Raw genomic sequence first — 56958 nt, 5'->3', positions numbered from 1 at the left:
TGGGCCGCTATCACGCGGTGGGCGCTTTTCGCGATTATTGCGCGCGGCACGGCGTCGCCTTCCGCCAGCATCTGAAGATCAGCCCTGTCGTGCTGCTTCACATGCTGCGTGCCAGAATTTGGCCGCGGGGCGTGACGCTGAGGTCGATCCCCGAGCCCGAGTTTCGCGCGATGATCGCAGCCAGCGCGGCCGCCTTCGATTTCGCCAATCACAGCCAGTCGGGCCAGACGATGCGGATGATGGAAAGCCTGTGCGCGGGCAAGAAGATCATCACCAACAACGATTGGGTGCGGCAAGAGCCGTTCTACACCCCGGACCGCATCCATGTGTTCCAGGATCTGGACTTTTCGGGCATAGACGCCTTTCTGAAGGTCCCCTTGGCCGATCCCGAGGCGCGCTTTCCCGAATATCAGGTCCAAAGCTTTGCCCGTCGGCTGATCGGTCTGGACCCGGTTCTTTCCTTGGGGGGCGGCCATGACTGAACCTGCGCCGCGCCGCTGCCTGCTCATCGCACCGCTAACCTTTTACAGCTTTCACCGCACGCTGGCCGCTGCGTTGGAAAAGCGCGGCTATCAGGTCGATCTGTTGAACGAGGAATTTCCGGCCAATCCGCTGGGCAAATTGATGGGCAAGCTTGCGCTGCCCCTGCTGCGCCGCACCACCTTGCGGCGGCTGAAGGCGCAGTTAGACGGCCGTCCGTCCTATGATCTGGTGTTGATCATCAAGGGCCGGGGCCTTGGCAACGCGGCGTTGAGCTATTTGCACAGCCGGGCGCAGCGGATCGTGGGATACAACTTTGACAGCTTTGCCTTCAACCCCTCGGCGCGCGACTGGTATCTGCGTACAGACCGCTACGCGACCTTTGACATCGAAGATGCTGCCGCAACGGGTCTGCCCTTGGTGCACCTGTTCAGTGCGGTGTCGGCGGTGCCCGACTCCCCGCGCGCTTATAATGTGTCGATCATTCAGCGCGTGCATTCCGACCGTCTGAGCTATGCCAAACGGTTGCTTGAGGCGCTGCCTCCCGGCTGGACGCCTTTTGTCTTTCTGTATGAAAGCAGCCGCCTGCTTTTTCTGCTTGGGTTTGTCCGCCAGCCGATGCTGTACCTGCAGCTGTGGCGTCACATCTCTTTCACGCCACTGCCCTATGCCAAGGCGATGGCGGCGCTTGGGGCGTCGCGCGTGACTTTCGACTATGCGCATCCCCGGCAAAGCGGCATCACCGTGCGCTGTTTTGAGGCGCAAGGTCTGGGCGTGGCGATCCTGACCAACAACAGCGCGGCCGTGGCAAGCGGTATCTTTGCGCCGGGCGCCATTGCGCATCTGGGCGCGGATGCCACGCAAGGACAGTTGCGCGCCCTGCTTTTGGACCTTGCGCGCCACTGCCCCGCGCCCCAAACCCGCAGCGTGGACGATTTCTTTGATGAGTTGCTGGCCGAAGGCAAAAGCCCAGCCGCGCTGAAACATGGATTTGAAGGAGAAAAGGCATGACACGCATTCTGGTCACCGGCGGCGCAGGTTTCATCGGATCGAACCTTGTGGCCGAACTGTTCCGCCGTGGTCACACCATCACGGTGCTGGACAACCTGTCCCCGCAGATTCACGGCGACAACCCCGATGACTCGCCGCTGTTTCAGGCGATCACCGGCAAGGCGCGGTTCATCAAAGGCTCGGTCACCGAGCGCGCCACCTTGACAAAAGCCATGCACGGGCAAGAGGTGATCGTGCATCTAGCCGCCGAAACCGGCACGGGTCAGTCGATGTATATGGTCGAACATTACACGGCAGTGAACATTCAGGCCACGGCGATGATGCTGAACATTCTGGCCGAACAGAAGGATCATGGAGTCAAACGGATGGTGGTGGCCTCATCGCGGTCGATCTATGGAGAGGGCAAGTATCTGACCGCCGATGGGTCGCCGGTCTACCCTGTGCAACGGCGCGCCGCCGATATGCAGGCCGGTCAGTTCGATCTGTATGATGCGCAGGGTCAGGCTTTGACGGACGCCGACACCGACGAAGAATCGCGCATCCATCCGTCTTCGGTTTACGGCGTCACCAAGCAAGTGCAGGAACAGCTGGTGATGACGGTCTGCCCGACCATCGCCATCGAACCCGTGGCGCTGCGCTATCAGAACGTCTACGGGCCTGGACAATCGCTGTCCAATCCCTATACTGGGATCTTGTCGATCTTCTCGAACATCATCATGCAAGGCGGTGAGATCAACGTCTTCGAGGACGGGCTGGAAAGCCGCGACTTCGTGTTCATCGACGATGTGGTCGACGCAACCTGTCGGGCCATCGAACTGCCCGCCGCTGCCGGTCAGGTCTTCAACGTCGGTTCTGGCGTGCGCACCACGGTGCTTGAGGTAGTCAACCAACTGCGCGTGGCCTATGGCTCTGACACCGTGGCGCGGGTCACCGGCGCGTTCCGTCTTGGTGACATCCGTCACAACAGTGCCGATCTCGGCCGCATCCGCGCGGCTTTGGGTTTCGAACCTCGCATGTCATTCGCCGAAGGCATCCGGCAATTTGCGGGCTGGGCGGCGAGACAAGGCCCCAAAAGCAGCGCCTATGAACGATCTTTGAACGAATTGCGCGAACGTGGCCTGATGCAGGACACCACCGAAGTCGCGGCCGCAGGTGCCGGGACGGAGACGGCACTATGAGCATTCTGGTGGTCGGCGGGGGCAAGATGGGCATGTCCCACCTTGCCTTGATCGGCCGATATGTCGGCAAGTCGCAGGTGGCCCTGTGCGACACCAAGCGGGTGACCCGCATGGTGTTCCGGCTGTTGGGCTACCGCACCTTCGCATCGGTCGATGACGCCTTGCGCCGGTTGGACAAGGTAGACGGCGTGCTTATCGCCACGCCAACTCCGGTGCACTACGGTCTGGCCCGCTGGGCGATTGCGCAGAAACTGCCGTTCTTTGTGGAAAAACCGCTGACGCTTGATATCATCCGCAGCAGCGATTTGGTGGCCTTGGCCGCCCAGGCCGGAGTTGCGGCGCAGATGGGCTTTGTGCTGCGCTATGTCGCCACCTTCCGCCATCTTCAGACCCTTGTGGAGGATGGTCGATTGGGTGCGGTGCGGGGCTATGTCTCAACTATGCGGGGAAACGTGATCACCAAAGCGCTGGCCGACACAGACTGGCGCGGCGATTACATGCGCGGCGGCGGCTGTCTGAACGAATACGGCCCGCACATTATCGACCTGTGCCGGTTCATCTTTGGCCCAGTGGCGCAGATTGCCACGGCGACCGAAGGAAAGACCTTTTGCACCCGCGCGGATGATCGCTTTGACGTGCAGTGGCAGCATGTTTCGGGCATCGAGGGCCGCGTTGAAGCCGATTGGTGCGATGCCGCCAAGCGCAAGTCGGTGATCGAGTTCACTGTCGATTTCGAACATGCGAGGGTGCGGGTCGACAATTCGGCTGTTGAAATCGACTGGCACCTCGATGCCTCCCTGCCCCAAGCGGTGCGGGATGAACTGGACGCGCCGGTGCGCCAACCCAACGTCGGCTTTTATCTGCGCGGCGAAGAATTCTCGCTTGAGATCGAAGATTTCCTGACAGCCTGTCTGGGGCGCGACTTTCATGTCGATCCGGCCTGCCGGAACGGAAAGGCCCCCGACCTTGCGGATGGCTTTGAAGTGGATGCGCTGATCGACGCCATAGCCGGAAAGGCAGGCCTGAAATGACCTATGGCCGCGCCGTTTTCGGTGACAATCAGTTTCTGGGCGTCAACCACGCCAATCAGGCCAAAGCCGCAGAGTTGTTCCAGCGTTTCAGCAACCCCGACCAGATCATCGAGGTGCTGGGGGCCGCCTATGATGCCGGTCTGCGCGACTTCATGTTCACCACGCATGAACGCTACGATCTGGTCTTTGACGAGATCCGCCGTTCCAACTTGTTCAAGGGCATGCAGTATACACCGTGTCTGCCCTATGCGCACAAATACTGGAACCGGCTCAGCAATGACGGGCTGGTTTCGGCGGTCATCATGCCGCTTTGGCAGGCTAATCCGCTGGGCATCTTGCCGGCAACTTTTGGGATGTTGCTGGGACGCACTGGGGCGCTGATCTCGCTTCTGACGCAGATCGAGATTCTGATGTGCAAGGGACTGCCCATGCGCGGCATCTTTCTGCAAAATGCAGCAACTGATTTCCTGCTGGCGATGGAGCGTTACCGCGAGTTGGAGGGCTTTGCCCGCGCGGTCGAAAAACTGGGTGCGGTGCCCGGTTTCATCACCATGAACCATCCCGCGACCGTGCAGGCGCTTACGGAAAGGATAGGTCTTGACCGGCCTTGGGTTTGCGCAAACTACAATCAAGGTGGTTATCGAATGAACCCGTCGTCACAAATGGTCAGAGCCTCCTTTGCCTCCGGCAAGACACGCAACATTGCGATGTCGGTCTTTTCCTCCTGTAAAGGCTTGGCACAAGACGCGCTGAATGACACCTTGCGTGCGGTTGATACTGGGGTAGTCGATGCAATCTTGTTTGGGTCATCCAACCCTAAGAACATTGTTGCAAACGCGGAAGCCATTCAACAAAGGTGAATCATGAAGATCGAGACGACAGCCTTGGATGGGGTGCTGATCCTGATGCCGCAACGGGTCGGGGATGAGTGTGGCTGGTTCAGCGCAACCTATAATTCGGCGTGCATGGCGACGGCTGGTGTGCCTGTCGTGTTCGTACAGGACAATCATTGGTTGTGCCGCAAACTTTCGTCTTCCTACGGCTTGGCGGACATGGAATTGTTGTCAGATGGTTGCAGGGCGTGGCATGCGAGGACTGTCGAGGTGATTGATTTTAAGGGCATTCAGTTTCCGAAGGTGGTGATCGGGGTCTGATACCAACGGCATTTCGGTCTGATTCTTTTGGGATTCCCAAGCCTCGCGAAGTCTGAATCAATGCCACCTGAAGGACAGGAGGCAGGCATGGCAGGGATTGCGATCACGCGGCGGGAATTGACGGCGACGGAGTTGCGCGCGGCGGCGGGCAAGACGAAGGACTCGCGGGGCGCGCGGCGGATGCTGGCGATTGCGCTGGTTCTGGAGGGCGTTGGCCGCACAACGGCGGCGCAGACCTGCGGGATGGACCGGCAGACGCTCAGGGACTCGGTGCACCGCTACAATGCCGAGGGCATCTCCGGGCTTGTGAACCGGATTGTGCCGCACCGCCCCCGGCGGCTGACGCCCGAGCAACTGGCCGCGCTTGCGGCCTGGGTCGAGGCCGGTCCAGACCCGGTGCGCGACGGCGTGGTGCGCTGGCGTCGCCGTGACCTGCAGCACCGCATCAAGGCGGAATTCGGCGTCGTGCGGCACGAGCGCAGCGTCGGCAAGCAACTGGCGGCACTGGGCTTTCGGCGGCTGTCCGTGCGCCCGCAGCACCCGAAGTCGGACCCGGCAGCGCAAGAGGCGTTCAAAAAAAATTCCCCGAAGCGGTAGCGGCGGTGCTCCCCGAAGCGGCGAAGGGAAAGCCGCTGGATATCTGGTTCCAAGATGAAGCGCGCGTCGGCCAGCAGGGGTCTGTTCCGGGTGGGGGCGGAATCCTACGCTCTCATGAGCGTTTTCGGTTTTTCCGGCATGGCAAGAATACCCCGCCAGAGCGGGTTGGTCAAATCATGTAGCCTGTGCAGGCGCTGGAGACGGTTGGCCGAACCGATGGTTATCATGCTCTCATCCGCGGGCTGGATACCGCCTGACCAAATTCGATGTGGGCTTGCCTCTCTCTAAGGGCGGATGTTTTTCCCAACGTACGCCGAGGGTTCCCCAATCATGGCCCCCATCTCCAGCTTACTGCACAGGCAGGCTGGAACCTTGTCTCAGGTGGCGAGCGGTGTCTTGCGCGCGATGTCCCAGATGAAGCCCGCCAATTCACGGGCGATGGCGGCCAACACCCGAGGCTGCGGCTTCCCAGCATTTGACAGGTGACGGAACCGTTTGCACAGTCGGGTTTGGGCTTTCCATCCGATGTCGCGGATTTCCTGCGGCAGATGGGCCGCGCGTTTCAGATACGGGTGTCCTTCCTTCGGCATGTGGCGGTAGGACCACCCTGCTTCCACCAACATGGTCCGCGCAAGCGCATTGCCGCTCTTGGTCAATCGGCCACGTCGCGTTGTGGACCCGCTGGAATGTTCACTGGGAACCAGGCCGAGCCAAGCCATCAGCTGCCGGGGGTTTCCAAACCGCGTGATGTCGCCAATCTCGGCCACCACCGTCGCCGAGAGAACCCCAAAGCGTGGGGCAATCATGCTGCCATTTTGATTTCTCCGTCGGCTTTCATCCCCGGATACCATTGCTGGAACTTCGTGCGCAGGGTGCCATCCAGCGTGCGCGTGCGTGTTTGCAGCATGAGGTGAGCCCCTGTTTTTGACCACCGCATCTGCTGACGCTTGCAGAACCGCTTGCCCACGACGGTGTTGACGGTGCTTTCAACAAAACCTGTGGACACACGCTCGCCATAACGTCGCCGCTCTGCATAGTTGGGGATCATCCAAGCATTGTTGGCGATATAGGTCTGGAATTCATTAGCGGCTTTGCGCAGGGCCTTGGTACTGGCGTACCCTGTTTCAATCTCGTCAAGATCCATGACTAGGTCATCGATGGCCGCCTGCCCATCATGCAGGTTGCCATTCCATAGACACCCTTTGATCTGGCGAAGGGATCTGGCCATCTCCTCGGCTTCCTCTGGGCTCAGATGGGCAAGGCCTTTGACATACTGATGCATCACGGTGATGCGCATCGTGATATGGAACCAGTCCAGAAGATGCTCAGATGCAGGCGCCATATCACGAGCGATCTTGATGACGGTATCACCGCCATCGGTCATGAATGTGACCTGCTGGTTTTCCTGCCAGCCCTGGTCTTTCAGAATCTCATGCAATCGCCGCTTGGGCTTTTCATCATGGCTTTGCACAAGGCCAAGGTAGAGATCCGGGCGATCTGTAGGAATGGATTTGCCAACCATGACCTCAAAGTGAGATTGGCCTTTTTCGCGTGACCGAACATATCCACCATCAATGCCAACCGTGATCGGGCCTTCCGGATTGGGCAGGGCTATCGCGTTTGGAAATCCATGGGTGAAATACGAGAACATACTGGGAACAAAAGACGCGCCTCGTCGTGTTCGATACCGGAATCCCATGTCGAAAAACTTCAACGCGACCACCCAGACCCAAACGCGATTCCCCTGCCGGATTGGGAAGTCGGTCCCGTTCATAAGCGTTAGTCTCGACAAAGCTGTACCGTTCGTCCGCCAGTTCAGTTTCCATCCGGCTTGCTACACGCCCCAAATGCCTGCGCACCGTTTCCGCGTTTAGTCGTTTGTCGATTGGCAGCACGTCTTTGAGCAAATCTACCGTGACGCCATATGAGACCAAAGACGCCCACTTCGTTTCCAGCCAGAGCATTTCTGGCGCGACATGGTGGGGGAGCAGCTCTGTCAGCGGGCTGAACGTTTGGGCATATCCGGTATGGCAGCGGCAATGGTATAAACGCGGGCTGGATATGGTGATATCGCCAAAGACGGTTCGATATTGAATAGCCTTACTGCCTTTGCGCCTAAGCCTCCCTGCGCAACACGGACATGTGGAACGGTCGGCACAGAACGCCGCTGTTTGTGCGGCAACGATTTCTTGCTGCAAATTCAACAGCAACGCCTTGCTGTCTTCAATGGAGAGCCCTATCTCAGCGGCGCTTTCGAACCCCTTTTCAAAAGCTGCAATTTCATGCTCATGCACCACCCCATCTGGGGCGGTGATTGCAATCTTGATCGATATGTCCATCTCTGCTGTTCCCTCTTACCCTGCCGCGTCGCGCGCCCTCATAATTGTTTGCCTGCTGGTTTTGATGTCCCGTGCGATGGTAGAGACACTGTCGCCATTGGCCAGCCGTTGACGCACGAGATCATGTCGTTCGCCTGACAGCGCGGGCGGACGGCCCAAGGTTTTTCCCTCAGATTTCGCGCGGGCCAGCCCTGCCTGTGTGCGCTCAATCAGAAGGTCGCGCTCAAACTGCGCGACGGCGTTGATCACGCCCATCGTCAGCTTCCCAGCGGAACTGGTCAGGTTTACTCCTCCAAGGGCTAGCTTCAACTCGGACTTCGTGTTTCCAATATCCCCCCATATCGTAGATGTAGGAAAGCCTGTCGTTCCGGCAAAACCCAAAGCCGCTCAGTGGAACATCAGGACTCGCTGCATGCAATTCCCAAGACCCATAATCCACGGCGCGAATATCAAACTGGAACAGGTGAATGCCGTCCCATCCCATCGCAACCTGAAGTATCCCGTGCAACTCACGTAAGGTGATTGACGAAGAAACAAACACGCGTCGCCAGACCATCGGGCTGATCCCCAAAAGCCGAAGTTTGAGTTGAAGAATTTCTGACGGTACAGGCATCCAGGAAATATGTCAGATCATCCCGAAAACACAATTGCCCCACGCTTTGGGGTACTCTCCACCATGCGTTCGTTTTGTAACCTATGAGGTGACTGGGCCAATAAGCGTCTTAACGCGATTATTAACCGATTACTCGGAAACAATCCCCAGCAAATATCTACCATAGTCGTTCTTTCTGAAAATATCCGCCCGCGCCAGCAAGGCGTCCTTACCGATCCAGCCCGCGCGAAAGGCGATTTCATCCGGGCAACCCACCTGCAACCCTTGCCGCGCCTCTAAGGTGCGCACGAAATTCCCCGCATCCAGCAAGCTGCCATGTGTCCCAGTGTCCAGCCAAGCAAAGCCCCGGCCCATTTTCTCGACCGTCAGACTTCCCTCGGCGCGATAGATCTCCAACAGATCAGCAATCTCCAACTCGCCGCGCGGCGAGGGCTGCACCCGTGCCGCCAGTTCCGGCGCGCGGCCATCCAGATAATACAGACCCGTCACCGCATAATTAGACGGCGGCACTTCGGGCTTCTCGATGATCGCCTGCACATTGCCCGCTGCATCAAACCGCACCACACCATAACGCTCTGGGTCGGTCACGCGGTAACCAAATACCGTGCCGCCCACCGTCTTTGCTGCTGCCGAGGCCAAAATCTCGGGCAACCCATGCCCAAAGAAGATATTGTCGCCCAACACCAGCACGCTGGGTGCCCCTGCCAAAAAGTCTTTGGCGAGCAGATACGCCTGTGCCAGCCCGTCAGGGCTAGGCTGCACGATATAAGTTAGGGAAATCCCCCACTGGCTGCCATCGCCCAATAGCCGGATGAACTGGCTCTGATCGTCTGGCGTGGTGATGATGGCAATTTCACGCACCCCGCCCAGCATCAGCACCGACAAAGGATAATAGATCATCGGCTTGTCATAGATCGGCAACAACTGCTTGCTGACGCCCATGGTGATCGGCCACAGCCGGGTGCCAGAGCCGCCCGCCAGAATGATTCCTTTGCGCGTCATACTGCCAACTCCTGCAAAATATTGTCCAAACCATTCCGCCAATCTGGCCGCGCATGGCCAAACCCCGCCAAACCGCTGCAATCAAGCCGTGAATTCAGCGGGCGCTTGGCAGGGGTTGGATAAGCGCTTGATGGGATGCCCTGCACCACACAGGTCAAACCCGCCCGCGCCATAATCTCTCGCGCGAAATCCGCCCAAGAGCAATCCGGCGCGCCCGCAAAGTGCTCCACGCCACCGGGCTTGCCCGCAAGCAACCCAGCCGCCATCACATATAAAGCGTCGGCAATATCCGCAGCAGCCGTCGGCCCGCCGATCTGATCCGCCACCACGTTCAAGCTGTCGCGTGTAGCGCCCAGCCGCAGCATGGTCTTGACGAAATTCGCGCCATGCGCCGAGACCACCCAAGAGGTGCGCATGATCACATGCACCCCACCCGCAGCCTGCACAGCTTGCTCACCTGCCAGCTTGGTGCGGCCATAAGCGCCCAGCGGAGCCACCGGATGACCGACGCCAAACGGCTGATCCCCCGCGCCATCGAAGACATAATCCGTCGAGATATGCAAAAACGGCAAACCCCGCGCCGCCGCCGCCCGCGCCATAGCCCCGGGTGCATCGCCATTCACGATCAGCGCTGCAGCCTCTTCGGTTTCAGCCTTGTCCACCGCAGTCCAGGCCGCGGCGTTGATCACCACATCAGCATCGCTAGCCATAACTGCTGCCGCACAAGCCGCCGGATCAGACAAATCAGCCTGATCCCGGTCCAGAAACTCTGCCGTCACCCCGGCAGGCAACCGCCGCGCCAATTCCTGCGCCACTTGGCCGGTTTTCCCAAAAACAAGCGCTTTCAAGCCTTCACTCCCAACCGGACACCCACGCCAGCGCGGGCCTGCAATGGCTTCCACCATGCCTCGTTGTCCAGATACCATTGCACGGTTTTCTCCAAGCCCTGCTCGACGGTCACGCTTGGCCGCCAACCCAGTTCGTCCCTGATCCGCGATGGATCAATGGCGTAGCGCGCATCATGGCCGGGGCGGTCCGTCACGTAAGTGATCTGATCCGCATACGACCCCGCAGCCTTCGGCTGCTTCACGTCCAGAATCCCGCACAGAGTCCGCACCAGTTGCAGGTTGCTGCGCTCATTCTCGCCGCCAATGTTATAGCTGCGCCCCAGCTTGCCTTTTTCCACCACCACCAACAAAGCATCGGCGTGATCTTCGACATAAAGCCAGTCGCGCACGTTCGATCCGTCGCCATAAATCGGCAAAGGCTTGCCCGCCAAAGCGTTCAAAATCACCACTGGCACCAGCTTTTCCGGGAAATGGAACGGACCATAATTGTTCGAGCAATTCGTCAGCACCACCGGCAAACCGTAGGTTTCATGCCAAGCCCGCACCAGATGGTCGCTGGCCGCCTTGCTGGCGGAATAGGGGCTGCGCGGATCGTAAGAGGTGTCCTCGGTGAACTGGCCTTCCGCGCCCAACGATCCAAACACCTCATCCGTGCTGATATGATGAAAGCGGAAGCCCGCAGGTTTGCCAGCGCCAATCCAATAGGCCCGCGCCGCCTCCAGCATGTTATAGGTGCCGTTGATATTGGTCAGGATGAAATCCCCCGGCCCGTCAATACTGCGATCCACATGGCTTTCGGCGGCAAGATGCATCACCACATCCGGGCGATGCAGACTGAAAATCTCATCCAGCCGCGCGCGATCCCGGATATTCGCCTGCTCAAAGCTATACAGGTTCGACCCTGCCACGCTCGCCACATTCTCCAGACACGCAGCGTAGGTCAGCGCATCCAGATTGACCACCTCATGCCCGCGAGAAACCGCAAGCCGCACCACAGCCGAGCCGATAAAGCCCGCGCCACCCGTCACCAAAATCTTCATGCGGCTACCCATTCAAACGGCGATGCCACATCGTGTAACAAAGGCGCCACGGCATCTTTACCAGACAAGACCGGAGTCCCCGAAAGCCCCCAATCAATCCCGATCTCGGGATCATCACAGCGCACACCCCCGTCACAGTCGGGCGCATAAACATCGGTGCATTTATACTGCACCTCGGTGTTCACAGCGCGGGTGACAAACCCATGCAAAAACCCCTTTGGCACCAGCAACTGCCGCCCATTCGCTGCCGACAAATCCACGCCCACCCATTTCCCAAACGTCGGAGACCCGCGCCGGAAATCCACCGCCACATCGAAAATCATCCCAGAAGTGCAGCGCACCAGCTTGTCCTGCGCCCGTGGCGGAGCCTGATAATGCAACCCCCGCACCGTGCCGACCAGTGCCGACATCGAGTGATTGTCCTGCACAAAGCTCAGATCAAGCCCAGCCGCCGCCATCGCTTCCGCATTCCAAGTCTCAGAAAACCAGCCGCGATCATCGCCAAAGCGCTTCGGCGTCACAATCAGCACACCCGCCAGTGACGTTTCTTCAATCTGCATGTCTCAAACCCATTCATACATCTGCAGCTTTGGAATAGCGCAAGCCCGCAGCTTGTCATAGACCGGATTGTTCGTCTTCGAATGATTTGGGGCTCTGATGATGGGTTGGGTAGCCCCTCCTGACGGCACTTATGTGCCATAGTGATCCAGACAGGATCAGGAGGATTTGGCTATGAAGGAAGTTTCGATCATCGGCGTTGACCTGGCCAAGCAGGTCTTTCAGTTGCATGGTGCGACGTCGGAAGGTGAAGCGGTGTTCCGCAAGAAGCTGTCGCGCAAGCAGTTCTTGGCGTTCATGCAGACGCACCCGGGGTGCATCGTTGCAATGGAGGCCTGTGCGACCGCTCACCATTGGGCGCGCACATTGTCGGCCCTCGGACACGTTGTGCGCCTAATCGCCCCGAAGTTCGTCAAGCCGTATGTGAAGAGCCAGAAAAACGACATGGCGGATGCAGAGGCTATCGCAGAGGCAGGCAGTCGGCCGACTATGCGTTTCGTTGAAGTAAAGACGCCAGAGCAGCAAGGTCTAGGCATGATTTTCAGGTTGCGGGATCTGCTGGTCGGGCAACGGGCGCAGATGATCAATGCGTTGCGCGGACATCTCGCCGAGTTCGGACTGGTCGCCGCCAAGGGGCGGGAGAACGTCGATAAGCTACGGGCCGTTCTGGAACCGAGTCAAGAGTGGGTCGACGATCTTCCCCCTGCCGTTCGCTATATGGCGCAACTCTGCTTTGATCAGATCGGCGACCTGTCACGTCGGATTGCCGAGCTTGATGCACAGATCGCAGCGGCGAGCCGCCGATCGCGCTTTTCTGCTCGCGTGCAAAAGATGCCTGGGATCGGTCCCATTACCGCGATGGCACTGGAGGCTTTCTCTCCGCCGATGGAGACTTTCCGCCAAGGACGTGATTTTTCGGCATGGTTGGGCCTCGTTCCACGACAACATTCCAGCGGCGGCAAGCAGAGGCTTGGACGCACGAGCAAGTCCGGTCAGCGCGACATCCGGCGCCTGCTGATCATTGGCGCGATGGCGGTAATTTCCGGAACCAAGGTTCGGCCACCTGCGGAAAGCTCTTGGCTGGGGCGAATTTTGGCGCGCAAGCCACGCATGCTCGCGGCCATCGCACTGGCAAACAAGATGGCCCGAATGCTGTGGGCCATGATCACAAAGAATGAAGAGTTTCGAGGGGGACCGCTGATGGCGAACTGACTAGGTCAGCGGCACCGTCTCGAAAATGCGGGCGAAGCTGAAGCAAGTATGAAATCGATCGGACAGATCGGGGTTGGGGAAATCAGTGTTACATCGTGAGCTTTGAGCTCGGTCTGATGTTTTGACCACAGCCCGCGAATCCCATACCGGCCATTGGGCAAGGTGTCCCAAGAAAAGGCCTGACACATGGACGCATTCGATCGTATCATGCAAGCCGAGGCGAAAGCCCGCTAAAACCGGGGCTACCCACACATGATGTAACCGCCCCCCGACGGCATCAATGTGCGAAGGTGGGTCTGCAGTGATCCACAAAGGAGGATGGTCATGTCGGAGATTATCACGGTCGGGCTCGACCTGGCGAAGAATGTTTTTCAGGTCTATGGGGCAGACGCGTCGGGGCGGACGGAGTTGCGCAAGAAGCTGAGGCGGGATCAGGTGCTGGCCTTTTTCAGCCAGTTGCAGCCCTGCGTCGTTGCGATGGAAGCCTGTGGCGGCGCGCATTTCTGGGGCCGCGAGATTGGCAAACTTGGTCATGACGTGCGGCTGATCCCGCCCGCCTACGTGAAGCCCTTCGTCAAGCGCCAGAAGAATGATGCGGCGGATGCCGAGGCGATTTGCGAGGCTGCTGTCACTGTACCCTAATTAATCAGATTCTGCGGCTTCGGAGCATTTTGGGGCGTTTTTATACCCTTAATTACAATACATCCACAGGCAACACGCTTCAGTGCTCGATGCCGCTTGAGCGCTTCCAGATTGCATCGGCCCGCGCCAGAAGCGCTTGACGATCTGCCTCGGATCCAAGTTCGGAGATGGCCTGACGAGCTGCCTGCAGAGCGCTCTCGGATGCACTTGGGCGGCTCGTTCCATTTGTTTTCTGCCCGGTCGGATGCTCTGTTTCCCATCGCCCCGGAAGCCGCTGGTCGAGGTAATGCGTCAATGCTCGTATCCGTTCAAACACCCGACCATGCTGCGGAAAGGCACGGCGCAACCCCCGAACCGCACGTTCGTTTCCTCTCAGGATGATGGCGGCACCCAACAAGGGACGGGTCATGCCGACGTCGACCGCGGTGAGCGCTATCAATCTTTCGCGCTCATTTGCGGAGATAACGGAAGCTGAGCGGCAGACGTCCAGCATCGATACGACATGCAGGGTCAGATCCATCCGGCGCAGCCGCCTGAGATCGTTGTTCGCCACAGCCGTTTCTAGGACCTGCGCGCCACGTGCAGCGCGCGCAAGTAGCCGGTCTGATACAGCCCCGGCCGGATATTTCGCCGCGAGGGACTGACCACAGGTCTCGCAGGTCAGCGACCACGCGAAGCGCCAATGACGAAGAGCGAGACCGGGCGTTTGCTCCGCGCACCCCGGACAATGCTGGAAGTCATGCCGCGACAGGTATCGCACGGCATGATGCACCGTATCCGGAAGGGTCATGGCGGCAATCTCATGCTGGGTCCGTTGAACTGCCGAGCAGAGGCGGGCCCAGTCCACCTGTCCGAGATTGTTGATACGCTCCAGCACCCTGCCCTGCCCCAATCCGAGATAGCCGCAAAGTTCTTCAGCGGAGCAGTGATTGGCCCTCGCCAATCGCCCGATCCAGCTGGACAGAAGCTCATCGCGTGCAGGTGGCGGTCGAAACGGTAGCGGTCCGGGGGGGGTCACCCGAATGCAGCGGCGGGCTGGCGAGGGATGTTCCACGCGTGCTTCGTCCAAACCGGTTGCCAAGCCTGAACCGCTTCGTCCGTGATCCGCTCTTCTCCGGTCTCGATCGCATCGATAGCCAGGGACTTGATCATGATGAACACGCGCGAGGTGACGCCGCCAGTCACTTTCAGGATCGTCCGAAGCGACGCCACCGTAAGGCCTGAGCGTTGCTCAAGCGCCATTGCCGCGATCAGTGTCTGGATGAGGCGGGAGAACTCCACGTCGTCTTCCCAGAGCGGCAAGTAGTGTTCATCCAGACGTCGGGCCAATTGGTCGTCTCCTCGAACGGCCTCAAGGGCCTCGTTCACGCCAAAAACGACAAGTGATGCGCACAGATCATTGGCGAGGAACCGGAGCATGTTCAGGAAGCGGCGTTGCTCCCGGTAGCTGCCAGCAAGCAGATTGTGCACCTCGTCGATCATCAACATCCTAAGGTCCATATCCCGAAGATGACTGAGCGCGCGCACCTCGAGCTCGGACACGGTATGCCGGCCCCACATCGGCGCCCCGATCGTCGCCAGGATGTGCTGATAGAACCGGCGCTCGTCCGGCGCAGGCGGGGCCTGAACCAAAAGGATGGGTGTCTTCGTGGCGCCCAGTTCGGCGTTGTACTGTGTTGGATATTTGCTCGCGATACGCTTGGCGATCATAGTCTTGCCGATACCAGAGCTTCCATAGACCATCAGCCCCGGCATCCGGCTTTGCTGCGGCATTTCCATCAAGGATGTCAATCGGTTGAGAACGATCGTGGCACGGTCAAACGCGATCCAATGATCGCCGCGGATACGGTCAGTTCTTTCTTCTGGGGTCATTAAACTCATCAATCTCATAGGTTGGGAGATCAGGGTTGCCTGTATCAATCGCGAACATTTCGCGCGACGGATCGCGGCGCGGTTGGTGCCGGGGAAGCCGAGCACCTCTTTCGTTTTCCAACCGGGCAGTCCGCGTCTTTTGGCGCGCCGCCTCAGCCAGCCGCCGCTGCGCGTCAATCAATTGGAATAGGACCCGCTCGTTGATCCGGCCACCATGTTTATCCTGCCACTCTTTCCGCACCCGCCGACTTTCCCAAAGCGATATCCGCGGGTGGCTGAGATCCCGGTAGCGCGCCGAGATCACGCGGCCATCATCGGTGATGACCCAGATCTGCGACAAGTCTCGCGGATCGTATTTCACCTGTAGCTTGCCCTGCCTGCGTCCCACCAACGACGCAAAGACATCGCTCCAGTAGTGCACCCCGAAGAGCGTGACCCCGGTGCGCCCGAGCTGGCGCCACTCGAAGGGCAAGAAGCTCGTCCGAAAGGCTTCGACGTCGACGACCTGCCGCCCCGCAGTATCCCCGCCCAAGTCAGCCCAGGCAGCCAGCGGCGTTCGGCCGAGGGCTTCGTGAACCGTATTGTGGTAGCGGCAGATTTCCAGATGAAGCCAATCCTCGAACTCGGCCAGGGTCAAGGCCGCATGCTTCTCACTGTCATAGTCGCCCTTCTCGACGATTGAGGACTGCGTAGTCCCGGGCAGCACATGAACGGCCCCCATAGTCGTTCCGATCAGCCGTTCGACATGGCCGCCGTAGTGTTTGCCGCCAAGCGGACGATACTCGACAGCAACGCCCCAATCTTCACAGGCCATTCTGAAGGCGTCGCTGTGGAACTCCTGCGCATTGTCGACGTGGATCGCCTTCGGGATGCCGGCCGTCGGCCAAACCACCTCTTCCAGTGTTTCTGGGAGGTGCACCGATTTCCGACGCACGCAGTGATCGAGACATAGTGCGATCGACAAGACAGATGGCTCATCGAAAGTGACATAGACCCCGAGAACGATTCGGGTCGCGACATCGATGGCTACCGTCAGATAGGGGCGCGCAAGCGGCCGTCGATTGACGTGATCTACCAACGTGATGTCCGAAGTTGTATGATCGATCTGAACGACTTCCAGCGGGGCCGAAACTTCAAGGCGGCCAGGACGCGCGGCAAAGACCTTGTCAGCTTCCTCTGTCCCGTGCCTTTTACGGAGAACCTTTCGCTGATCCATCGCGTCGAGCCGGGCTTTCACCGTCTTCCGGGTCGGCGGCTGGAACCCCTTCGCCTCGCATTCCGCGCGGATCTCCCGCCAGATTCGTAAAAAGCTCGACCGTTCGCGGACCAGATAATACCTGCGCAGGCTTTCATCGATGAGGTCTTCGACCCCTTGCGCGATCCGTTTCGACCCCGGTTTCGGCCCGCGGGGACCCAATTCCAGCGCCGCAGCGCGCGCATCGTTCTCTCTCAGACGCCGGTAGAGCGACCATGTGTGGCTTTTTGCCAAGCCCAGTTCCCAAGCGGCATCTCCGATAGCCGCGCTGATTGGCTCGCCCTTCTTCTCAAGTTCCAGGATCGGACGAAGAACCGCTGCACGATGTTTCGCAGAAAGCTCGTTGACCACGTAAATCCCTCGCCTCAATAGGTCGACACTTATCCACAGTTCCGACCTTACGGCAATAAAAGGTACAGTATTGTAATTAACGATACAATATGAAAATTAAGAATACAGGTCACTGTTGATATTGTTACAAAATTTCAGACCAGATTCTGATTAATTAGGATACGGTGACAGCATCCTTCCTCTCCTCTGCCAAGACTGGCAGCGAGTAGAGCGCGGTACGGCCAGAAATGCACCCCAGGTAGTTGAACGGTCCCAAACAGACCCATTGATTTTGTTGAACTCGTCATCTCGCCTTTAAAGGGTCATCCTCAATTTGTGTGGTGCAGAGGAAGCATTCGGGCCTGAGCAAGTTCGGGCCGGCTCGCCCATACATCGCGCGCTTCAAGGTCTTCAATCGGTTGATCTGGCCTTCGGCTTGACCATTGCTCCACTCCATTTCGATCGCATTCCTGACCGCATCAATGTCTCTGTTTAAGGTGCGGGCGAACCGCACAATGGGCGCTAGGTCCGTTTCGATCGCATCGTCGATCCAGGCGGGCAGCGGGTCTGATTTTCGACCACGCAAGATGCCATTGAAACGCATGGCGAGGCGCCGCATTGTTGTGAAGGCAGGCGAGCCTTCCTTGAGAGCTGCGACTCTTCTTGCCTGATCGGAGGTGAGTTTTCCTCTTGGTTTGATGCAGAGCGCCGCCGCGATGACCGGGGATATCGCGTGCCCCGTTTCCGGGTCGCGGATCGGTTCAAGGAATTGCTGCTCCCCGATGGGACCCCCCTGTTCCTGTTTTTCGGCTCTGCGCCATCCGGCCAAGAGCCTCTGCAAATTTGACAGGCTGCCCTCGTATCCGCGTTCTTGGATCAGGGAGAACAGTGCATTTCCGCTGCGAATGCCGTTTGCCCAGCTTTGCTTCAGGTACTCTTCAAAATACCATGCGGACGAGCGTTTTAGGACGGCGCGCCTTCGGTCCGGAGGCGTCTCGAACTGCAGCCATTTCGCGACACTACGACGGGGAAACCCCGTTCGCCGCCCAATCTCGCTGCACGTCAGCCCTTGCTGCCGAAGTGCCAGAATTGTCTCGTATATCTCCTCGCGCGACTTGCGGTGCGCAAGACGTGATTTCAGAAGGTTACTGGCCGTGCTGATGTTGTCTATGTCGGAGAGCAACGCCCTGCCAGTTGTCCGCCATCAGCGCCCATGGAACAGTTTGGCGTGATTGCGTAGCGGAGGGTTTGTGGCTCATCTTTATCCCAGTTGGAGTTGAAGATGATGAAGAAACCCGTGACGATGAAAGCACCTGCCGAGCAGGTTGTGAAGGATATCCGCCGCGCGACGCGCAAACTGCATTCTTCGGAGGAGAAGATCCGGATCGTGTTGTCGGGCCTTCGTGGCGAGGACAGCATTGCCGAACTGTGCCGCAAGGAGGGCATTGCCCAAAGCCTCTACTACAGCTGGTCCAAGGAGTTCCTCGAGGCTGGCAAGAAGCGTTTGGCCGGTGATACAGCCCGCCAGGCTAACACCGGCGAAGTCAAAGACCTGCGCGCTGAGGCATTGGCGCTGAAGGAACTGGTGGCCGACCTCAGCCTCGAGAACCGTCTGCTCAAAAAAAACATGAGCGGGGCTGGGGGAGACCAAGAATGAGGTATCCTGCAGCTGAGAAGCTCGAAATCATCCGGCTGGTGGAGCAATCGCATCTGCCAGTGCGGCGCACCTTGACCAAGATCGGCATTCCGCCAACAACGTTTTATCGCTGGTATGACCGCTTTGTCGAACAGGGCCCCGAGGGGTTGGAAGATCGTCCCTCCTCTCCTTCCCGGGTCTGGAACCGCATCCCCGAAGCAGTGCGGGGTCAGATCGTGACCCTGGCGCTGGAAAAGCCGGAGCTGTCGCCGCGCGAATTGGCGGTGACATTCACGGACACAGAAAAGTATTTTGTGTCAGAGGCTTCAGTCTATCGCCTGCTCAAATCCCATGACCTCATCACCAGCCCGGCTTACATCGTCATCAAGGCTGCGGATGAGTTCAAGGATAAGACCACTGCGCCAAACCAGATGTGGCAAACCGACTTCACCTACCTCAAGGTCATCGGCTGGGGCTGGTTTTACCTGTCTACGATCCTTGATGACTTCTCGCGCTACGTCATCGGCTGGAAGCTCTGCGGCAACATGCGGGCCGAGGATGTCACCGACACTCTCGACATCGCCCTGGCAGCGTCAGGCTGCGACAGCGCCAAGGTTCTGCACAAACCCCGCCTGCTTAGCGACAATGGCTCATCCTATATCGCTGGCGATCTGGCGGAATACCTCGAAGACAAAGGCATCAAGCACGTTCGCGGCGCGCCAATGCACCCCCAGACCCAAGGCAAGATCGAACGCTGGCACCAGACCCTGAAGAACCGCATCTTGCTGGAAAACTACTTCCTCGAGGGCGAACTCGAAGCAGCCATCGCCGTCTTCATCGATCACTACAACAACAACCGCTATCACGAAAGCATCAGCAACCTGACCCCGGCCGACGTCTACTTTGGTCGCGGCGAAACCATCCTGGCCGAAAGGAGACGCATTAAACAGCAGACCATCCAAAACCGCCGCTTGAACCATCAGCGTCAAGCAGCATAGCCTGAACCCGATGAGCCCGAACCTCTTGCTCCAAGATTAGGCCGCTTGTTCCAAATCATTCGACGACGGACACTGCCAGTTGCGCGACCGTGCAGGTTCATTTGCTCCTCGATTGCCATGCGAAGGTTCTGCACGATATGAAACCGGTCGGCGACCTGTTCCGCCTGCGGCGCGCCTTGTCTAGCGGCTTGGGCGTAGAGACCGCAGCGATCTCGGCTTATGACTTCCACCTCAGGATGACGCCTTAGCCAGTCGGTGCACGTGACAACATCACGATCTTCGAGAACATCGATGACGACGCGACGCTCGAGGTCGATGATGATCGTCCCGTAGTTCTGCGACTTTCGCCAACTCCAATCATCGATCCCGATGATCCGCGCGCGTGGTTGAACAACTTGAGCTGCGCGTAGCAGTTGTCGGAGGATAGGATCGTCACTGACCCGGATACCCAGTCGCCGCAAGAGCCGTTCAGCTGGGGTGCCGCCAGCGGCGTGCGCCATATGGCCCAGAAGCTGCGCCTGTCGAGACGTCCGACGCGCATAAGGGGGCGCCACTTCCGCCTTGCAATCGGAGAAAGTGCGGCGGTAGCAATCCGAGTTCAAACATCGCCATCGGCAAACCCTGAGCTCGATCCAAACCGCTTGGCCCTGAGCGGGAAAGTCCTCGATCCGCCGGCGCCTCCAACCATGTCGTTGTCTTGAGAGCGCCCCGCACTCAGGGCAAATGCCATTCGGAGCCAGCCTGCCAGACACGACCCACGCATCCGTCTCAGTCTGGCGGACTTCACCCACCAGCACGCTGCTGGTGGGAGCCCAATGCTTCTTCGATGCCACGACATGATCCCTTCAATCTGAGAAGCTCGGTCAGACCGTGACACACAAATTGAGGATGACCCTGTTTACTGACGGTTGATGCAGACGACCTTTGCTTGCGTCATCTCCTCGTAAGCAAAGCGCACGCCTTCGCGGCCAAGACTGCCATACTTGAACCCGCCAAAAGGCATGGCGTCAAAGCGGTAGTCCGAGGAATCGTTCACCATCACCCCGCCAGCCTCGATGCGGCTGGAGGCTTCCAGCGCAAGGTCAAGCCGCGAGGTGAAGATCCCGGCATGCAGGCTGAAATCGACCGCATTGGCCAAATCAATGGCCTGGCCGAAACTGTCGAACGGTTCCAGCGTCACCACCGGGGCAAAGGCCTCTTCACACCAGAGCGCGGCGTCATGCGGGACGGCTTCCAAGACCGTGGGGTGGTACACCGCGCCTGCGCGCAGATGGCCGGCCAACAGCCGCGCCCCCGCCTTCAGCGCCCGGGTGACAAGCATTTCGGCACGCTCGGCCGCCGCTTCGGTGATCATCGGGCCGACATCGGTCGCCTCGTCCAGCGGGTTGCCGGTGCGCAAGGAGCAGGTGCGCGCGACAAAGGCCGCGCGGAAGGCGTCATAGACCGGACGCTCGATCAGGATCCGCTGGGTGCCGATGCAGTTCTGCCCAGCCGCCCAGAATGCCCCCGAGACGCAGGCCTCGCCCGCCTGGTCCAGCGCCGCGTCGGCCATGACGATGACGGGCGCATTGCCGCCAAGGTCCATGGCAAGCTTCTTCAGCCCCGCCAGGCGCGAGATCGCTTCGCCGGTTCCGAAGCCGCCGGTGAACGAGATCATGCGGATCGGTCGCGCCGCAACCAGCGCCTTGCCAAGGTCGGGACCACCGACGACCGGCGTCACGACCTCGGTTGGCAGCCCGGCTTCGATCAGCACCTCCACAAGGGCCAGGGCGGACAGCGGTGCAAGTTCCGAAGGTTTCAGAATCACGGCATTCCCCCCGGCGATGGCCGGGCCAAGCTTGTGCGCCACCAGATTGAGCGGATCGTTGAACGGGGTGATGGCCAGGATGATCCCCAAGGGTTCGCGCGTGAACCAGCCGATCCGGTTTTCCGAACCGGCATAGGCGTCGAAGGGAATGACTTCGCCTGCACCACGCTTTGCCTCTTCGGCTGACAGCTTCAGCGTGTTGATGCAGCGCGTGACCTCTTTTCGGGCCTGACGAATGGTCTTGCCAGCCTCCGCGGTGATCTGCTGCGCAAAGCGTTCCGCCCGCGCCCCGACAAGCGCCGCCGCCGTTTCAAGGATCTGCGCGCGACAATGGCGCGGCATCGCACGGGCAACAGTCTGCCCCTGGGCAGCCCGGGCCAAGATCTGCGGCAGGTCTTGCGGAGGCGTCACGGGCACCTGTCCCGTGACCGACCCGTCGAAGGGGTTCATCACCGGAAAGGTGGCGGCTTCGGCCTGCTGTGTGCTTTTCAATGCGATCATCGGTTCTGTCCTTGGCAAGTCAAAGCGGTCCAGCGGCGGCGGGACCGGCGATCTGGCGAAACTGCGCCCTTTGGTGATGCAGCGCGTCGGGGGTGCGCGGTCAGGCCACGGCCTTTGCGCGAGTCAACTGGTCCATAACCTCGCGCACGGCGGCTTCGGCGATGTCCACAATGGCGTCCACCTCCTCGCGGGTCGTGACCAAGGGCGGGGCGAAACCCAGAATGTCGCCATGCGGCATGGCGCGGGCAATCAGGCCGCGCGACCGGGCGGCAGCCGACACTTTGGCGCCAACTTTCAAGGCCGGGTCAAACCGCTCCTTCTTGTCGCGGTTTGCCACGAATTCAAGCGCCGCCATCAATCCGACGCCGCGCACTTCGCCAACGATGGGCATCTGCGCAAAAACTTGGAGCAAACGCTCTTGAAAATAGGCGCCGGTCGTGCGGGCATTTCCCGGCAGATCCTCGCGCTCGACGATATCCAGCACCGCGTTTGCACATGCGACCCCGATTGGGTGGCCGGAATAGGTATAGCCATGGCTGAAGGCTCCAACACGGTCCGCCCCGTCTTCGATCACCTTAGAGACCTTTTCACCGATAATGGCCGCCGAAAGCGGCACATAGGCCGAGGTCAGGCCCTTGGCGACGGTGATCAGGTCAGGCTCTATGTCGTATTTGTCGCAGCCGAACAGCGCGCCGGTGCGGCCAAAACCTGTAATCACCTCGTCAGCAATCAACAGCACGTCATACTTGCGCAGCACAGCCTGAATGGCGGCCCAATAGCCTGTGGGCGGCGGGGTGATGCCGCCTGTGCCCAGAACCGGTTCGGCGATGAAGGCGCCAACGGTGTCCGGTCCTTCGCGCAGGATCATGGCCTCAAGCTCGGTTGCGCGGCGGGCCGAGAACTGCTCTTCGCTCTCGCCCGGTTCCGAACCCCAATAGTGATGCGGCGCGCCGGTGTGGCGGATCAGGCCCATCGGCAGGTCCATGTGGTCGTGATAAAAGCTCATCCCGGTCATTGATCCGGAAACCACCGAACAGCCGTGATAGCCACGATCGCGCGAGATGATCTTTTTCTTGGCCGGCATGCCGCGCAGGTTGTTGTAATACCATACAAGTTTTGCCTGCGTTTCGTTGGCGTCAGAACCGGACATGCCATAGAAAACCTTGCTCATCTTGCCCGGTGCCATGCGCACAAGGCGGTCGGACAGGATGGCAAGTTGATCCGTCGTATGCGCGGCGTAGGAATGGTAATAGGCTAGCTGATGCGCCTGTTTCGAAATGGCGTCGGCCACTTCGTCGCGGCCATAGCCGACGTTGACGCAATAAAGCCCGGCAAAACCGTCGATATAGCTGTTGCCCTTGGCATCCTGAATGCGAATGCCCTTGCCGCCGGTGATGATGGTAGGATCGCCCGCCTTGCCGCTGGCATAGTCTTTCGCCTGCGTGAAGGGGTGCAGCACGCTGGCGCGGTCCATCTCGGCGATCTGGGAAAGGCTGTGATCCATCTGCTGCTCCTGTGGCATGGGTTGGTAGAAAGAATACCGCCAGCCGCCTGCGGTTTGCGGCATAGTTCTGGCATTCTACGCAGGAATCCTGCAAAGTGCGTGAAAATGGCACAGGAAAGCTGCACGTGACCCTCGATGCGATCGATCTGCGGATTCTCCGCGCCTTGCAGGAAAACAACCGCCATTCCGGCGAGACGCTGGGCGAGATGGTCGGCCTGTCGCCGACCGCCTGTCAGCGCCGGATGAAGCGGCTGCGCGCCGACAAGGTGATCGAGGCGGATCTTGCCATCGTCTCGCCCAAGGCGGTGGGGCGCGAGTTGACGACGTTGGTGCATGTCACGCTGGAGCGCGAGCGGGCCGATATCATCGACCGCTTCAAGGCGGCAATCCGCGCCACGCCGGAAATCATGACGGGCTATTACGTCACCGGCGACGCCGATTTCGTGCTAGTAGTGACCGCGCATGACATGGAGGATTTCGAGCAATTCACCCGGCGGTTCTTCTATGGCAACCCCGATATCCGGGGCTTCAAGACCATGGTCGTGATTGACCGGGTGAAGGCGGGCTTTGCCTTGCCGATCGGTTAAGCCTGCAAGACCGTCCCGGCCTTCGGAAAGCGGGCACGGACATGGGTGGCGATGGCAGTATCCTGCACCCCGGTGCCGGTCAGGTCGCAGATCGTCACGTCCTGCGTCCGCTGGCGCCCGGGTTTTTGCCCGATGATAACCTCGCCCAGTTCTGCCGGACGGCCCTTTGTCCAGATCCCTGCGGCAAGGGCCGCCTCCAACTCGCCCGAGACTTCGCATTGGCTGACCCGGTCGCAGATATAGGCATCAGCGGCGATCAGTGCCTTTGGGTCGATCTCGGATTTGCCACTTTGGTCTGACCCCATGGCAGTGATGTGGAGCCCTGGGTGCAACCATTCGGCCCGGATCAAGGCTTGGCGGGACGGCGTCGTGGTCACCACAAGCTGACTGCTGCGCACAAGCGTTTCGGCGCTTTCCACGGCCTGTGCCTCAATCCCCATTAGGCCGGCGAGTTCTTCGGCGCAGGCCCGCGCCTTGTCCATATCCCGGCCATGGACCAAAAGACACTTGAACGGCCGCACCAGATGGGCGGCCCGCATTTGCAACCGTGCCTGCACCCCTGTGCCTATCACGCCTGCTGTCTCGACGGTTTCGGGGGCCAGATGCCGGGCTGCCACCGCGCCTGCAGCGGCGGTGCGGATATCGGTCAGATAACCGTTGTCCAGAAACAACGATTGCACCAGTCCGGTTTTGGCCGAGAACAAGATCATCAACCCGTTCAGACTGGGCAGGCCAAGCTGGGGATTGTTGAAAAAGCCGGGGCTGACCTTGATTGCAAAGCCATCAAAGCCGGGAATATAGGCGGTTTTGACATCCACTTCGCCATGGGCGGCGGGCAGGCCCATCGACAGGATCGGCGGCATGACCACACCGCCCGTTGCCAGTGCGGCAAAGGCGGCCTCGATCACGTCCACCGTGGTCAGGTCCAACGAGACTAGGCGGCGCAGGTTTGCTTCGGTGACGATCTGGATGTCATGCGCCATGCTGTCTGCCTTTCAGGAAAATGTCGCCAATGTTCAGGTCACGCCCCGCAACGATATCGGCAAAGGTCGCCATGTCGGTATTGCGGCCGGTCAGAATGGTTGCGCTGGGTCCGGTTAATGCGACCGCCCCGGTCAACACTGCGGCCAAGCCGACGACCGCTCCACCTTCGGCCACCATCCGGTCGTGAGTGAACAGCGCCTGCATTGCGTCGCGGATGGCCGCCTCAGAGACCAACACGACCTCGTCCAGCAGGTCGCGGCAGATGGCAAAGGTATGCCGGTTTTCCAGCCCTATCCCGCCGCCCAGACTGTCAGCGAGTGATGGGTATTCGGTCACCGCCACCGGATGCCCCGCCGCCAGTGAAGCCTGCATCGCCGCGCCGCGGTCCATGGAAACCCCAATAATGCGCAGATCGGGTTTAATCGTCTTGGCGGCCAGTGCCACCCCGGCGGCAAGTCCGCCACCCGACAGTGGCACCAGCAGGGTCGTCAGATCAGGACGGGCCGCCATGATTTCCAGCCCGACAGTGCCTTGCCCGGCGATCACTCGCGCATCGTCAAAGGGGGGAATTTCCACAAGTCCCTCGGCCACAACAAGGCGCAGGCTTTCTTCGGCCGCGTCATCTTGTGAGCGGCCAATGATCCGCACCTCGGCACCAAGGGCGCGAATTCCGACAACCTTTGCCTCGGGGACCAGGGCCGACATGCAGACCACCGCCCGCATCCCGCGCTGGCGCGCTGCATAGGCAATGGCGCGGCCATGGTTGCCAGTGGAGCAGCAGACCACACCCGGTGCGTCGGGCGGCAAGGCTGCAAGCGCATTCAACGCACCGCGCAGCTTGAAGGCGCCCATCGGTTGCGTGGTTTCCAGCTTGAGCAGCATTTCCTGCCCAAGACCGGGGATTTGTGATGGGACCAACGGCGTGCCATCGGCCTGTCCGCGGATAGCTGCGGCCGCTGCCAGCACATCGGCAAGCGTCAGTCGGTCAGTCGGCATCCTTCACCGCCCGCAGGAATTGCTGCGTCCGCTCTTTCTGCGGATTGGTAAAGAACTGCTCCGGCGCGGCCTGTTCTTCGATCTTGCCTTTGTAGAAAAAGCAGATGCGATCCGAAATGTCGCGGGCAAAGCCCATCTGATGCGTCACCATCAGCATGGTCAGGTCATGTTCTGCCACCAGCTTGCGGATGACTTCGGTCACCTCGCCGATCACTTCGGGGTCAAGCGCCGAGGTCACCTCGTCAAACAGCATGATGCGGGGCCGCATGGCCAGCGCGCGGGCAATCGCCACGCGCTGCTGCTGGCCACCTGACAGGCGCGAGGGGTGCTGATCCTTCTTTTCGATCATGCCGACCATCGCCAGCAATTCTTCGGCGCGCGCCCGCGCTTCTGCCTTGGATAGGCCCAGCACCTGCACCGGCCCCTCCATGCAGTTTTGCAGCGCTGTCATGTGCGGGAAAAGGTTGAAATGCTGAAAACACATGCCGATCGAGGCCCGCATGCGGCGCAGATGCGCCTCGTCAGCCGGGACAAGACGGCCACCGCGCGCCATGTGGGTCAAGGGTTTGCCATCAATATAGATGACGCCGCCGTTGATGGTTTCCAAGGTCATGAGCATGCGCAAGACGGTGGTCTTGCCCGACCCTGAGGGGCCGATGACCGACACCATCTCGCCGCGCTGGATGTCAAGGTTGAGGTTGTCCAGCACAACCAGCGAGCCATAGCTTTTGGTGACGTTCATGAAACGCACCATCGGGCAGTCGCCCTTGGGCAGTTCCAGCGGATAGGCAGAAAGATCCATGGTTCAAAGTCCCAGTTTGCGGCGCAGCCGACGTTCACCCAAGCGCACAAGCCCAGCCGTGGGCAAGGACAGCGCAAGGAAGATCACGCCAACCAGCGTGTAGGGTTCAAGAAAGCGGTAGGTTTCCGAGCCAATGGAATTGGCCGCCTGCATCAGTTCGGTCACGCCAATAACCGACAGCATCGGCGTGTCCTTGAAGATGCCGACCAGATAGTTGCCCATCCCCGGAATGGCGTGCGGCAGGGCTTGCGGCAGAACGATGCGCACATAGCTGTCACGGGTGGTCATGTTCAGGGCACGGCAGGCCTCCCATTGGCCACGCGGCACAGCCTCGATCCCGGCACGATAGACCTCGGCCAGATAGGCCGAATAGTGCAGACCGATGGCCGTCATGCCGGCAACCCAAGGCGACAACGTGATGCCGACCTGCGGGCCGACATAGAAGATGAAGAATATTTGCACGACCAAGGGTGTCGAGCGGATGAACTCCAGCACCTCGCGCAAGACTGCACGCGGCAGGTGCCATGGGCTGCGAAGGGCCAGCGCAAAAACCAGACCCAGCACCATGGCGATGGCATAGCCTGCGCCCGCCGCCATCAGGGTGTTAAGGGTTGCCCGCAAAAGGCGCGGCAGGATTTCAAGGGCAAAATCCCATTTCCAATCAAAGGTCATGCCCGCCCCAGCCTCCGCGCCATGACCCGTTCCAGCCTGCGCATCGCGGGGGTGATCAGAAACCGGGCCAAAATGTAATAGATCAGCAGTGCCGCGCCGAAGGCCTCGGCCGAACGGAAGGTCGCGCCGTTGATCTGTTTGGCGACGAACATCAGGTCGGGCACCGAAATAAGGGCCACCAAAGCGGTGCCTTTGAGAAGTTCGATCATCAGGTTGCCCCAAGGTGGCAACATCAAGACCAAAGCCTGCGGCAGGATGATCCGCCGCATCCGCTTGGCCGGAGACATGGAGAGCGCATAGCTGGCCTCCCACTGTCCCTTGGGCACGGCCTGAATGGCGCCGCGCACGATTTCGGCGCCATAGGCACCCACATTCAAGCCGACCGACAGGAAACCGGCCTCGAACTTGGGCAGGCTTACGCCGAACAAAGGCAAGACAAAAAAGATCCAATACAGTTGAACCAGAAGCGAAGTGCCGCGAAAGATTTCAATATAGACAGTGGCAAGGCCGCGGACCGGCCAAAAGGCTGACAGACGACCAAGACCCGCAGCAAGGGCTGCGGCACAGGCGACAAGCGCGGCAAGGACGAATTGGGCGCTGGTGACCAGCGCGCCATCAAACAGCCTTGGGCCATAGGTTTGCAGAAAATCCCACATTGCCGGTCTGCCCCTTGGATTGGCGGAAGAACGAGGGCCGGCCATGCCAGCCCCCGAAGGTGCGGCTTAGCGGTTGGCGCAGACCCATTCGGTGGTCTTGTCGCCGGGCAGCATGGCTTCCGAGTAACCGTATTCAGCGACCGCCGCCATCATCTCGGCCGAGCCGAGATAGTCTTTCTGCGCCGCGTTAAAGCGGTCAAGGAAGTCCTGATCTTCCTTGCGGAAACCCACGCCGGCCCAGTTGAAGGAGTCCTCCGGCATGGCCGAGGGATCGGCGATCTCAACCGCGCCGCCCGAGCTGTCTGCCAGCTGTTTCATTGTCGGATAGGTGCCGGTCCCGGCATCGGCCCGGCCCGCCGTGACCGCAGCAAGGATCTCGGTCGGGCCGGGGACGATCATGATCTGAGCCTCGGTCACACCCGCCGCCTTGGCCGCCTCGATATTGGAGTAGCCCGCCCCGGTCGCCAGCGTGGCACCATTATCCTTGACGTTGGTGTAGGTCTGGATGCCCTTGGGGTTACCCGGCAGAACGATGAAACCATCGCCGATCCTGGCCATCGGCTCTGAAAAGGCGATGTTCTCGCAGCGCGCCTTGAGAATGTTCATCCCGCCGGTGATGATATCGAACTGGCCCGCCGTCAGCCCGGGGATAAGCCCGCCCCATTCGGTTTCGACGGCCTCGATCTTGGAATAGCCCATCTTGGCCAAGACACCCATGACCTCGGCGTTCACAAAACCCTTAGGGCTGCCATCCTCGCCCGGATAGGCGAAGGGGATTTCGTTGGCAAAACCAATGCGGATGGTTTCGCCCGCTGCGATTCGGTCTTCGATCGGCCCTGCCAGAGCAGAAAAGGCCGATGCGCCAAGCAAAAGACTGGCAATCGTTGTCGTCGCCAAGGTGGACGTCTTCATATCTGAACCTCCTGTTTGGCGGTGGGTTGTTCATCTGTTTCTCCGCCTGTTGTATACAACACATGATCTAATCGGGTCATGTCAAGCTATTTTGCCCAAATTTTTCCCTTCTATCGATTGGTTCTTGCAAAATCTTGCGATGCTGATTTATTGATTGTGCACAACATGCAACCCAGGGAGAAATCATGACCCCGCGAAATGCCCCTTTCAGCCAAGCTGAATATGACCGCCGAATCGCGCGAACCCGTGCCGCCATGGCGAAAGCGGGTCTTGAGGCGATCTTTGTTACGGACCCATCGAATCAGGCTTGGCTCACGGGCTATGACGGGTGGTCCTTTTACGTTCACCAGGGCGTCATCCTGACGATGGAGGGAGAGCCGCGCTGGTGGGGCCGCCATATGGACAGCCTTGGGGCGCTGCGCACCTGCTGGATCGCGCCAGACTCAATCCACGGTTATGCCGACAGCTATGTGCAATCGACCGTTCGGCATCCGATGCAGGACCTTGCCCGCATTCTGCGCGAGATTGGGCTGGAACAGGCCCGCGTCGGCGTCGAGATGGAGAACTACTATTACTCGGCCAAGGCGCATGCGGTGCTGGGTGCGGAACTGCCCAAGGCAACGCTGGTCGATGCCACAGCGCTGGTGAACTGGCAGCGTCTGGTCAAGTCAGATGAGGAGATCGTCTTTATCCGCAAGGCCGCAGCCATTTCGGAAAAGATCGTGCGAACGGCTATCGAACTGTCGCGCCCCGGCCTGCGCAAGAATGAGTTGGTGGCAGAGATCACTCGTGCCGGGCTGATCGGTGTGGGCGAGGATTGGGGCGACTATCCCGCCATCGTGCCGCTGACCCCTTCGGGCATGGACGCGACTGCCGCACACCTCACCTGGAACGGCGCGCCGATGAAGGCGGGCGAGGCGACGTTCTTTGAACTGTCGGGCTGCTATCGGCGCTATCACGCGCCGCTGTGCCGCACAGTCTATCTGGGCCAGCCCCCCGCCGAAATGCGCCGCGCCGAAGAGGCGCAGATCGAAGGGATCGAAGCCGGCCTTGCGGCGGCCCGCGCAGGCAACCAGACACGCGACATCGCCAATGCCTTTATGGATGTGCTGAAGAAATACGGCATCCATCGTGAGGGCCGCATGGGCTATCCGGTCGGCCTGTCATACCCGCCCGATTGGGGCGAACGCACCGCCTCGATCCGGACCGAGGATGAAACGGTGCTGGAGCCTGGCATGGTGTTCCATTTCATGCCCGCTTTGTGGATGGATAGCTGGGGTCTGGAGACCACCGAAACCATTCTGATCGGTGAAACTGGCCCGGCGCAGGCGCTGTGCGCGGTGGAACGCAAGCTGTTTGTCAAGGAGTAAGCCTTGGATCACATGACCCGCACCCGCGAGATACTGGGGCAGTTGATCGGCTTTCCCACCGTCTCGGCTGACAGCAACATGGCGCTGATCGAGCATCTGGCAGGCCTTTTGGCCGATGCCGGGGCGCGGGTTGAGGTGTTCCGCGATGAAACCGGCACCAAGGCCAATCTCTTTGCCACCATCGGGCCGGACATTGATGGCGGTATCCTGCTGTCGGGTCATTCCGATGTAGTGCCGGTGGCAGATCAGGACTGGACGACCGACCCTTGGGCGATGACTGAGCGCGAAGGTCGGCTTTATGGCCGCGGAACCTGTGACATGAAGGGCTTCATCGCAGCGGCCGTCGCCTTGGCGCCGCATTATGCCCAGAAGGCCACTGCGCGGCCGATCCATTTCGCCTTTACCTATGACGAAGAGATCGGCTGTCTGGGCGCGCGGGCGCTTGCGCCCTTGTTGCAGGCGCGCGGGGTAAGACCGCGCGTCGCCATCATTGGCGAGCCGACGCTGATGCGGGTGATCGAGGGGCACAAGGGCTGCTACGAATATTCGGTGCATTTCACCGGGCTTGAGGGTCACGGTTCGGCCCCCGAACGCGGGGTGAATGCGGTGGAATATGCGGTGCGCTATGTCGCCCGGCTGCTGGAGCTGCGCGAGGTTCTGAAGGCCCTCGCCCCCCCCGACAGCCGGTTCGAGCCGCCCTGGACCACGATCAACACCGGCGCGCTGGTCGGCGGTGTGGCCCATAACGTCATCGCCGGAAAGGCGCGGGTGGACTGGGAAATGCGCCCGGCCCAGCCCGGCGACGCCGATCTGGTCAAGGCCGACCTGCATGAATTCTGCACCCACCACCTGCTGCCGGGGATGCGCGCGGTGGCCCCCATGGCCGATATCATCACCGAAGTGATCGGCGAGGTGGATGGGCTGATTCCGACCAGCGAGAACGAGGCGCGCGAGATCGCGCTGGCGCTGACCGGGGCCAACGGCGCGGGCCTGGTGCCCTTTGGCACCGAGGCGGGGATCTTTCAGGCCATGGGCATGCAGGCGGTGATCTGCGGCCCCGGCTCGATCGAACAGGCCCACAAACCCGACGAATTCATCGCACTGGAGCAACTGGCCGAGGGCATCCGCTTTCTGGAACGCCTGGGAGACCGGCTTCAGGTCGCCCCATGACTGCCTTCTGGCGGGCCGCCCCCTTTGTCTTTCTGATCCTGTGGTCGGGGGGTTATGGCTTTGCCAAGCTGGGCCTGCAACATGCCGAACCGATGACCCTTCTGGCCCTGCGCTATGGGTTGGCGGTGGTGGTGCTGGTCCCCCTTGCCCTGCTGCTGCGACCGCAATGGCCGGTGGGCGCACGGCATTGGGCAGCGGTGGCGGTGACGGGGTTTCTGATTCAGGGCGTCTATTTCGGCCTGGCCTATCTGGCGATGAAGCAGGGGATGAACGCCGGGACCACCGCCATCATCATGGCGCTGCAGCCCGCCCTTGTCGCCGCCGCATCGCCACTGATCGGCGGCAAGCGCGGGGGACTTCTTCTGTGGTCGGGGCTGGGGATCGGCTTTTGTGGCGTCCTGCTGGCGGTCTGGTCCGAGGGGTCGCTGGGTCCAAGCCCGATTGGCGCGGCGCTTCTGGCACTTGGGGCTCTGGCCGGGATCAGCGGGGCCACGCTGTTCGAAAAGGCCCTGGGCCGCAAGACCGACCCGGTGGCCGGAGGGCTGGTTCAATATGCCGTGGGCTTCACGCTGGTTGCCCCGGTGGCCGTGGCCACTGAAAGCCTGTCGATCGACTGGCAGCCGGGCCTGATCGTCGCGCTGGTCTGGCTGGTCCTGGGCAATTCGCTGATCTCGATTTCGCTTTACATCGCCATGATCGCGCGCGGCGATGCCACGCGGATTTCGGCGCTGATGTATCTCGTGCCGCCGCTTGCGATGGCCCTTGCATGGGCGCTGCTGGACGAACCCCTGCGTCCCCTGGCGCTTGCCGGATTGGCCTTGTCAGCCGTTGGGGTCTATATCGTGACACGCCAGACGAGATGAGGGTGCCGTGAACTTTCCAGCCGAAAGCCTGCCCACCGCCCGCGACCGCTTTGACAGGATGCACAAGGTCCTGCGCAATCGCATCTGTGTTCTGGACTATCCCCCCGGCACCCGGTTGTCAGAGGAGGATCTGGCAGCAGAGTTCGGGACCAGCCGCACACCCTTGCGTCGGGTTCTGGTCCGGCTGGAAGGCGAAGGCCTGTTGCAGTCGGTGCATGGTGTCGGGACCTTTGTCACCGATGTCGACATCGAGGCGCTGGAACAGACCTATCAGCTGCGAATGGAACTGGCCGAGCTTCTGGGGGTCCTTGGCCCGAACCCGCCCGACCCCGCCCTGTGGGACCGTTTGCAGCTGCTGTCGGCCGAGGTTCGCGCGTTGGCCAATGCGCCCGACGCCCGGCGCTTTGGGGAACTGAACATGGAGTTCTTCCACGAATTCCACGGCATCACCTCGAACCTTCCGCTGCGCGAGATCTGCGAGCGTCTGTTCCTGCAGACCGCCCGGATCTGGCTGAAATCCATGGCAGCCGCGCGCATTGACGTGGCTGCAGAAGTGCGGATCTTTGCAGACGAGATCGACGAAGTCCTGCGCGCCCTGGCGATTGGCGACGTCCGATCCGCCGCGCTGATCCATCGCACGCATATTTCAATGAGTTATACGAGGATGCGCATCGCGTCACGAAACCTCTAGTAGGTTGTATTCTGTAGAGTGCCATCCAATTTATTAAGTCAATCGATGCAATTATTTTTTGTGCTCGCAGAAGGATAACGCGTCTACTCTGGTTTTGTCGATTGGACGAAAAGTGACGCTAATGGCACGCAAGTGATTCTGCCTGTGAGGACGGCCCAATGATCCATAGGGGTGCGTTGGATCAGTACGAGCGGTAGTGAATGGGACCACGGCAATCGGCAACAGCGCGTCGATGCTGTCGCCATTTCATATGGTTTAGCCAGAGACGTCGCAGGGTCTGAGTTATGAGCGTTTGGCGCGTCTTGCTCATTTGGGACTTATCCCCCGCTGTCCCGTGGGACCGTTCAACTAGCTGGGGTCATGCGGCACGCTGAAAGAGCGGTAGCGGCACGAATGGTGAAATGATGGTCTGACTTGGTTGAACTGGCGGCCTGTAGGCGAGACGTTCCGCAAGATCGCCATTGGCAAGGGCGACGCGGACTTGAAGGAGCAGGTTTGCCCCGCGTACTGACCAGCGCATTTGCTGCTTCTTGACCATCCGCCTTGCGACAAGATTGTTGACGTTCGCTTCAGCGGCCGTGGAGGCGATCCGCCTCCCTTCGCGATATCTCGCACCATAGTTGGTGATGGAACCGCGGTTTTGCTCAATGTAGATGCGCAGGTTCAACAGACCGCCTCGTAGCGGGGCGATCGCGGAGCTGCCCTGTTCATCTGCCTTCAAGTCTTGAAACAGGCGACCGATCAGGTCAATTGCCCTGTCTGTTTGACCATTCCAAAGACGCCACCTCACCGCTGCTATGTCTTCCAAAAGCTCTTCCCGCTCGTTCGGCGGCAGCCGCCGCGCCAACCACCCGGCAGTCTGCTCGATTGGTCGCAGCTTCATGGCAATGTGAAACCAGTCGAGGATGTGCGTGGCTGGCTGCGGGAGAGCGGATTTCAAGCGCTTCAGACAGTCCTCACCGTCGGAGATCACGGTAACATCGCCCTTGCCTTCGTATCCGAGACGTTTGAGGGCAAGCAGCCCTTCTGCACGCATGCGTTTTCGCGAAGTGCCCGAAAACGCGAACAAGATTCCTCGGTCGGATCCGACCCCGCCCCTGCTTGCGTGGCAGATGACAGCTTCGAAACTTCGCGTTTCATGGCCGCGGACTTGCGGGATATGAGCAGTATCGATGCCAAGGACAAACTCCCGTTCTGGGTCACCAGGCAGCGGCAGCTCGCATTGACGACGTTCCTGCGTGTCGACTTTTTCAAAGAACATGCGCTGTTCTTCCTTTTCCTCCAGTCGCTTACCAACTGTCAAAGTGCGATGTCGCAGGGTCGTGTGCCGAGTTGGCATCTGCCCAGGCAGAAAATCGGCCAGAACTTCTGTCGCTGCTCGGTAAGGCATGAGTGCGCCAAGCTTAGCCGTGAGCGTCATCAGTTCTACAGTTGCACGGTCAGGGCAGAGCTCTGACACTGGAGTGATTGTGAAATCAACACCGGGCATGCAGCGGCGGCAGGGGTATAGCCGAGGGCTCTCCACGGTGACAGCGCCGTAAACTGTCTGGATCGTTCTGGCCGAATAGTCCTTGATCGGCCGCGTTCCGCCACACCCCTGGCAATGACGTCGGAACAAAACATAGAGGGCGCACTGCTGCTCGATGAAGTACCGTTGAAGTGATGCCAAGATGGTCTTGCCGTCGTCAACCGACAGGCCCAGGCTACCGGCGGCCAGATCGTCAAGGCTCTTCGCGATCTCAAACTCTAACCGGTGACCTTGCGTGATTTCGTCCGAACCCTCAATACTGATTTTCCAGCGCATCCTGCCTCTCCTCTGCCAAGAATGGCAGAGAGTAGAGCCCGCTTCGGCAAACAATGCACCCCAGGGAATTGAACGGTCTCAAGCCGCCCCATTGATTTTGTTGACTTTCGTATACCGCATTTAAGGGGTCATCCTCAATTTGTGTGGTGCAGAGGGAGCATTCGGGCCCTGAGCAAGTTCGGGCCGGCTCGCCCATACATCGCGCGCTTCAAGGTCTTCAATCGGTTGATCTGGCCTTCGGCTTGACCATTGCTCCACTCCATTTCGATGGCATTCCTGACCGCATCAATGTCTCTGTTCAAGGTTCGGGCGAACCGCACGATGGGCGCTAGGTCCGTTTCGATCGCATCGTCGATCCAGGCGGGCAGCGGGTCTGCTTTTCGACCACGCAAGATGCCATTGAAACGCATGGCGAGGCGCCGCATTGTTGTGAAGGCAGGCGAGCCTTCCTTGAGAACTTCGACTTTTCTCGCCTGCTCCAAGGTAAATCTTCCTCTTGGTTTGATGCAGAGTGCGGCCGCGATAACCGGGGAAATCGCGTGCCCGGTTTCCGGGTCCCGGACCGGTGCAAGGACCTGATCTTCCTTGGTGGGTCCCTCCTGTTCCTCTTTTTCGGCTCTGCGCCATCCGGCCAAGAGCCGCTGCAAGTTTGACAGGCTGCCCTCATAACCACGTTCTTGGATCAAAGGGAGCAGCGCATTGCCGCTGCGAATACCGTTCTCCCAGCGTTGCTTCAGGTACTCTTCAAAATACCATGCGGAGGAGCGCTTGAGGACGGCGCGCTTTCGGTCAGGTGGCGTTTCGAACTGCAGCCATTTCGCGACGCTACGCCGGGGAAACCCCGTTCGCCGTCCGATCTCGCTGCACGTCAGCCCTTGCTGCCTAAGTACCGAAATGGTCTTGAAAATCTCTTCTCGGGATTTGCGATGGGCAAGACGTGATTTCAGAAGGTTCTGAGCTGTGCTGATGTTGTCTGCATCGGAGAGCAAGGCCCTTCCAGTTGCACGACCGTGCAGGTTCATTTGCTCCTCGATTGCCATGCGAAGGTTCTGCACGATATGAAACCGGTCGGCGACCTGTTCCGCCTGCGGCGCTCCTTGTCGGGCGGCTTGGGCGTAGAGACCGCAGCGATCCCGGCTTATGACTTCCACCTCAGGATGACGCCTTAGCCAGTCGGTGCATGTGACGACATCACGATCTTCGAGAACATCGATGACAGCGCGACGCTCGAGGTCGATGATGATCGTCCCGTAGTTCTGCGACTTTCGCCAACTCCAATCATCGATCCCGATGATCCGTGCGCGTGGTGGAACAACTTGAGCTGCGCGTAGCAACTGTCGGAGAATAGTATCGTCACTGACCCGGATACCCAGTCGCCGCAAGAGCCGTTCAGCTGGGGTGCCGCCAGCGGCGTGCGCCATATGGCCTAAGAGTTGTGCCTGTCGCGACGTCCGGCGCGCATAAGGGAGCGCCACCGCCCCCTCGCGATCGGAGAACGTGCGGCGGCGGCAATCCGAGTTCAAACATCGCCATCGACAAACCCTGAGCTCGATCCAAACCGCTTGGCCCTGAGCAGGAAAATCCTCGATCCGCCGGCGCCGCCAACCATGTCGTTGTCTTGAGGACGTCCCGCACTCAGGGCAGGTGCCATTCGGAGCCAGTCTGCCAGATACGACCCATGCACCCGTCTCAGACTGGCGGACCTCACCAACCTCGACGCTGGCGGTTGGAGCCCAATGCTTCTTCGATACCACGGCCTGATCCCTTCAATCTGTGAAACTCGGTCAGACCGTGACACACAAATTGAGGATGACCCCATTTAAGGGCCACGCGACAGTGGCAAAGTTTTACTCTGCCCGCAGCAGGACTATCCCGCCACTTCCGTGGCAAACTTTTGCACTGCCGTTCTCATATCGCGCCGTTGACAACGCGCGCGCTGCTCGGTCTATACAGTCTGATTACGCTTTAGGCCGGCGATCTTCTGACCTCTGCAAGCTCCCCCTATGCTGCAGCGTGGTACCGGAAAACCCATCTCACCTTCTCCGATGCAATCGGCGCAGTCCGCTTCTCCCTATGGGTTGCAAACATTTCTTCACACTCCCCGCCAGACCGCATCATGAGAATGGCACAAGCCTTGTGCTTCGCGGCGTAGCCTCAGAAAATGTACAAAGTCGAGCGAGACATAAGAGCCCTTTTCCCCTCTGCTTCAGCTTGCGCAGAGGATAGCGGCCGGCGAAAGCTCCCTTGAGACGAGGCTAGACGTCTCCACTCAAAGCCAAACGCACCAGCAGATCTGGATCACCGAAGCCGCCGGATTTCGAGATAACTATGACGCCGTGCCATGCGCCGCCATGGATGTAGCTGACAGGAAGACCGGGTGCGATCCGTCCGATCGTGTGGAGCTGATCGACTGCAGCAAGCTTCGTCAGCCACGCGAGTGTCGCTCCCCCTGTGACCAAAACACTGACCGGCACCGTCCCCTCCAGCAGTTCCACGATGGCATAGTTGAGAGCCACCGCAGCTTCCCGCGCGCCGATCACTTCCCGCGCCGGATCGACCAGCCGCGCCCATGCGCACTGCGCTTCCAAGCGCGCAGTTTGACACTGCGTCACAGGATGCCGGGTGCCGATGAGAAACAGGTCGGTGGTTGGAGCTGGGATAAAGGGCGTCCTGCCAGCCAGCGCCTCGGCCACCCCACCACTACCAACCCAAAGCACTGAAGCTTTAGAGGCCAATGATCTGGTCACCCGATCAAGGTGCTCAGGCGTCACGGCGTCAGCCACGAGGATCCTCGCCTCGGGCGGTGTTTCATCGATACGCCACGGTGCCGAGTGCAAGCCCGCGCGCTGCAGCGCCGTCGCAATCGGCTCTCCGACGTCCTGCCATTTACTGTCTGCACCAAGCACTTGCTGGCGACCGTTGACTGTGCGCCGCCCCATTTCTGGAAAAGCCGGAGCGACGACGATGCAGTCAAAGTCCCGCGCGGCGGCTGCCGTCTCTGCAGCCCAGGGACCGCGCAACATGCTGTCGATCTTTTTGATCCAAAGTCCAGATTGACCGATCCTGTCCCGCCGTGCCGCGATAAATTCCGCCACGCGCCGCGCGGCCTCATCGCGCGACACTCCATCCCGGGTCTCGGTGCTCACCGCAAGGCGACTGGCAGCGACCTCCGTCATTGAGACCACAATCGGCGCATCATGTTGCGCCAAGGGGGCCGCAGCATCCAAGGCCCCTGTCAGATCGTCAGACAAGATCGTCACATGTGACGGCGTCATGATACGCGACCCGAAGCTGAGGGCAGGCGCACAACCTTGAGCGACTGTTCTGACATCGAGGCCCTCGCCTCAGGCGACAGCGCGTCGTCGGTAATGATCTGGTGAAAATCCGAAACATCACCAAAAGTCGCAAAGGAGCAGCGCGCGAACTTACCACTGTCGACGAGCAGCAAGCGCGTCTCCGATATTGTGATCATGCAGCGTTTCAACGCGGCCAACTCCATCGATGTATCTGACAGTCTCCCATCATGGACAGCATGTGCTCCGAGCATCAACAGATCCACAGACAATCGCGACAAAAAGTCGAGCGTCGCGCTGCCCAGGATCGTTGGTGTACCTGACCGCACCATACCTCCCAGGACAATTACATCGATGCCTGGTTGATGGGTGAGCAGTGCGGCGATCTGCAAATCATTCGTGATCGCTGTAAATTGCAGCCTGAGCGCGACGGCAGCCCGCGCCGCCTCAAGCGTGGTGGTGCCGCTGTCGAACAGGACAATTTGACCTGACTTGATCTGCTGTGCGGCGTCTTGGCCGATCGCGCGCTTTTCAGCTGATGCGAGCCCCCCTGAGACAATGGCGGGCGGCTCGAAGGTCTTCGCCTGCCGAATGTCTGCGACGGCGCCACCGCGCGTGCGCTGCAAAAGCCCAGCAGCGCTGAGAAAATCCAAGTCGCGTCTCAGGGTTGAGACCGAAACCCCCAGATCACCAGCCAGGTCAGTGATTGACGCCGCCCCTCTGGAGCGCATGGCTACCATGATGCGATTGTGTCGCTCCGCCGCCAACATAATCTCTGTCCCCGCCGCTTGATCGCTTCTGAGCCTATATCTGCTTGTGCAAGCTGCCAATGCAAATTGATTTGATTTGACGTATTTTGAATGAATTCGATTGACTATGACATCATGTGACGTGAACCTGTGTGGAAGCTCGTGCGAAGTTCTCCATTGATCTGGCTGGCTCAGAGTCCCAACGGGAGGCGCGCATGAAACCACGCAAATGTGCCGTCTGCGGCGCCGGACAGAGGAACGACACGTGATTACACCAACCATTGCGATTTCTACGGGTGATCCAGCAGGGATTGGTCCAGAAATCACCATGAAAGCTGTGCGCCAGCTTGGACCCCGGCTGGGCAAGGACTTGAAACTGGTGCTTGTCGGCGATCCTGGCATTCTGAAGGCGGCAGCCCAAGACGCTGGATTGTCTTTTCCTCTGCCTGACGTCGACGCAGACGAGGCCCCTGTGAGATTTCTGCCGACCTGCGCGCCTCAAGGGCCCATACGTGTTGGTGAGGTCACCGCAGAAGGTGGGCGCCAGGCCTATGATGCTGTGGTCAAGGCCACTGATTTCGTGATGAAGGGCTTGGCACAGGCCATCGTGACAGCACCTCTCAACAAGGAGGCGTTGAACCTTGCTGGATATAACTTTGCTGGGCATACCGAGCTTCTCGCCAAGCTGACGGGTGCGCGCGACAGCGCGATGATGCTAGCCCATGGTGATTTTCGCGTCTCGCATGCGACCACGCATGTTGCCTTGGAAGACGTACCACGCCGCTTGACGAAGGCGCGGATCCTGCGGGTCATTGAGCTCACGCGCAACGCGCTGAAGCAAATGGGTATTGAAGAGCCTCGTATCGCCGTTGCGGCACTGAACCCGCATGCTGGCGAAGGGGGCATCTTCGGCAGGCATGACATAGACGTGACCGCCCCGTTGATTGCGGATCTGCAGGGCCGTGGGTGGAATATCAGCGGGCCGATCCCCGGAGACACCGTATTCGTCAAGTTACGAGGCGGCGCCTATGACGCCGTCGTGGCGATGTACCATGACCAGGGCCATATCCCGGTTAAATTACTGGGGTTCTCGGTGGACCCCGCCACAGGCCTCTGGACGGCACTGTCAGGTGTGAATGTCACTTTGGGTCTACCGATCGTGCGGACGTCCGTGGATCACGGCACAGCGTTCGACATCGCAGGCAAAGGTTGCGCCAGTGCAAACTCGATGCTGGAGGCCATTGAGATGGCTCTTGATCTGACCAAGGAGATCACTCTCCAGCCCGCAAGCACGTCCTAGTGTTGTCCGTACCCGTGTAGCCCGACAAGAGCTGCTGCACACGCTCACCCAGGTTGCTCACGAATCCGAACTTTGCAGGCAGGCGCCGTCAGTCGGCCGTCCACCCACCATCCAACATCAGCGCGCTGCCTGTCATCAGCGATGAGGCCTCAGAGGCCAACAAGACGGCTGCCCCGGTGACATCTTCGACACGTCCCAGTCGACCCAATTTGATCTTTGACACAACCATATCTCTGAACGCCTTGTCCTCAAAGAAGGGCTGCGTCATCGGCGTTTCGATGAAGGTGGGGCAAATCGTATTCACACGGATGCGATGCGCACCGAGTTCGACTGCTAAGGCCTTTGTAAATCCTTCCAAGGCCCATTTCGACGCACAATACAGCGTCCGGTTTGCCGCGCCGACATGACCCATTTGAGACGACATGTTGATGACGGAACCCTGGACCCTTTCTGCGATCATCCGCCTTGTGACGGCGCGCGCGCAAAAAATGGCGGCCTTTAGGTTCAGTCCCATCACGGCATCATAGTCGTCTTCCGTGACCTCTGAGAGCGGCTTCGGACGGTTTGTGCCCGCATTGTTCACAAAGACATGGAAGGCTGGACGTGCGGCGATTGCGGCTTCGAACTCGGCAACATCGGTCACATCCATCTGCAAAGTATCGGCTTTAAGGCCCGCACTGCGCAACTCTTCTGCGACGTCTTCGATCTCAGAGGCAGTGCGGGCGCAAAGCGTGACCTCCGCGCCAAGCGCGGCATAGGCTTGAGCAATGGCGAGGCCTATGCCCCGCCCCGCCCCTGTGACCAAAGCCCTCTTTCCGTCAAGACGGAATTCCGGCGCCTTGGTCATCATTCTGCAGCCTCACGGTAAGGTGCAGCTTCTCCATAGGGAATATTGAGCCCACCATAGCGGCGGACACGTACGTTGCACTGTTCAGCATGGCCCACGAAGCCTTCCAACATGCAGAGCCGTGACCCGTATTCGCCGATCAGCGTTGCAGCTTCGTCCGTGAGGATCTTCTGGTAGCTGTGGGTTTTCAGGAACTTGCCGACCCAGAGGCCACCTGTGTACCGACCAGCCTTCTTGGTCGGCAATGTGTGGTTGGTGCCAATGACTTTGTCGCCGTTTGACACGTTTGTGCGGGCACCGAGGAACAAGGCTCCATAGGAATGCATCTTCTCGAGGAACCAATCGTCACGGTCCGTCATGACTTGCACATGCTCGGACGCGATGTCGTTGGCGACATCCAGCATCTCTTCGTAGGTGTCGCACACAATCACTTCACCATAGTCCTGCCAGCTTACCCGTGCGGTTTCAGCGGTGGGAAGAATTTCGAGCAGGCGATCGATTTCCTTCAGTGTCTCTTCCGCCAGTTTGCGCGAATTGGTGACCAGAACCGCAGGAGAGTTGTAGCCATGCTCTGCCTGCCCCAGAAGATCCGTGGCACAGATCTCGGCATCGACCGTGTCATCCGCGATGACCATGGTCTCGGTCGGCCCCGCGAAGAGGTCAATGCCAACCCGTCCATAGAGCTGGCGCTTGGCTTCCGCGACAAAGGCGTTGCCAGGACCGACCAGCATGTGGACCGATTCGATCGTCTCTGTGCCGATGGCCATCGCACCCACTGCCTGAATGCCGCCGAGAACATAGATCTCGTGCGCACCACCAAAGTGAATGGCTGCAATCACTGCGGCATTGGGCTTGCCGTGAAAGGGAGGCGTGCAGGCGATGATCCGCGGCACACCGGCTACCGATGCTGTGGCCACGGACATGTGGGCGGATGCGACCATCGGGAATTTTCCGCCGGGCACATAGCAGCCAACGGACTGCACAGGAATGTTCTTGTGGCCAAGGATCACCCCAGGCATCGTTTCAATCTCAAGATCCAGCATGGTGTCGCGCTGCGCTTGTGCAAATTTGCGCACCTGCTCCTGAGCGAATTTGATGTCGGCGAGCTCGCGCTCAGACAGCTGGCCGATCAGATCATCGATTTCCTGCTGGCTCAGACGAAAAGACGACGGGGAATATTTGTCGAATTTTTCCGACATCTCTCGAATAGCGACATCTCCTCGCGTTTCGATGTCCTTGAGGATCGCCTCTACGGTTGAACGGGTTTTTGCATCATCTTCTGCCCGGTCGGCGTCGGGTTTTCCGCGTTTCAGATACGTCACTGACATGTCTTTTCCTTTCGAACTTGATTTCAGGAGGCACACAAAACCAGGCCTTCAGCCCGTCAGGTGCTCGGATTTCTTGAAGGCCGCAAGCCTACCGAGAATGGCATCCCGCCAAGCGCGACGATCGGCCAATTTATCAGCCGGAAGGGCCGCACGACGTTCCTCTGCAGCTTTTTGAATGACGTCGTCCGACCAGGCACCGGGTGGAGGCGTCCTCACCATGCCCGCGTAGAGATCCCGAAGGCGCGCTGCGTAATCCTCAATGCCACCAGGTGCATTGAGGTCGATGGTCTCGAAGGGCCCCATGAAGGACCATCTCAGTCCGAGACCATGCGCAATGGTCGCATCGATATCGGCCAGGCTGGCAATGCCTTCTTCATAGAGTGCCCAAGCCTCGTTCAGGAGCACCCCTTGCAAGCGGTTCAGGACAAAACCGTCTATCTCTCTCGTGAGCCTGACGGGAACTTGCTTGATCTCGCGCATCAGTTCGATCACGCGATCGACGGCCTCCCCATCTGTCCATGGAGCAGGCACAACCTCCACAACCGGGACGAGATGCGGCGGGTTCACGGGGTGAGCGATCATGAACCTGTCACGGTTTTTGCACTCTGATGTAAACCGCGACGCCGGTATACCGGATGAGGATGAGCCCACCAAAGTGTCAGGCCCGATCACGGCATCCAGCACCAAACTCACGTCCGTCTTTGCTGTGACGGTCTCAAAAACCGACTCCTGGACATAGGTTACTTGATCCACGGCACTGCCCAAACTGTCATGAACAGTGATCCTTGACAGGATCGTTTGAGGATCTGCGATCAACCCTGTTTTTTCGAGTTCAGACAGGCTTTCCTTCGCCCAAGGCAAGATACGGTTGCGGATGTCATTGGAATGGTCGTAAACGCGGACGGAATATCCCGCCCGCGCAAAGACCAAAGCCCAGCCGGAGCCGACGAGGCCGGCCCCGACCACAGCGATGTCACGACGGTCGGACATCAAGACACCTTCGACTTCTCGCCATCGGCGAGGCAGATCTCAGTCACGCGCAAACCTTCTTTCGAGGTGCGCGACGGGAAGGTATCGTTCAACCGCTCTTCGTGGATCGGGATGACCCGACGTGCCTCATAGCCAACTTGAGACATCATCTCTTCGGTGGCGAGGATCAGGTTTGCCTGGCTGCCGACCGCGAGACCGACGGGAGTGTACATTTCCTCCACATCGACGACCGCACCAGAGCTTTTCAGGTTGTCGAACTGATAAACCAGATCGCCTGCCAGAACCCAGGTGTCGTCCGAGGCCTTCTTGCCGTCATTGCGCACCGTCACCCACATTGATCCCCAGGTGTGGCTGTCTGGCGCGGCGTGCAGGTCGATGCCAGGTAAGACATCTTCCATAGCACCATCAACAGTCACCAAACGCTTGTCCCGCGCCAGATCAACACCGCGCACAATGTCGCCCGGATCGACGGCAACCATCATCCAGCGCATACGGTCAGGCAAGGACATCGCCCAGACCCATTTCGAAATCTCGCGCTCCTGAATGTAGAACTTCGCATTCGGGAAGTCCTCGACATTCCCGAAATGGTCAAAGTGGGCATGGGTGATGAAGCAGGTATCGACCTCCTCAGGTTTGATACCGACCTCGGCCAGAACCGTCTTGGGATCGCGCCAGTTTTCGACACCGAAACGATCGCCGAGGGTCTTGCCATACTCCTTGTCGTTGTATCCGACATCCACCATTGCGACATGATCACGCCCTTTGATGACCACGTAGCAATAGGGAAGTTTCACATAGCCCTGGTTGTGAGCCCCGTAGATGACGCCGCTTTTGTGATACTTGGGGACATAGCAATATTCGAGAACCCAGATTGAATAGTCAGCCATCTTTTCCTCCTTCAGATGTGTGTCGAGACTGGCGGCTCATCCGTGGCCGCAACAGCATGCCTGTGAAAAATCAACCATCGCCAGCCCGGCTTTTTCAGAGCTGGCAGCCTGCAAATGGACGTAGGCTCTCTTGATCTGCTTGCCTGTCAGATCGATTGCCGGGCCCAAGGCCTCGCGCCCGCGCATCTCCGAGAAGGTTTTCATCGCGGCCGTGCAAAATGAGAGCGCCGCCTCGAGCTGCGCCCTGTGCTGCAGGGTCCCATTCGGCGTCGCGAGCAAAGACAGGCGTTCTTGTGCCTGCTTCAGGCGGGTGTCGCAGTTCTGCAATTCCGGCAGGTCGAGGATGTCCCGTCTGGTGGTCAGCTGAGCGAGGATCAGCAGACCGGACACTTGCCCGATGATCCTGCGGAGATCCTCATAGATGGGACGACATGCACTTGCATAAGTGGCAATCGCGTCCGAGCCGAGCGTTGCGGCCAATGCGTCAGGCGCAGGCACAGCTTGTGGCCGAGGACCTTCCAGCGACAGCACACAGTCTGGTTTATGCGTATGCGCGAGCCGCTCAAAAAGATGTGCCTGATTAGTCATGATGTTTCCTCCGATCGGCCACTGTGGATCGCTCGACCAGCGGTCCTGGCGGGATATGCAGGATGTGTTGTTCGTGTCCAATTGATGATGCAAGGTCGCGTGCCAAACGGACCGTCGCGTCCATCATCTCTTCCAAAGGCTGAGCAATCGTCGTCAGCCTGTGAGATGGCCAAGCCGCCATCGCGATATCATCGTATCCAATGACCGACATGTCCTTAGGGACCTTCAGACCGATCCCTTCCTGTACGCCTTCAATGAAGCCGATGGCGACAATGTCATTGGCACACAGTACCCCGTCTGGGCGACGCGGCAGGTCCTTCACAGCCAGCCCAGCCTCGTAACCCGCTTCATATGTGAACCAACCGGCCTCATAGACTTGTGGCGGGTTCAGACCGCGCGCCACGGCCTGGTCGCAAAAGCCCTGACGTCGCTCGATATTCGTCGAGGCATCTGGAAAGGCCGACACGTAGAGCAACTCTCGATGTCCCAGATCGACCAGATGGTTCGCAGCATTCATGCCGCCCTTGATATTGTCGCAAGACACCCCGAAACCAAGTCCGTCCGCGGACAGGCGGTTGAAGAAGATGACGGGTGCTCCTGCTGCCTCGCATCTTTCGCGGGCATGAGATTTGAGGTTGGTTGCCAGAACAATCATCAGATCCGGCTGGTACATCAGGAGAAGATCAACTGCCTCATCAATGCCGTCAGGATGCTCAGCCGATGCGAGCATGACATTCATGCCCTGCTTTTGCAGCAGGCTGGTTAGCCGGGTCATGACCTCCGGATAAAAGGGGTTGGTCAGGTCCGAGACGACCATACCGACGATCTGGGTCTTCTTGGTGATCAGACTTTTTGCAAACGGATTGGGGCGATACCCTATTTCACTGGCCCGCTTCAACACGGTCTGCCTGGTCACTTCTGCGATCGCCGCATCGGGATAGAAGGCGCGCGAGACAGTTGAGACGGACATGCCCAGATCGCGGGCAAGGTCCTTCACTGTCAGTCTGCTTCCCTTGGCTCTCGGCATTTTGGTCCCGTTTTCAATCTGTTCTTTGCGAACCGTTAAAGGGCTCAGTTCCGTACAGACACTATGAGGTCGTTACGTTTGGGGGGGTGCGCCCGATCTGAACAGGATCGGGCGCAAGCCATTTACATCACGGCTGAACTGTCGCTTCGACTTTTGTCAGCTTGTAGATGTCTTCAGGCGCCTCGCAGCTGCCGCAGTTGATGCCGGGCAGGTTCGCTGCCTCAATCACTTCAGCAGGCAGAGGCTGAATCGTCGCCCCGGGCACCGGGGTGCCATTCAAGGCCGACTCGACGTTCACTTCGGGAAGCAGAACCGGGTTCAGCACTTCAGAGACGAAGGACGCGGGCACTTTTTCCGGAGGGAACACGTTGCAACCGTTCTCATAGACGTCACCTTCGCAGACCTTGACGGCATCCGCAGGAACCCAGGGAAGCGGGTACTCGATGTTCATCGGCTCCAGTTCGCGCTGACCCGTCAGGATTTCCATGGCCAGTTTGAAGGCATATCCCGACTGTGCCGGGGGGGAGCCAGCAGAAACACCGGTCAGGCCCTTTGCTTGCATCTCGGGATCCGCGAGCGCCAAACGGAAGCCAGCAGAGTTTTCTCCTGTCATCGGCACCAGACGATCACCGGCATCCAGCAAAGCCTGGATCGCGCCGTACTCGCCGGCCTGCGCCCAGATGCCGTCGACGTCGGGATTTGCGGTCAAGGCTTTGGCCGTTTCCTGCTGCGTAGTACGGTCATCCCAATAGGAATAGTACTCCGCCACGACTTCGATGCCGGGGTACTGGTTGAAGATGTGCATCGCGCCGTCCGTGTGACGCTGGTCAACCGAGTTGCCAGGAACGCCGCGCGACAGGAAAATTTTTCCCTTGCCTTCAAGTGCGTTCACTAGTGCCTGCGCGCTGTTCTCACCGAACCCAGACGACAGGTAGCTGACATTATAGGCGCAGCTCTCGGTGACGGTCGCATCATACATGAAGAACAGAACGCCTTCGTCGCATCCGCGCTTGATGGTGCGGTTGAGAGCCGTGGACGAAATCGGAAAGCTGATGATCGCATCTGCGCCTTCATCGATCATGCTTTCGTAGGCGGAGATCTGGGCCTGAGGATCCGTACCCGAGATCACTTCGCGGAGCTCAACCATCTCGTTATAGGGCGCGGTTTGGGCCAGTGCCTTCACGATGTTTGCAGCTTCAGACTGCCAGGCGTTGCCAGAATAGGAAAGGCTCAAGAATACCTTGAACTTCTTTCCGTCCTGCGCGCTTGCCAGCCCGGGCAGGCCCGCAGCGACAGCACTCAGCGCCAGTACGGCAGCTGTGGATTTAAAGATTGTCTTTCTCATTTGGTCGTCCTCCTCCAGGTTTGTGACCGAAAATGCTTCCCGAATTAAGTCTTCAGGGAGCGTAGTTTCTGGAACAGCTCTTCGCGCAAAAGCAGCAGAGCTATCAGAATGATTGAACCTTCGATGATCGTACGGAAACCGAACTCAAGGCCAAGTGTCGCGATGATTGTTCCCAGAATGGTCAGCAACAGCGCGCCTCCGACAGATCCTAGAAACGTGCCGCGTCCGCCCAAGATCGAAGATCCTCCGATGACAACCGATGCGATGGACGGAAGAAGATAGTCATCGCCCATCCTCAGGGTTGCGCCATTGGAATATCCCACCAAGGCGATCCCAACAAATCCGGCGCAGATTGCACTCAGGACATAGGGCAAGATGCGCATGGCGGTCACAGGAACGGCAGCATTCCGCGCGGCCTCCACATTTGTGCCAATGGCGTAGAGATAGCGCCCATAGACGGAGCGGCTTTGGAAGAGCCACCCAACGATCACAAATATGATGAGAACAACGATCGGTGCCGGGAGACCAAGAATATCTCCTTTCATGAGCGCGACGGCCATATCTGGTGCCGTTCCGCGAGGCGTGCCCTTCGTGTAACCCAGCAGCGCCGAAGCCACGATGATGGACATTGCCATCGTCATGATGAACGGAGGCACGCGCAGCCAAATAACGCCAATGGCAGAGGCCAGCCCAACCAGACCGCAGACCGCGAGCACTGCGGGCAAAAGATACCACTCGGCGGGATTACCCGCACCGATCCAGCTGGTCGCGAGAATGCCGCCAAGTGTGATCGTCGCTGGCAGGGACAGATCGAGACCACCCGTCAAAATCACGAGCCCTTGACCGAAAGACAGGACCACCAGAAAGAAGCCAAGGATCAGGACGGTTTCCACCTGCGACCACGACCCGAGTGCTGGATTGATCAGGCGTGCGCTGAACAGCAGAACAAGGCAAAGAATGGTGACGCTGAGGGTGCTAATCGTCTCGCGGCTTATTTTTGCACTGACGCGCGTGTCTCCCGTCTGAACGAGTCTGTGGTCCTGAGATGGGGGTTTGCTGGTCGAGTTCATTTCGCATCTCCCAATCGCGCCAGAAGGGAACTGAAGACGACGGCCAGGATAAGAATGCACCCCTGGAACATGCCTGTGTAGAAGGAGGACACGCCGCTCGAAAACAGGACCTTCTGCAGCAGGATCAGCGTCGCCGCGCCCATGATTGAGGCAAACACACCACCGCGGCCGCCCGTCAGCGCCGTGCCACCAAGTGCGACGGCGGCAAAAGACAACATGAGCAGAGGTGTACCGGACGTGGGGTTCCCTGTGGCCGTCTGTGCGCTCAGCATGAAGCCTGCCAAACCATAGGTGCAGCCAGCAAGCACATGTGCCAGAAAGCGCACGCGCGTCACATTGATGCCGGAGAGGGCCGCAGAGGTTTCATCTGCACCGATGGCATAGAGCGAGATGCCGAAGGACGTCCGTTTAAGCGCCAACCAGATCAAGACGACACCGCCAAGGATCAATCCGGAGACCGGAATGACGCTAAAGATCCGGTCCGTCATCTCGTAGACGATCCATTCTGAAACGGAACCGCCCGGGGCCTTCAGTATAACCAGAGCAATGCCCTGGCAGATGATCATCGTCGCCAGCGTGGCAGCAATCGACTGCAATTTGAGCACGGCCACCAGATATCCGTTGACCAGGCCGACGCTTCCCCCGATGGCAAGGCAAAGCACCACAGAGGCCAAGGCGCCTCCCGGTCCATCCATGGGGTAAACAGCGAGCGTGACGTTACAGATCGAAATCACGCCTGCGACGGAGAGATCGAAGCCCCTGCTGATGACGATGATGGCTTGCCCCGCTGCAGCCAGCGCCAGGGGGGCCGTATTGTTGATGAGCGCTGCGATGGAGTAGGACGTCAAAGCTCTCGGCTGCTGGACTGCATAGAGAGCGTAGAGGGCAACATAGGTCAGGACGATCAGCCCGGCCCCGGTCGCAAAACGGACCAATGGGTTTTCGTTTGACCGGATTATCGTGGAAAGATCACTCTGAACTGTGCTCATGCTTTCACCTCAATGGTATTTTCGGAGGTGACATGGCCCAGCATTGCGGCCACCAGGTTTTGCTCCGTGATGTCCTCACCTGCAAAACTGCGAACAACCTGCCCGCCATAAATCACCATGCAGCGATCTGCCAATTGAACGATTTCAGGTAATTCGGATGAATAGAACAAGACAGATCCACCCTCGTCCGCAAAATTCCTGATCGCCGTATAAATTGATTGCTTGGTGCCAACGTCGACACCGCGTGATGGATCGAACAACAGGAGTGTTTTTGCTCCCGTCGCGAGGGTCCTTGCGATCAGCGCTTTCTGTTGGTTTCCTCCCGACAAATCCCCGATTGCGAAGTTCAAATACCGCGTGCTCATCTCGACTTTGTCCGCTGACGATTGCGCGACAGCCGTCTCAAGTGTCGGGGAAATCAGGGGGGAACGGGTCGCTGAGCCCAGCACGGGAAGCACGATATTTGTCGCTGCGCTCAGCCCACCAAGAATGCCTTCGGTTTTGCGTTCTTCTGGTAAGTACGCGATGCCACTTCCCGTCTTCAGAGCAGCGCGCGGCCCAGCAAGTTTGACGGGTTGGTCATCCACATAAATTTGCCCTTCGGCAGGCTGGTCAAGACCTGCCAGCATCTTGAAGAGCCACTGTTGCCCCTGCCCTTCCAGCGCGGCCACACCCAGGATTTCGCCAGGGCGCAATTCAAAGCTGACATTATGAAGATTGTGACCGCCCAACTGTTTCACGGCCAATCTGGCACGCTTGTCACCGCTTGCCCGCGTCGACCGCGGCGTTCGTTGGTGGGCCGCCTTGCGCCCCACCATCATCTCGAAAATGTCGCTATCAGTTGCGTCCGCGAGGCCCACCGAAGCGATGGCAGACCCGTTTCGCAAGACGGTCGCCTCCGAACAGATTTCCCGGACCTCTGCCAAGCGATGCGAAATGTAGAGCACCGCCACCTGTCGTTCCCGCGCAAGCGAGATCCGTTCAAACAACCAGTCGGTCTCTGCGAGAGAGGCGGTCGGTTCGTCAAGGATCAAAACCCGGCCTGCATTTTCCAAAGCGCGCGTGATTTCAATCCTCTGCCGATCGGCGAGCGGGAGCTTGCTGATTTCTGCCTGTGGATCGATCCGGTCCAACCCATGACGGGCCAAGATCTTCTCTCCCGCCCGGTTTGTGTCTTTCGCAGAGACGAACCACGGGCCAGCTTTCGGTAGCTTGGGAAGCAGCAAATTTTGGGCCACGGTCAGATTTGGAACAAGGCTGAGTTCCTGGAAGGCTGTGGCGACCTGGTTTTGCCGTGCTTCCATGAGGTTTCTCGGCGCATAGGGGGCCCCATCCAGAAACATTTCTCCACTATCAGGGTAGACTGCTCCCGCCAGGATCCGGACCAGCGTGGATTTCCCCGCGCCGTTTTCCCCCAGCAGGGCATGAACCTGACCTGACTTCAGACCAATGTCGCCTCGCTCCAGGGCAACAGTGGCTCCATAGGTTTTGCGCAAACCGATGGCCTGCAGCGCGAAGGTATCCTTCGTCAATTCTGAATGACTGAAATTGGTCTGATCGCGAAGCACTCTCCTGGTCTCCCCCTCCAGTTCGAAGACGTCACGCAATGGTAACGTTCTCTGAGAACGTTACCACAATCATCATCGCAAAGGATTCGTGTCAAGAGCTTTTTAAATCCCCTCATGCCATCTCACCCCCAGCATTGTGCTCGTCCTTTTCCAGATAGCGCGCCAGTACGCCGCCAATTTTTCCAGACCCGGGCCCGCATTATCGGTAATCGCCACATTTGAACTGCCGACTTATGGAGATGGCGCGTGCTACGAGACGTCATCAATGCTGTTTTTGGGACTTCTCCTAGCTTGCAGGTGCTGAAACATATGGCTGACTCAACCCAGACATTGGCCGAGTCAGGCCTTAGTCCGGATTATGCATAAGGGGTTGGTGAGGGTGGCGTAACCTTATGAAAAGCTGTATTTTTTGGTTGTTCCGAGGCTCTGTTGCACAAATCGCGTGAGGGATTCATCCCGTGAATCCAGCGTGGTAGCTGGGCCGCATGAGCAGACCTTCACCCCCGACCTACAAGACCAGGAACTGGCCGGCCTATAACCAAGCGCTCAAGCGCCGAGGCTCGCTGACGATCTGGTTCGACCCGGCCATGACCTGGGAAGCGTCGCCGACCGGCAAACGCGGGCGGCAGCGTGATTACAGCGATGCGTCCATCCAGACCTGCCTGACGATGAAGGTGCTGTTCGGCATGGCGCTCAGACAAACCACGGGGTTCGTGGAGAGCCTGTTACGGTTGATCGGCCTGGACTGGCCTGTGCCCGACTTCAGCACGCTGTCGCGACGCCAGAAGACCCTGAAGGTGAGCATCCCCTACCGCGGCTCGGACGGCCCGCTGCACCTGCTGGTGGACAGCACCGGGATCAAGGTCGAGGGCGAAGGGGAATGGAACGCCCGCAAGCATGGCGGCAGCAAACGCCGGGTCTGGCGCAAGATCCACATCGGGATTGATGAGAAATCCTTGGAAATCCGGGCGGCGGAGTTCACTACGAGCGACGTGGGCGATGCGCCGATGCTGCCAGAACTGTTGGACCAGATCCCGCCCGAACAGCAGATCGGCAGCGTCACCGCCGATGGTGCCTTCGACACGCGCAAGTGCCATGACGCCATCGCCGCCCGAGGTGCCGCCGCGATCATCCCGCCGAGGAAGAACGCCAAACCATGGAAGCCGGACACCCCGGGTGCTGTGGCGCGCAACGAGATCCTGCGCACATCGAAGCGCGTCGGTCGAACCATCTGGCGACGATGGAGCGGGTATCACCGCCGAAGCCGTGCAGAGACCAAGATGCACTGTGTGAAGCTCTTGGGGCAGCGCTTGTCCGCCAGAGACTTCGACCGTCAGGTTGCGGAGTTCCAGGTCAGGGTCGCCGTGCTCAACGGCTTCACCGCGCTCGGCACGCCCATCACGGAAGTCACAGGATAAGTCTGTCCGGGGAAAGGGGACATCCGGTCAACAGCCGATTTGTGCAACAGAGCCTTGTTCCGACCAAAAACTACAGTTTCCAAGGCAGGCCCCCTCACCATGAAGCAATCTATCCCCACCGCACCAGTTTTGTCACCTGTGAATGGCAAGTCCGTGTTGATGAATTTCGATGGGGCGGACATGAGTTCGGATGCAGGCCTGACGCTTCTGCGGGAAGTTGAGCGCCGGCTGGGATTGTCTGGCGTGTTGGCTTCTTGCCTTGACGATCCTCGCGATCCATCAAAGGTCCGGCACAGTCTAGAAGATATTATTCGGTTCCGCATGATGATGATTGCCGCGGGGTATGAAGATGGCAACGATGCGGCTGATCTGCGGCATGATCCATCCTTCAAGATGGCGCTCGAGCGCAACCCGCCGACAGGGGCCGCGCTGTGCTCGCAGCCGACAATCTCGCGGATAGAGAACTTGCCCACCCGGCGTGATCTGATCCGGATGGCGCGGGCGATGGTCCGTTTCTACTGCCAATCCTTTGCCCGTGTGCCCGGACGGATCGTATTGGATATCGACGACACATTTGATACGGCCCATGGGCACCAGCAGTTGCGCCTGTTCAACGCCTACTATGACGAATACGGCTTCCAGCCCATTGTCGTCTTTGACGGGGAGGGACGGCTCGTCGGGGCCTTGCTACGTCCGGCCCGTCGGCCGAAAGGGGCGGAGAGTGCCGCACATCTGCGTCGCTTGATCCGGGAAATCCGCAAGCACTGGCCCAAGACCGAGATCCTGCTGCGGGCGGATAGCCAATACTGCACGCCGGAGGTTCTGGATCTGTGTGACCAGCTGGGCTTGCGTTATGTGCTTGGCTTGAGCCGCAATGCGCGCCTTCAGGAGGAGGTCCAGACGCTGGAGGCTTCGACGGCAGCGCGTCACGTGCGCAACACTGGCCACAAGGTCAGACGGTTCAAGACATTCAGCTATGCGGCAGGCTCCTGGTCCAAACCCCGCCGCGTGGTCGCCCGCGTCGAGGTCAGTTCTCGGGGGCGCGACACACGCTACATCGTGACCAATCTCGACGGTGGGCGTGGCAAACATCTTTACGAGAAGGTCTATTCCGCCCGCGGTCAGGCTGAGAACCACATCAAGGGATGGAAGACCCATCTCGCCTCGGACCGAACGTCCTGCACCAAGGTGTCAGCCAATCAGATGCGGCTCAAGCTGCATGGTTGTGCGTATTGGATCTGGTGGACACTTCGGGCCGCCTGCCCAAAGCGATCCCAATGGCGGCATGCGCAGTTCGATACTCTGCGCCTGCACTTGGTCAAACTCGCCGCCACCATCGTCGAGAAGAAAACCTGCATCGTCATGACATTGCCGGCCTCATCCCCACGCCAGTCGCTGATCAGGCTGTTGTTTGCAGCATTGCTTCCGCCTCAGCCCAACTGACGCTGAACAACACGCCCCGCCGTTGACAATCCTGTCGAGCCAACGCGTCAAACGCTCAGTCGGTTGACCACCAGCACGCAACCCCCCTGCCCCGCCCATAGCCAATGGAGCAAAGACGGCCCTTGCCATCGCCGGTCGCGACCCGTGCTGCCGTGACTGCCGCTTCCATCCGATCACTCTGCTGTCCAAGCCCCGCGAGGCTCCAAAGATGAAACCCCATGCAAGCCCGAGTAATCGGATGCAGGTGGCCAGTCTGTGTCATCAGTTCGAGCCAGCTGCCTGCGCGTTCGACAAAAGGTTCGGCGTTATCTCCGAGGTTTTCAGGGTCACGGCGGTCAAGGAAGGCTGATAAATCCATTTCTGGGCTCGGGCCGCCAGTCAGGCACCGCACAGCCCATCCGAGTCTAGCGAGTGCCCCAGTATCGTCTTGAGCAGAGGATAGGCGGAGTGAGACCCAGAGTGCTAGCCGATCCGGGCCAATCCGGTCGCCTACAAACCAACTCAGATCGGCGGCTTCAATCAAAGCAAGCCTGTGCCGCCAACCTTCCGGGGCGCGCCGCAAACGATCGTCCAGCGCACCTACACGGCCGGCGACACGGGCAAGGCGCGCAGCAACGCCTGCTTCTGCGTTTCGCCAGTCATCGATTACAGCGGCTTCACGCGGTTCTGCCCTTGGCCCGGGCGGCAGGTAGTCTGCCTCGTCTTCGATCGGACCGGGCAGGAACCTTCAGGTTCTGAGTGAGGATGGCGTCACAGCGCCCGACGATAGCGGCCGCCAGAACGTGCCGGGTCGGGATCCGGCAATATGAGGGCCGGCACCAAGGCCTCATAGCCAGTGACTAGGCAGTCGCGTGTGGCCATGTCCATCAAGTCGCGGGTCCGCTCCAGCGCCGCCCGCTCGCGATGAGGTTCATTGCGTAGAAGGGCGTCGATCCATTCCCGATGGATGTCAGCCGTCCACTTCGCCTTGAAAAGATCTGTGACAGCCAATTGCATCAGCGCGTCCCGCATGGGCGCGGGGTAGAGAACATTCGCGTCGAACAGCACCGTGTACTGGCTCATTTCGAGCCATAGCCCATGTCCTGGTCCTGTGCGTCGGCGGCCAGTTGATCAAGGACGGCTTCGCGCTCGCTGTCGATGGCTGCCTTGTACGACATGACGTCTTCCATGCGGACGCGGCGATGCTTGCCGACCTTCCGATGCGGGATACTGCCATCATCAAGCAATTTGATCAGGAACGGCCGAGAGACATTCAACACCTCTGCCGCCTGGACTGTCGAGAGTTCGGCGTTCTCGGGAATGATGGTGACGCCGCGACCAGCTGCCATCGCCTCAAGGATCTCCATGAGCAGCGCAACAGCGCCGGCGGGAAGTTCGATTGGTTCCATCTGCTCCGCGTCTGTAACGCGAAGCTTCAAGGGTCCTCGGGCTGCCGCAAAGCGCGACAAGGCCTGTCCCGAGACACGCGCGATCGCAGCGTCCTGCGGGGTCGGTGGAAGATGCCGGTGTGCCAACATGTTCATGCTGGTCTCCTCTCCGTTTTCTGCTGTCTACCACCATATATGAAATAAGTGCAACAAATGCATTATCTGCAAACGGTTTTCTTCGCACCCTACTGGCGCGCGGGTTATGGAGTACACCTCTGCCGTCAACAAGATCGGCGAAATCTGCCGCATCCTTCAGTTCGTAATACGCCACATCCGGTAGCGGCCCTGCCCGGTCAATTCGCGGATCAGACCACGCGCTTCCATCCAAGCGAGGTTGCGCTGGACGGCGGCGCGGCTGGCACCAGTCAGAGCTTCGGCCATCGGAGCGGAGACGAGTGGCCATTCGGTCAACACAGCGCGCAAAGCGCGAGGGGTCTTGCCCGAGAGCGCGGTCATGTCGGCTTCAGCCCTTGCTGACCATGCCTCGATACCGTCGAGGTGTCGCATCGCGGTCAGACATGCCGTGTCCATCCCGTCGAGCCAGCGCGCCAGGCGGGCAGCGGGTGGGCCACCGGCGCGCGGCCCCCCTGCCCCGCCCATGACCAGAGGTGCAAAGACTGCTCCCTTGCCCTCGCTAGCCGCGATCCGCGCGGCCGTAACCGCCGCCTCCATCCGGTCGCCGTGCTGCCCGAGGCCCGCGAGGCTCCAGAGGTGATAACCCGCGCAAGCACGGGTTATAGGGTGCAGCTCGGCGGCTTGTGCCATCAGATCAAGCCAACCGCCCGCGCGATCCGCGAAAGGTTCGGCCTCATCATCCAGGTTCTCGGGATCGCGCCGATCGAGGAAGGCAGACAGGTCCACCTCTGGGCCTGGCCCTCCTGTCAGACGGCGCACCGCCCATCCGACCCGCGCGAGCGCCGTTGTGTCGTCGTGTACGCCACACAATCGCATGGAGATCCAGAGTGCCAGCCGATCTGGGCCGATGCGGTCACCCGCGAACCAGCTCAGGTCTCCCGCTTCGATCAACGCAAGCCTGTGCCGCCATCCTTCCGGGCCGCGATTCAAACGGTCGTCCAGCGCGCCGACGCGACCGGCCACACGAGCAAGACGCGCGGCATGAGCCGCCTCTGCCTTCTGCCAATCGTCGAGGACCTCGGCTTCACGCTGTTCTGCCCGTGGTCCGGGCGGCAAATAATCCGGCTCCTCTTCCATCGGACCGGGCAGGAACCAAAGATCGTCTTCGGACGACTGTTCCAACTCCTCAGCATCCAGGAAGAGAGCGTCCGATTCATCATGAAAGGCAGGCACTTGAGGCTTCATATGTGCAAATTACTGAAGTTTTGCTTTTTACCCAAGGGTTTTCTCGGAATGCGCCCGCGCTCCTTATATTGCACGCGCGCGGCACGGTCTGCCAGAACTCTCTGATCGCGCTCTGTCGCTTTTCCTTCACGATTTCACTGCGTGGTTTTCACATGATTTCCGCAAGGTACCTCCGGAAGTGGCGCGGGTTTCTGCTTTGCGATTTCAATTTCATTATGGACTTCAATAGGTTTTGAAGGGCACGGCGGCATGAC

General features: G+C 59.5%; 51 protein-coding genes and 7 pseudogenes (1 of these 58 only partly in view). 18 read left to right on the top strand and 40 right to left on the bottom strand.

The window, feature by feature from the left end; genetic code table 11:
• The 7 genes and pseudogenes from Q7V03_RS01880 to Q7V03_RS01850 all read left to right on the top strand — a co-directional run.
• On the top strand, positions 1-482 hold the final stretch of the coding sequence (locus Q7V03_RS01880) for a hypothetical protein (RefSeq protein WP_304923915.1). 496 nt of this gene lie to the left of the window's left edge; only the last 482 of its 978 coding nucleotides appear in the window; the start codon falls outside the window, past its left edge; its stop codon occupies positions 480-482.
• A complete protein-coding gene (locus Q7V03_RS01875) occupies positions 475-1491 on the top strand; it encodes a hypothetical protein (RefSeq protein WP_304923914.1) in 1017 nt (338 codons plus the stop codon). The genes Q7V03_RS01880 and Q7V03_RS01875 overlap by 8 nt, the downstream gene beginning before the upstream one ends.
• Positions 1488-2669: an NAD-dependent epimerase/dehydratase family protein gene (locus Q7V03_RS01870; RefSeq protein ID WP_304923913.1), complete on the top strand. Its 1182-nt coding sequence runs from the start codon at positions 1488-1490 to the stop codon at positions 2667-2669. The genes Q7V03_RS01875 and Q7V03_RS01870 overlap by 4 nt, the downstream gene beginning before the upstream one ends.
• Entirely contained in the window at positions 2666-3700 is a 1035-nt protein-coding gene (locus Q7V03_RS01865; protein WP_304923912.1) for a Gfo/Idh/MocA family protein, read from the top strand. Before Q7V03_RS01870 ends, Q7V03_RS01865 begins: the two co-directional genes overlap by 4 nt.
• A complete protein-coding gene (locus Q7V03_RS01860; protein ID WP_304923911.1) occupies positions 3697-4560 on the top strand; it encodes a hypothetical protein in 864 nt (287 codons plus the stop codon). The genes Q7V03_RS01865 and Q7V03_RS01860 overlap by 4 nt, the downstream gene beginning before the upstream one ends.
• 3 nt (positions 4561-4563) lie before the next feature.
• On the top strand, positions 4564-4854 hold the full coding sequence (locus Q7V03_RS01855; protein WP_304923910.1) for a dTDP-4-dehydrorhamnose 3,5-epimerase family protein: 291 nt from the start codon (positions 4564-4566) through the stop codon (positions 4852-4854).
• A gap of 87 nt (positions 4855-4941) precedes the next feature.
• A pseudogene (locus tag Q7V03_RS01850) lies at positions 4942-5537 on the top strand (IS630 family transposase); the annotation flags it as partial.
• A 291-nt stretch (positions 5538-5828) separates the two neighbouring features.
• On the opposite strand, the pseudogene Q7V03_RS01845 reads toward Q7V03_RS01850, so the two are convergent.
• The 9 genes and pseudogenes from Q7V03_RS01845 to rfbC all read right to left on the bottom strand — a co-directional run.
• Positions 5829-6236 (bottom strand): annotated as a pseudogene (locus Q7V03_RS01845) (transposase); the annotation flags it as partial.
• 17 nt (positions 6237-6253) lie between these two features.
• A pseudogene (locus Q7V03_RS01840) lies at positions 6254-7063 on the bottom strand (ISKra4 family transposase); the annotation flags it as partial.
• A gap of 114 nt (positions 7064-7177) precedes the next feature.
• Positions 7178-7550, bottom strand: a pseudogene (locus Q7V03_RS23775) (ISKra4 family transposase); the annotation flags it as partial.
• A gap of 255 nt (positions 7551-7805) precedes the next feature.
• Complete coding sequence (locus Q7V03_RS01830; RefSeq protein ID WP_304923908.1) at positions 7806-8099, bottom strand: helix-turn-helix domain-containing protein; 294 nt, start codon at positions 8097-8099, stop codon at positions 7806-7808.
• Entirely contained in the window at positions 8014-8346 is a 333-nt protein-coding gene (locus Q7V03_RS01825) for a plasmid pRiA4b ORF-3 family protein (protein WP_304923907.1), read from the bottom strand. Before Q7V03_RS01825 ends, Q7V03_RS01830 begins: the two co-directional genes overlap by 86 nt.
• 186 nt (positions 8347-8532) lie before the next feature.
• Positions 8533-9405 (bottom strand): glucose-1-phosphate thymidylyltransferase RfbA, encoded by an 873-nt coding sequence (gene rfbA, locus Q7V03_RS01820; RefSeq protein ID WP_304923906.1) that lies wholly within the window; start codon positions 9403-9405, stop codon positions 8533-8535.
• Positions 9402-10253 (bottom strand): dTDP-4-dehydrorhamnose reductase, encoded by an 852-nt coding sequence (gene rfbD, locus Q7V03_RS01815; protein WP_304923905.1) that lies wholly within the window; start codon positions 10251-10253, stop codon positions 9402-9404. The genes rfbA and rfbD overlap by 4 nt, the downstream gene beginning before the upstream one ends.
• Positions 10250-11293 (bottom strand): dTDP-glucose 4,6-dehydratase, encoded by a 1044-nt coding sequence (rfbB, locus tag Q7V03_RS01810; RefSeq protein ID WP_304923904.1) that lies wholly within the window; start codon positions 11291-11293, stop codon positions 10250-10252. The genes rfbD and rfbB overlap by 4 nt, the downstream gene beginning before the upstream one ends.
• On the bottom strand, positions 11290-11853 hold the full coding sequence (rfbC, locus tag Q7V03_RS01805) for a dTDP-4-dehydrorhamnose 3,5-epimerase (RefSeq protein WP_304923903.1): 564 nt from the start codon (positions 11851-11853) through the stop codon (positions 11290-11292). The genes rfbB and rfbC overlap by 4 nt, the downstream gene beginning before the upstream one ends.
• Positions 11854-12025: 172 nt before the next feature.
• Between rfbC and Q7V03_RS01800 the strand changes: the two genes are divergently transcribed.
• Positions 12026-13063: an IS110 family transposase gene (locus tag Q7V03_RS01800; protein ID WP_304923902.1), complete on the top strand. Its 1038-nt coding sequence runs from the start codon at positions 12026-12028 to the stop codon at positions 13061-13063.
• Positions 13064-13387: 324 nt separating this feature from the next.
• Positions 13388-13693 (top strand): annotated as a pseudogene (locus tag Q7V03_RS01795) (IS110 family transposase); the annotation flags it as partial.
• A gap of 91 nt (positions 13694-13784) precedes the next feature.
• On the opposite strand, the gene Q7V03_RS01790 reads toward Q7V03_RS01795, so the two are convergent.
• From Q7V03_RS01790 to Q7V03_RS01775, 4 genes and pseudogenes are all read right to left on the bottom strand, one after another.
• Positions 13785-14723 (bottom strand): TniQ family protein, encoded by a 939-nt coding sequence (locus Q7V03_RS01790; RefSeq protein ID WP_304923947.1) that lies wholly within the window; start codon positions 14721-14723, stop codon positions 13785-13787.
• A complete protein-coding gene (locus tag Q7V03_RS01785) occupies positions 14720-15577 on the bottom strand; it encodes a TniB family NTP-binding protein (protein WP_230383148.1) in 858 nt (285 codons plus the stop codon). The genes Q7V03_RS01790 and Q7V03_RS01785 overlap by 4 nt, the downstream gene beginning before the upstream one ends.
• On the bottom strand, positions 15555-17183 hold the full coding sequence (locus tag Q7V03_RS01780; protein WP_155045809.1) for a Mu transposase C-terminal domain-containing protein: 1629 nt from the start codon (positions 17181-17183) through the stop codon (positions 15555-15557). The genes Q7V03_RS01785 and Q7V03_RS01780 overlap by 23 nt, the downstream gene beginning before the upstream one ends.
• 308 nt (positions 17184-17491) lie before the next feature.
• Positions 17492-18363 (bottom strand): annotated as a pseudogene (locus Q7V03_RS01775) (transposase); the annotation flags it as partial.
• Positions 18364-18444: 81 nt separating this feature from the next.
• Between Q7V03_RS01775 and Q7V03_RS01770 the strand changes: the two are divergent.
• Positions 18445-19796, top strand: a protein-coding gene (locus Q7V03_RS01770) for an IS3 family transposase (protein WP_304923901.1) whose coding sequence is annotated in 2 segments (ribosomal slippage) — positions 18445-18781 and positions 18781-19796 — 1353 coding nt in all. Because the reading frame shifts where the segments join, the coding sequence is not laid out codon by codon here.
• Here Q7V03_RS01770 and Q7V03_RS01765 read toward each other — a convergent pair.
• From Q7V03_RS01765 to Q7V03_RS01755, 3 genes are all read right to left on the bottom strand, one after another.
• A complete protein-coding gene (locus Q7V03_RS01765) occupies positions 19784-20548 on the bottom strand; it encodes an ISL3 family transposase (RefSeq protein ID WP_370651060.1) in 765 nt (254 codons plus the stop codon). The genes Q7V03_RS01770 and Q7V03_RS01765 overlap by 13 nt on opposite strands.
• Before the next feature lie 146 nt (positions 20549-20694).
• Positions 20695-22104 (bottom strand): aldehyde dehydrogenase family protein, encoded by a 1410-nt coding sequence (locus Q7V03_RS01760; RefSeq protein ID WP_304923900.1) that lies wholly within the window; start codon positions 22102-22104, stop codon positions 20695-20697.
• Between the two features lie 100 nt (positions 22105-22204).
• Entirely contained in the window at positions 22205-23608 is a 1404-nt protein-coding gene (locus Q7V03_RS01755; RefSeq protein ID WP_304923899.1) for an aminotransferase, read from the bottom strand.
• Between the two features lie 125 nt (positions 23609-23733).
• Here Q7V03_RS01755 and Q7V03_RS01750 point away from each other — a divergent pair, with 125 nt between their 5' ends.
• Positions 23734-24195 (top strand): Lrp/AsnC family transcriptional regulator, encoded by a 462-nt coding sequence (locus tag Q7V03_RS01750; RefSeq protein WP_304923898.1) that lies wholly within the window; start codon positions 23734-23736, stop codon positions 24193-24195.
• Here Q7V03_RS01750 and Q7V03_RS01745 read toward each other — a convergent pair.
• The 6 genes from Q7V03_RS01745 to ehuB all read right to left on the bottom strand — a co-directional run bounded on the left by Q7V03_RS01745 (position 24192) and on the right by ehuB (position 29217).
• A complete protein-coding gene (locus Q7V03_RS01745; protein ID WP_304923897.1) occupies positions 24192-25178 on the bottom strand; it encodes a cyclodeaminase in 987 nt (328 codons plus the stop codon). The genes Q7V03_RS01750 and Q7V03_RS01745 overlap by 4 nt on opposite strands.
• Positions 25168-26175 (bottom strand): hydroxyectoine utilization dehydratase EutB, encoded by a 1008-nt coding sequence (gene eutB / locus Q7V03_RS01740; protein WP_304923896.1) that lies wholly within the window; start codon positions 26173-26175, stop codon positions 25168-25170. The genes Q7V03_RS01745 and eutB overlap by 11 nt, the downstream gene beginning before the upstream one ends.
• Positions 26165-26977: an ectoine/hydroxyectoine ABC transporter ATP-binding protein EhuA gene (gene ehuA / locus Q7V03_RS01735; RefSeq protein WP_304923895.1), complete on the bottom strand. Its 813-nt coding sequence runs from the start codon at positions 26975-26977 to the stop codon at positions 26165-26167. Before ehuA ends, eutB begins: the two co-directional genes overlap by 11 nt.
• Before the next feature lie 3 nt (positions 26978-26980).
• Complete coding sequence (gene ehuD / locus Q7V03_RS01730) at positions 26981-27649, bottom strand: ectoine/hydroxyectoine ABC transporter permease subunit EhuD (protein WP_304923894.1); 669 nt, start codon at positions 27647-27649, stop codon at positions 26981-26983.
• Positions 27646-28305: an ectoine/hydroxyectoine ABC transporter permease subunit EhuC gene (gene ehuC, locus Q7V03_RS01725; RefSeq protein WP_304923893.1), complete on the bottom strand. Its 660-nt coding sequence runs from the start codon at positions 28303-28305 to the stop codon at positions 27646-27648. Before ehuC ends, ehuD begins: the two co-directional genes overlap by 4 nt.
• Positions 28306-28371: 66 nt before the next feature.
• Positions 28372-29217, bottom strand: a complete 846-nt coding sequence (gene ehuB / locus Q7V03_RS01720) for an ectoine/hydroxyectoine ABC transporter substrate-binding protein EhuB (RefSeq protein WP_304923892.1) — start codon at positions 29215-29217, stop codon at positions 28372-28374.
• Positions 29218-29402: 185 nt separating this feature from the next.
• Between ehuB and Q7V03_RS01715 the strand changes: the two genes are divergently transcribed.
• From Q7V03_RS01715 to Q7V03_RS01700, 4 genes are read left to right on the top strand one after another with little or no spacing between them, the layout of a single operon-like run.
• Positions 29403-30587 carry a M24 family metallopeptidase gene (locus Q7V03_RS01715; RefSeq protein ID WP_304923891.1) on the top strand — a complete coding sequence of 395 codons (1185 nt, stop codon included), beginning with the start codon at positions 29403-29405 and terminating at the stop codon, positions 30585-30587.
• A 12-nt stretch (positions 30588-30599) separates the two neighbouring features.
• The gene (gene argE / locus Q7V03_RS01710) at positions 30600-31757 is read left to right on the top strand and encodes an acetylornithine deacetylase (protein WP_304923946.1); all 1158 of its coding nucleotides are present in this window, start codon (positions 30600-30602) and stop codon (positions 31755-31757) included.
• Complete coding sequence (locus Q7V03_RS01705; protein ID WP_267635544.1) at positions 31754-32620, top strand: DMT family transporter; 867 nt, start codon at positions 31754-31756, stop codon at positions 32618-32620. The genes argE and Q7V03_RS01705 overlap by 4 nt, the downstream gene beginning before the upstream one ends.
• A 7-nt stretch (positions 32621-32627) precedes the next feature.
• Positions 32628-33311 carry a GntR family transcriptional regulator gene (locus Q7V03_RS01700; RefSeq protein WP_304923890.1) on the top strand — a complete coding sequence of 228 codons (684 nt, stop codon included), beginning with the start codon at positions 32628-32630 and terminating at the stop codon, positions 33309-33311.
• A 358-nt stretch (positions 33312-33669) separates the two neighbouring features.
• Here Q7V03_RS01700 and Q7V03_RS01695 read toward each other — a convergent pair whose 3' ends face one another.
• From Q7V03_RS01695 to Q7V03_RS01680, 4 genes are all read right to left on the bottom strand, one after another.
• Complete coding sequence (locus tag Q7V03_RS01695; protein WP_304923889.1) at positions 33670-35115, bottom strand: ISKra4 family transposase; 1446 nt, start codon at positions 35113-35115, stop codon at positions 33670-33672.
• A gap of 134 nt (positions 35116-35249) precedes the next feature.
• The gene (locus tag Q7V03_RS01690) at positions 35250-36776 is read right to left on the bottom strand and encodes an ISL3 family transposase (RefSeq protein WP_304923945.1); all 1527 of its coding nucleotides are present in this window, start codon (positions 36774-36776) and stop codon (positions 35250-35252) included.
• A gap of 594 nt (positions 36777-37370) precedes the next feature.
• A complete protein-coding gene (locus Q7V03_RS01685; RefSeq protein ID WP_304923888.1) occupies positions 37371-38390 on the bottom strand; it encodes a four-carbon acid sugar kinase family protein in 1020 nt (339 codons plus the stop codon).
• The gene (locus tag Q7V03_RS01680; RefSeq protein ID WP_304923887.1) at positions 38387-39178 is read right to left on the bottom strand and encodes a DeoR/GlpR family DNA-binding transcription regulator; all 792 of its coding nucleotides are present in this window, start codon (positions 39176-39178) and stop codon (positions 38387-38389) included. The genes Q7V03_RS01685 and Q7V03_RS01680 overlap by 4 nt, the downstream gene beginning before the upstream one ends.
• Before the next feature lie 244 nt (positions 39179-39422).
• On the opposite strand from Q7V03_RS01680, the gene pdxA reads away from it, so the two are divergent.
• Positions 39423-40457, top strand: a complete 1035-nt coding sequence (gene pdxA / locus Q7V03_RS01675) for a 4-hydroxythreonine-4-phosphate dehydrogenase PdxA (protein WP_304923886.1) — start codon at positions 39423-39425, stop codon at positions 40455-40457.
• An 88-nt stretch (positions 40458-40545) separates the two neighbouring features.
• Here the strand turns inward: pdxA and Q7V03_RS01670 are convergent, their stop codons facing one another.
• From Q7V03_RS01670 to Q7V03_RS01625, 10 genes are all read right to left on the bottom strand, one after another.
• Positions 40546-41304: an SDR family NAD(P)-dependent oxidoreductase gene (locus Q7V03_RS01670; protein ID WP_304923885.1), complete on the bottom strand. Its 759-nt coding sequence runs from the start codon at positions 41302-41304 to the stop codon at positions 40546-40548.
• Positions 41304-42632, bottom strand: coding sequence for a histidinol dehydrogenase (hisD, locus tag Q7V03_RS01665; protein WP_304923884.1), 1329 nt, complete (start codon positions 42630-42632; stop codon positions 41304-41306). Before hisD ends, Q7V03_RS01670 begins: the two co-directional genes overlap by 1 nt.
• Positions 42633-42680: 48 nt before the next feature.
• Positions 42681-43622, bottom strand: a complete 942-nt coding sequence (locus Q7V03_RS01660) for a 3-hydroxyacyl-CoA dehydrogenase (protein ID WP_304923883.1) — start codon at positions 43620-43622, stop codon at positions 42681-42683.
• The gene (locus Q7V03_RS01655; protein ID WP_304923882.1) at positions 43622-44509 is read right to left on the bottom strand and encodes an N-acyl homoserine lactonase family protein; all 888 of its coding nucleotides are present in this window, start codon (positions 44507-44509) and stop codon (positions 43622-43624) included. Before Q7V03_RS01655 ends, Q7V03_RS01660 begins: the two co-directional genes overlap by 1 nt.
• 36 nt (positions 44510-44545) lie before the next feature.
• Positions 44546-45097, bottom strand: coding sequence for a hypothetical protein (locus Q7V03_RS01650; protein WP_304923881.1), 552 nt, complete (start codon positions 45095-45097; stop codon positions 44546-44548).
• Positions 45090-46094, bottom strand: coding sequence for a LacI family DNA-binding transcriptional regulator (locus Q7V03_RS01645; RefSeq protein WP_304923880.1), 1005 nt, complete (start codon positions 46092-46094; stop codon positions 45090-45092). Before Q7V03_RS01645 ends, Q7V03_RS01650 begins: the two co-directional genes overlap by 8 nt.
• A 157-nt stretch (positions 46095-46251) precedes the next feature.
• A complete protein-coding gene (locus Q7V03_RS01640) occupies positions 46252-47469 on the bottom strand; it encodes a sugar ABC transporter substrate-binding protein (protein WP_304923879.1) in 1218 nt (405 codons plus the stop codon).
• A gap of 44 nt (positions 47470-47513) precedes the next feature.
• Positions 47514-48539 (bottom strand): ABC transporter permease, encoded by a 1026-nt coding sequence (locus Q7V03_RS01635; RefSeq protein ID WP_304923878.1) that lies wholly within the window; start codon positions 48537-48539, stop codon positions 47514-47516.
• A complete protein-coding gene (locus Q7V03_RS01630; RefSeq protein ID WP_304923877.1) occupies positions 48536-49528 on the bottom strand; it encodes an ABC transporter permease in 993 nt (330 codons plus the stop codon). Before Q7V03_RS01630 ends, Q7V03_RS01635 begins: the two co-directional genes overlap by 4 nt.
• Positions 49525-51135 (bottom strand): sugar ABC transporter ATP-binding protein, encoded by a 1611-nt coding sequence (locus tag Q7V03_RS01625; protein WP_304923876.1) that lies wholly within the window; start codon positions 51133-51135, stop codon positions 49525-49527. The genes Q7V03_RS01630 and Q7V03_RS01625 overlap by 4 nt, the downstream gene beginning before the upstream one ends.
• A 446-nt stretch (positions 51136-51581) precedes the next feature.
• Between Q7V03_RS01625 and Q7V03_RS01620 the strand changes: the two genes are divergently transcribed.
• Together Q7V03_RS01620 and Q7V03_RS01615 are read left to right on the top strand one after the other, a co-directional pair.
• Positions 51582-52514 carry an IS5 family transposase gene (locus Q7V03_RS01620; RefSeq protein WP_304923875.1) on the top strand — a complete coding sequence of 311 codons (933 nt, stop codon included), beginning with the start codon at positions 51582-51584 and terminating at the stop codon, positions 52512-52514.
• A 99-nt stretch (positions 52515-52613) separates the two neighbouring features.
• On the top strand, positions 52614-53957 hold the full coding sequence (locus Q7V03_RS01615; RefSeq protein ID WP_304923874.1) for an IS1380 family transposase: 1344 nt from the start codon (positions 52614-52616) through the stop codon (positions 53955-53957).
• Here the strand turns inward: Q7V03_RS01615 and Q7V03_RS01610 are convergent.
• The 4 genes and pseudogenes from Q7V03_RS01610 to Q7V03_RS01595 all read right to left on the bottom strand — a co-directional run.
• A pseudogene (locus tag Q7V03_RS01610) lies at positions 53958-54678 on the bottom strand (hypothetical protein); the annotation flags it as partial.
• 29 nt (positions 54679-54707) lie between these two features.
• Positions 54708-55019, bottom strand: coding sequence for a hypothetical protein (locus tag Q7V03_RS01605; protein ID WP_304923873.1), 312 nt, complete (start codon positions 55017-55019; stop codon positions 54708-54710).
• Complete coding sequence (locus Q7V03_RS01600; protein WP_304923872.1) at positions 55016-55480, bottom strand: helix-turn-helix domain-containing protein; 465 nt, start codon at positions 55478-55480, stop codon at positions 55016-55018. Before Q7V03_RS01600 ends, Q7V03_RS01605 begins: the two co-directional genes overlap by 4 nt.
• Positions 55481-55636: 156 nt before the next feature.
• The gene (locus Q7V03_RS01595) at positions 55637-56704 is read right to left on the bottom strand and encodes a hypothetical protein (RefSeq protein WP_304923871.1); all 1068 of its coding nucleotides are present in this window, start codon (positions 56702-56704) and stop codon (positions 55637-55639) included.
• Positions 56705-56958 lie beyond the last annotated feature (254 nt).

The organism is Cypionkella sp. (assembly GCF_030652235.1).
Lineage (GTDB): Bacteria > Pseudomonadota > Alphaproteobacteria > Rhodobacterales > Rhodobacteraceae > Cypionkella.
This window is presented reverse-complemented; position numbering and strand designations above follow the sequence as displayed.

Coding starts and splice junctions, on each gene's coding strand:
- Q7V03_RS01600 (WP_304923872.1), bottom strand. CDS start 55,480: ATGAACATGTTGGCACACCGGCATCTTCCACCGACCCCGCAGGACGCT.
- eutB (WP_304923896.1), bottom strand. CDS start 26,175: ATGCCGACTGACCGACTGACGCTTGCCGATGTGCTGGCAGCGGCCGCA.
- Q7V03_RS01745 (WP_304923897.1), bottom strand. CDS start 25,178: ATGGCGCATGACATCCAGATCGTCACCGAAGCAAACCTGCGCCGCCTA.
- Q7V03_RS01855 (WP_304923910.1), top strand. CDS start 4,564: ATGAAGATCGAGACGACAGCCTTGGATGGGGTGCTGATCCTGATGCCG.
- Q7V03_RS01860 (WP_304923911.1), top strand. CDS start 3,697: ATGACCTATGGCCGCGCCGTTTTCGGTGACAATCAGTTTCTGGGCGTC.
- Q7V03_RS01705 (WP_267635544.1), top strand. CDS start 31,754: ATGACTGCCTTCTGGCGGGCCGCCCCCTTTGTCTTTCTGATCCTGTGG.
- Q7V03_RS01865 (WP_304923912.1), top strand. CDS start 2,666: ATGAGCATTCTGGTGGTCGGCGGGGGCAAGATGGGCATGTCCCACCTT.
- Q7V03_RS01595 (WP_304923871.1), bottom strand. CDS start 56,704: ATGAAGCCTCAAGTGCCTGCCTTTCATGATGAATCGGACGCTCTCTTC.
- Q7V03_RS01800 (WP_304923902.1), top strand. CDS start 12,026: ATGAAGGAAGTTTCGATCATCGGCGTTGACCTGGCCAAGCAGGTCTTT.
- Q7V03_RS01650 (WP_304923881.1), bottom strand. CDS start 45,097: ATGACTAATCAGGCACATCTTTTTGAGCGGCTCGCGCATACGCATAAA.
- argE (WP_304923946.1), top strand. CDS start 30,600: ATGACCCGCACCCGCGAGATACTGGGGCAGTTGATCGGCTTTCCCACC.
- rfbC (WP_304923903.1), bottom strand. CDS start 11,853: ATGCAGATTGAAGAAACGTCACTGGCGGGTGTGCTGATTGTGACGCCG.
- Q7V03_RS01695 (WP_304923889.1), bottom strand. CDS start 35,115: ATGCGCTGGAAAATCAGTATTGAGGGTTCGGACGAAATCACGCAAGGT.
- Q7V03_RS01635 (WP_304923878.1), bottom strand. CDS start 48,539: ATGAACTCGACCAGCAAACCCCCATCTCAGGACCACAGACTCGTTCAG.
- Q7V03_RS01680 (WP_304923887.1), bottom strand. CDS start 39,178: ATGTTGGCGGCGGAGCGACACAATCGCATCATGGTAGCCATGCGCTCC.
- Q7V03_RS01630 (WP_304923877.1), bottom strand. CDS start 49,528: ATGAGCACAGTTCAGAGTGATCTTTCCACGATAATCCGGTCAAACGAA.
- ehuC (WP_304923893.1), bottom strand. CDS start 28,305: ATGTGGGATTTTCTGCAAACCTATGGCCCAAGGCTGTTTGATGGCGCG.
- ehuD (WP_304923894.1), bottom strand. CDS start 27,649: ATGACCTTTGATTGGAAATGGGATTTTGCCCTTGAAATCCTGCCGCGC.
- ehuB (WP_304923892.1), bottom strand. CDS start 29,217: ATGAAGACGTCCACCTTGGCGACGACAACGATTGCCAGTCTTTTGCTT.
- Q7V03_RS01715 (WP_304923891.1), top strand. CDS start 29,403: ATGACCCCGCGAAATGCCCCTTTCAGCCAAGCTGAATATGACCGCCGA.
- Q7V03_RS01655 (WP_304923882.1), bottom strand. CDS start 44,509: ATGGCTGACTATTCAATCTGGGTTCTCGAATATTGCTATGTCCCCAAG.
- Q7V03_RS01785 (WP_230383148.1), bottom strand. CDS start 15,577: ATGACCCCAGAAGAAAGAACTGACCGTATCCGCGGCGATCATTGGATC.
- Q7V03_RS01640 (WP_304923879.1), bottom strand. CDS start 47,469: ATGAGAAAGACAATCTTTAAATCCACAGCTGCCGTACTGGCGCTGAGT.
- Q7V03_RS01660 (WP_304923883.1), bottom strand. CDS start 43,622: ATGTCCGACCGTCGTGACATCGCTGTGGTCGGGGCCGGCCTCGTCGGC.
- Q7V03_RS01825 (WP_304923907.1), bottom strand. CDS start 8,346: ATGGTCTGGCGACGCGTGTTTGTTTCTTCGTCAATCACCTTACGTGAG.
- Q7V03_RS01685 (WP_304923888.1), bottom strand. CDS start 38,390: ATGACGCCGTCACATGTGACGATCTTGTCTGACGATCTGACAGGGGCC.
- Q7V03_RS01615 (WP_304923874.1), top strand. CDS start 52,614: ATGAAGCAATCTATCCCCACCGCACCAGTTTTGTCACCTGTGAATGGC.
- Q7V03_RS01620 (WP_304923875.1), top strand. CDS start 51,582: ATGAGCAGACCTTCACCCCCGACCTACAAGACCAGGAACTGGCCGGCC.
- Q7V03_RS01760 (WP_304923900.1), bottom strand. CDS start 22,104: ATGATCGCATTGAAAAGCACACAGCAGGCCGAAGCCGCCACCTTTCCG.
- Q7V03_RS01875 (WP_304923914.1), top strand. CDS start 475: ATGACTGAACCTGCGCCGCGCCGCTGCCTGCTCATCGCACCGCTAACC.
- Q7V03_RS01605 (WP_304923873.1), bottom strand. CDS start 55,019: ATGAGCCAGTACACGGTGCTGTTCGACGCGAATGTTCTCTACCCCGCG.
- Q7V03_RS01670 (WP_304923885.1), bottom strand. CDS start 41,304: ATGACCAAGGCGCCGGAATTCCGTCTTGACGGAAAGAGGGCTTTGGTC.
- rfbA (WP_304923906.1), bottom strand. CDS start 9,405: ATGACGCGCAAAGGAATCATTCTGGCGGGCGGCTCTGGCACCCGGCTG.
- Q7V03_RS01870 (WP_304923913.1), top strand. CDS start 1,488: ATGACACGCATTCTGGTCACCGGCGGCGCAGGTTTCATCGGATCGAAC.
- hisD (WP_304923884.1), bottom strand. CDS start 42,632: ATGTCAGTGACGTATCTGAAACGCGGAAAACCCGACGCCGACCGGGCA.
- ehuA (WP_304923895.1), bottom strand. CDS start 26,977: ATGGATCTTTCTGCCTATCCGCTGGAACTGCCCAAGGGCGACTGCCCG.
- rfbB (WP_304923904.1), bottom strand. CDS start 11,293: ATGAAGATTTTGGTGACGGGTGGCGCGGGCTTTATCGGCTCGGCTGTG.
- Q7V03_RS01755 (WP_304923899.1), bottom strand. CDS start 23,608: ATGGATCACAGCCTTTCCCAGATCGCCGAGATGGACCGCGCCAGCGTG.